Origin of the sequence: Sulfuricystis multivorans (assembly GCF_003966565.1) — a bacterium.
GTDB classification, from domain to species: domain Bacteria; phylum Pseudomonadota; class Gammaproteobacteria; order Burkholderiales; family Rhodocyclaceae; genus Sulfuricystis; species Sulfuricystis multivorans.
On record NZ_AP018718.1, the window covers coordinates 450,047 to 507,717 of the forward strand.

Genomic DNA, 57,671 nt, shown 5'->3' on the forward strand with positions numbered 1-57,671 from the left:
GCAGCGAAGGCCATTCGCCCTGGATCGCCCGCGACAAGCTGGGGAGCGCAGGGCATGCTTACTTTGGCCATGACGATGCCGATCTGCATTTATCGATCGCCCGGCAGCATTGGCGTTTGCTGGTCGATCACACGCGCCACGAGGATGTCGGTATCGGGCTGACCGGCGCGGCCGTGCTCGATCCGCTCACCCGCGCGAAAGATCGCCAGTCGAGCCTGGCCTTGCTCTACCAGAACGACGCCGTGAGCGCCGATTGGGGGCTTTCCGGCGAGGCACGCTTTCGCGATCTGGCCTACGATTCCGGCAACGGTTTCTGGGAGCGGCCGCCGGGGCCCGGCGAGCTGCGCAATGTGCTCGCGGTCGCCGAGCGCCGGGTCGATGTCGAGCTGATGGCGCACTATCGCGGCCGGCGCGATCATCTGGGGCAGTTCGGCGCTGGCCATGTCTGGCAGACGCCGTATGACGTCAGTCAGACGCTGAATGGCGTGCCGGCCGTTTTCGTGCCCGAGAAAACCCGGCGCAATGCCTATCTCTTCGTCCAGGACATCTGGCATATCGCCCCGGAATGGGAACTGACGGCCGGCGCGCGTTACGATCATTATTCCGATTTCGGCAGCACGCTCAATCCGCGCCTGGCGCTGGTCTGGCAGAGCAGTCCGCGGCTGACCACGAAGCTGATGTATGGCCAGGCGTTTCGCGCCCCATCGTATCTCGAGCTGTATTCGCAGACGGCAGCCAATGCGGCCAACCCCGATCTGCGGCCGGAACGCTCGCGCACCGTGGAGCTGTCGTTCAACTACCGTGCCAGCCGCGACCTGAACTTCGGCTTGAATGTCTATCGATTCGTGCGCAGTGACGTCATCGCGCCAGAAGCGCTGCCACCCTATCGCTTTGCGAACCTGGGCCGTTATGTAAGCCAAGGCATCGAGCTCGAGGCGCAGTGGCAGGCGGGTCGCTCCCTGCGGCTGAGCGGCAATGTGAGCCAAATGCAGCTCGGCGCCGTCGATGATCCATTGCGGGATCTGGCTGTTCCGCGGCGTCAGGCCTATCTGCGTGCCGACTGGATGATCGCACCGAAGTGGCACTGGAACCTACAGGCCCACTGGTTCGACCGGCGCCCGCTGCCCGCCAATGATCCGCGCATGCCGCTGGGCAGCGCTCTCTTGTTGTCGACCAGTCTGCGCTACTTCCACGGCAGCGACTGGGAATTCGCCGCCACCCTCCGCAACCTGGCGGACCGCGACCTGCACGAATACTCGAGTCGTGCGCTGGTGGACAATCTTCCCTTGCCCGGCCGCAGTTTCGCAGCCGAACTCCGCTACAAGTTCTGATCTGCGCCATGGGCCGCTTGCTACTCCGCTTCCTCCTGCTGTGCCTGGTCTCTATGACTTTGGTATCAGAGGCGCTGGCTGCGCCCCTCGTCTGGGTGGTGCTGGCCGAGAGCGGCGCTGTGCATCTGGAAACCGCGAACGACCTGAAGGCGGCTCTCACCGGCACCGCCGACGTACGCGTCGATCGCGGCGCGGAACTCTTTGCCGGCAGAGGCGCAAGACCGGATCTGATCGTCACCGTGGGTACGGCAGCCCTCGACGGCGCTCTCGAGCAATTGCCCAAGAAGGATGCGAGTTGGTCGAAAATCCCCCTCATCGCCACGCTCGTGCCGCAGTCCATCGTCGAGGCGCGACGGGCGATCGTAGGATCGCGGCCATTCGCGGCGGTAGTTCTGGACCAGCCGTTGGCAAGGCAGCTGGCGCTGATCCGCCGGGCGTTGCCGGAGAGCCGCCGAGTGGGCGTGCTGCCCGGCCCGCTGACACGCCCGCGCCTTGCAGAGATCGAAAAAGAGGCGCACTCACGTGGGTTACAGCTGGTCGTGGGGCCTGCGGTGCGCGCAGCCGAGGATATCTACCCTTCGCTGAAAGAAGTACTCATCTCCGCCGATGTCGTGCTGGCGCTACCGGACCCGCTGATCTATAACGCCGGGACGTTACAGAACATCCTGCTCACCACCTACCGCGCACGGGTGCCGTTGGTCGCATTCTCATCGGCCTACGTCAAGGCGGGTGCATTGCTGGCCGTCTATTCATCACCATCGCAGGTGGCGCGGCAGACGGCGAAAGTCGTGCGTGACTGGCTGAGGGAACGCAAGCTCTCGCCAATCGTTTTCATCCGCGAATTCACGGTCGTCGCCAACGACAGGGTGGCCGCTTCGCTCGGTCTGCCGCCTTTCGAAGTCGATGAGATCGCCGCTGATCTGCATCGGTTGGAGGCAGGGCAATGACGCGCTCGGGGCTCGGCTTTCGGGTGCGGCTGCTGCTCGGGTCGGTTTTGCCTGCCTTGACCATGGTGCTGCTGTTGGGCGCCGTCTTTTTCGATCGCTATCAGAACGATCTGGAATCGGTTTTTCAAGAACGCGGTCATGCCGTTGCCCATCAAATCGGCGCGGCTGCCGAATATGCACTGTTCAGCGGCAGTCTCGATACGCTCGGCAGACTGGCCGATGCCGCGCGCCAGAGCGATCCGACGATCGTCGCGGTGACCGTGTTCGACGCCACGGGAAAGCAGGTTGCACATTCCGGTGATCCGCCACATCATCGACTGCCGCTCACCGAAAAACCGCAAGTGTTCAAGGGCGAGCACGTGACGGCGGTGCTCACGCCGGTGTTCCAGGCAATCCTGCCCCTCAATGACGAACTTTCGGACGGTCATCCGCCCCTGCCGAAGATCGTCGGCTATGTGGCCGTGGAAATCGCCCACGATGCGCTCGAAGCGCGCAAGCGAGAGATGCTGCAAATCACACTGGCGATCATGTTGGGCGGGCTGCTCTTGGCGAGTTGGATGTCGCTGCGCATCGCCCACGGGGTGCTGACCACGCTGGACTCGGCACAGACGGCGCTGCGTCGGCAGATGGAAACCGCGGAGCTCTTGGCGCGCACCGATGCGCTGACAGGACTTGCCAACCGGCGGGCCTTCGACGAGGTGGCGCAGCAGGAAATTCAGCGCGCGCAGCGCTATGGCACGCCGCTGACCCTCGTGCTGGCCGATCTCGATCATTTCAAGGCGATCAACGACAGCCACGGTCACGATGTCGGCGATTGCGTGCTGCAGAACTTTGCGCGCATCCTGGCCGCATCGGTGCGCACCGTCGATCTCGTCGGCCGCTGGGGTGGCGAAGAGTTCGCGATTCTGATGCCGGGTACCGATCTGCCGGAAGCCACCCAGGCGGCAGAGCGGATGCGCAAGCAGGTCGAGCAGGCACAGCTGTGTATCGACGAGAGGGCGTGCCGCTACACCGCGAGTTTCGGTGTCGCCGCGTTCCGTGCCGACATGCCGACGCTGGCATCGTTACTCGGTCGTGCCGACATGGCGTTGTATCGGGCCAAACGGTTGGGTCGGAATAGGGTCGAAGTGGGTTAGCGTGAAATCCACTCAGCCCTGTCTGCGACGGCCTTCGTGACGCGATCGGCAGCCAAACCTCGCGGCGGCACGCCGCGCCCAAAAGCTCCTCTCCCGTAAGTGGGCGTGGCGATCATGCCCGTTGGTTGGCGTATCCCAGGCGGCGCAGTATCTCCAACGACAGCGCAGCCTGATTGAGCGTGTAAAAGTGCAGACCGGGCGCGCCGAGCGCGAGCAGGCGTTCGCACAGCTCGGTCACCACATCGAGGCCGAAGGCGCGGATCGATTCGCCATCGTCGCCGAAGCTCTCGAATTTCTTCCGCATCCAGCGCGGGATTTCGGCACCGCTGGCATCGGCGAAACGGGCGAGCTTGGCAAAGCTGCCGATCGGCATGATGCCTGGAGTGATCGGGATCGCAATGCCCAGCGCGCGCGCCTCGGCGACGAAATGGGCGTAGGCATCGGCGTTGTAGAAGAACTGCGTGATCGCCGAGTTCGCCCCGGCCTCGACCTTGCGCTTGAAGGCGAGGAGGTCATCGCGCGGGCTCTTCGCCTGCGGGTGCCACTCTGGATAGGCGGCCACTTCGATGTGAAACCACTCGCCGGTCTCGGCGCGGATGAATGCGACCAGCTCGTTTGCATAGCGGAATTCGCCCGCGTCGGCCATCCCGGAAGGCAAGTCGCCGCGCAATGCGACGATGCGGCGGATGCCGTGGTCGCGGTAGTCATGCAAAATCTTGCGGATGTTCTCGCGCGTCGAGCCGATGCAGGAAAGATGGGGACAGGCGGCATGTCCCTCGGCGGCGATCTCCAGCACGATGTCGAAGGTGCGGCTGCGCGTCGAGCCGCCGGCGCCATAGGTGACGGAAAAGAAACTTGGCGCCACCGCGGCGAGGCGCTCGCGTGTCGCGCGCAGTTTTTCGAGGCCTTCGGCGGTCTGCGGCGGGAAGAATTCGAAAGAGATTTCAGGTTTCATGACGAACGTGGAGGAAGAATTCGCGGTTGCCGTCGGCGCCGGTGATCGGGCTTTCGAATCGGTCGAGCACGGCCAGGCGATGGGCCGCGCAGCAGGCGGCGAGCGTATCGAGCACGCGGGGATAGAGCGAGGCATCGCTGACGATGCCGCCCTTGCCGACGTTTTCCGGCCCGACCTCGAACTGCGGCTTGACGAGGAGCAGCACATCGCCCGATCGCGCCAGAAAAGGCGGCAGCTGCGGGATGATCAGAGCAAGCGAGATGAAAGAGACGTCGGCGACGATCAAGTCGAACTGCCGTCCTGCCAGCGCCGACTTTGCGAGGGTGCGGGCGTTGATGCCTTCGTGGGCCTCGACGCGCGGGTCGGCGGCGAGCCGCGGGTGCAGCTGACCGTGGCCGACGTCGACGCCGACGACCTTGGCCGCGCCGTGCTGCAACAGGCAATCGGTGAAGCCGCCCGTCGATTGGCCGATGTCGAGACATCGTTTGCCAGCCGCTTCGATGCCACAATGGGCGAGCGCGCCAGCAAGCTTATGGCCGCCGCGCGAGACGTACTCCGGCTCTCCTGCCGGGACGACGTAAAGTCGTCGTTCGCTGGATAAACGATCCGAAGGAGCGCACACGGGCACGCGTTCTCCCGTGCCCCACGATTCGATGAATACCCGCCCCGCCTCGATGAGCCGCTGCGCCGCGGTGCGCGAGGGCGCGAGCCCGCGCTCTACGAGCAGCGCATCGACACGCACACCTTGCGCGTCGCAGCGCGGCTGGCGTGGCTTGGCGGCGCGCCTCGGTTTGCTCGTTCGCGCGTGAAACGAGTTCATGCTCATGATGCCGAGCCTTGCAGATAGTTCTGCGCCGCTTCGGCAAGCGTCTTGTCGAGCGTAAAAAGCGGGACGGAGAGCTCGCCGGCGAGCCACAGGTAGCTTGCATCGTAGGTCGAAAGCGCGTAACGGTGAGCCAACGCGAAAACAGCCGCCGGCTCGATGGCGCACAGACGCACGGAAGCGAAGTCGAACGCGGCAAGCCGTGCACCGGTCTCGGCGGCGTCGAGAATCCGCCGCCGACATTTGTTCAAGCCGGCATTGGCGACTTCGAAAGGCAATAGCGTGGGTGCGAAGAGTTCATACGGGCCGAGCAGCGCTTCGATTTGGGCAGCCTCCGGTTCGCCGAAGACGATCGCCACCAGCAGGCTTGCATCGACCACGGCGGGCGGCCGCGCGCCATAGGGCGGGGCAATGGTTTCGGCGACGCGATGGCTCATGCTGGGCGCTTGGGCTTCACGCAATAGACGGTATGCCCAAGCGGCTCGCTTTCGCCGGGCTGTGAGGGCCAGTGGCCGTCCTTGACGCGCGCCATGACCCAGGCTTCGCCATAGTGCGTGTCGCGCATCTCGCGGACGACTGCGGCCGAGCCGAGCGGGTCGGGGATCGTCCGCGAAAAGCGGCTGTGAAAGCGGCTCGCCGCTTCCGGAAAGCCCGGTGCGGCCGGAGGGGTAGGCGGTGGCTGCACCGCCGCCTCGATGATCGCCATGAGCTCCCCTTGCAGCGAGCGATGGTTGCGCGCAGCGCGCTCGCGCAAGGCTTGGGCGATGTCTTCTGGCACATCCTTGATCGACAGATTGGGCATGATCGACCCCACAATGATTCCAAAACGGAACCATTGTGGATCTTTTGGCGAGTCGCGTCAATAGCGATAGTGGTCGGCCTTGTAGGGGCCCTCGATCGGCACGCCGATATAGGCCGCCTGCTCGGGTGTGAGCGTGGTGAGCTGGGCGTTCAGTTTCTTGAGCTGGAGCCGCGCCACTTTCTCGTCTAGATGCTTCGGCAGCGTATAGACGCCGACCGGATACTGCCCGGCCTTCGTAAACAGCTCGATTTGCGCCAGCGTCTGGTTCGCGAAAGAGGAGCTCATGACATAGGACGGGTGACCGGTCGCGCAGCCCAGATTCACCAGTCGCCCCTTGGCGAGCAGGATGATGCGCTTGCCATCGGGGAAGATCACGTGATCGACCTGGGGCTTGATTTCCTCCCAGCGGTATTTCTCCAGACTGGCGACGTCGATCTCGTTGTCGAAGTGGCCGATGTTGCAGACGATCGCCTGATCCTTCATCTTGATCATGTGATCATGCGTGATCACATGCCAGTTGCCGGTGGCGGTGACGAAGATGTCGGCCTTGTCGCAGGCGTAGTCCATCGTCACGACGCGGTAGCCTTCCATCGCCGCCTGCAGCGCGCAGATCGGATCGATTTCGGTGACCCACACTTGGGCGGAAAGCGCCCGCAAGGCCTGCGCCGAGCCTTTGCCGACATCGCCATAGCCGCACACCACGGCGATCTTGCCGGCGATCATCACGTCGGTGGCGCGCTTGATGCCATCGACGAGCGATTCGCGGCAGCCGTAGAGGTTGTCGAACTTCGACTTGGTGACCGAGTCGTTGACGTTGATCGCCGGCACTTTCAGCTCGCCTTTGGCGTGCATCTGATACAGGCGATGCACGCCGGTGGTGGTCTCCTCGGTGATGCCCTTGATCTTTGCCAGGCGCGTCGAATACCAGGTCGGATCCTTGGCGAGCTTCGCCTCGATCGCGGAAAAGAGGATGCGCTCCTCTTCCGAAGTCGGCTTTGACAGCACGGCACGGTCTTTTTCCGCTTTGGCGCCCAGATGCAGCAAGAGCGTGGCATCGCCGCCGTCGTCGAGGATCATGTTGGAAAAGTCGCCATCCGGCCACTCGAAGATGCGGTGGGTGAATTCCCAGTATTCTTCGAGCGTTTCGCCTTTCTTGGCAAAGACGCTGACGCCGTCCTGGGCGATCGCGGCCGCGGCATGGTCCTGGGTCGAGAAGATGTTGCACGAGGCCCAGCGCACCTTAGCGCCCAGCGCGGTCAAAGTTTCGATCAGCACCGCGGTCTGGATCGTCATGTGAAGCGAGCCGGAAATGCGCGCGCCCTTCAAGGGCTGGCTGGCGGCGTATTCTTCGCGGATCGCCATCAGCCCCGGCATTTCGGTCTCGGCGATCTTGATTTCCTTGCGGCCCCAGTCGGCCAGTTTGATGTCGGCAACGACATAGTCGTTCATGGCAGGTCTCCAATCGATATGATGAAGGGGCGCCGTTACCATGGACGGGTTTTGACGGCGAGCCTGACGATCGAAAGCGATCGCTGCAGCGCCCCTCGCCGTGATATGCGAATTTTACAGCCCGGCGTCGGATTTCAGCGCCAGTGCCTTGTCGGTTGCCTCCCAGGTGAATTCCGGTTCCTCGCGGCCGAAGTGGCCATAGGCGGCGGTCTTCTCATAAATCGGTCGCAGCAGATCGAGCATCGTGACGATCGCCTTCGGACGCAGATCGAAGTGCTTTTTCACCAGCTCGGCGATCGTTGCGTCGGAAACCTTGCCGGTACCGAAGGTGGTGACCCACACCGAAGTCGGCCGCGCCACGCCGATCGCGTAAGAGACCTGCACCATGCAGCGGCTCGCCAATCCGGCGGCGACGATGTTCTTCGCGACATAACGGCAGGCATAGGCCGCCGAGCGGTCGACCTTGGACGGATCCTTGCCGGAGAAGGCGCCGCCGCCATGCGGGCAGGCGCCGCCGTAGGTATCGACGATGATCTTGCGGCCGGTCAGTCCGGAGTCGCCCTGTGGCCCGCCGATGACGAAGCGACCGGTCGGATTGACGAGATATTTGATCTCACCCTTGACGAGGGCCGATGGCAGCACCGGCTTGATGATCTCCTCGATCACCGCCTCGCGCACCGCTTCGAGCGACATCTCCGGCGCATGCTGGGTGGAGAGCACCACGGTGTCGATGGCATCCGGCTTGCCATCGACATAGCGCACCGTGACTTGCGATTTCGCATCGGGCCTCAGCCACGGCAGCCGCCCGTCTTTGCGCAGCATCGCCTGGCGCTCGACGAGCCGGTGCGAGAGATAGATCGGCAAGGGCATCAGCGCTGGCGTCTCGTCGCAGGCGTAGCCGAACATCAGACCCTGATCGCCCGCTCCCTGGTCGAGGTTGTCGTCATAGGCGGCATTCACACCGCGGGCGATGTCGGGCGACTGCTTGTCGTAGGCGACGAGCACCGCGCAGCCCTGGTAGTCGATGCCGTATGCGGAATCGTCGTAGCCGATGCGCTTGATGGTATTGCGCACGACGCTTTGGTAATCGACGATCGCGCTGGTGGTGATCTCGCCGGCGAGCAGCACCAGACCGGTGGTGCATAGCGTCTCGGCGGCGACGCGGGAATGCCGATCCTGGGCGAGGATCGCGTCGAGGATCGCGTCCGAGATCTGGTCGGCGACCTTGTCCGGGTGTCCTTCGGACACCGATTCCGAGGTGAAGAGATAAGCGTTGCTCATGAAAGCTCCTTGTCATCCCCTGACTCGTCCCGTCGGACCGGCTCTGGGGATGGGAGCAGGCGACGCTTTAGCAGTATTTGTAGGCCGCCCTGCAAGTTGTCCCGGTGGCGCAGCCACGCTTAACTCGGCGGAGGTCGCGGATAATAGCGTTTTTTGGCGCGGCGTCAAACCGCATCTCCCACGTGGTCTTCCTGTTCCGTCTCGTCTCCCGCCTGCCCTTGCCGCTGCTGCATGCCTTGGGTGCCTGGCTTGGCTGGCTGGTCTATGGCCTGTCGCCGACTTATCGGCGTCATCTGCGCGAGAACATCGCCCAGGCCGGCTGCCGTGACGCGCTCGGCACGGCGGTGGCCGAGGCAGGCAAGACGGTGCTCGAGCTGCCGAAGCTGTGGCTGCGGCCGCAAGCCGAGGTCATCGCCCGCGTCGTCAGAGTGAGTGGTTGGGAACTGGTCGAACAGGCATGGCGCGCGGGCCGCGGCATCCTGTTCTTGACGCCGCATCTGGGCTGTTTCGAAATCACCGCCCAGTATTACGCCCGCTTTGCGCCGATCACCGTGCTCTACCGTCCGCCCAAGCAGCCTTGGCTGGCCCCCTTGATCGAGCAAGGGCGCGGCGCGAGCCTCAAGCTCGCGCCAGCCGACGTAAGCGGGGTGCGCAAGCTCATCAAGGCGCTCAAAGCCGGGGAGGCGGTGGGCATGCTGCCCGACCAGGCGCCTGGGGTCGGCGAGGGCGAATGGGCGCCGTTTTTCGGCAGGCCGGCCTGGACGATGACGCTGGCGCCGCGGCTTGCGCGTGGCGGCGCGACGGTGATCCTCGCCTGGGCCGAGCGTCTGCCGCACGGCGCCGGCTACCACCTGCATTTGCTGGCGCCCGCTGGGCCGGTCGCTCAGCCTGCCGACGTCAATCGCGAGATCGAGCGCCTCGTGCGTTTGTGCCCCGGCCAGTATCTGTGGGGCTACAACCGTTACAAAGTGCCGCGCGGGGTGAAGTGTCCATGATCCGCCTGTTGGCGTTTCTGATGTGGCTCGTCACCTTGCTGCCGTTCCCGCTCCTGGCGGGCGCAGGCCGGGGCTTGGGCTTGCTGCTCTACCTTTTCGGGCGCGAGCGGCGCCAGGTGACGCTGATCAATCTGGGGCTGTGCTTTCCGACCTTGAGCGAGCAAGAAAAGTCGGCGCTGGCCAGACGGCACTTCATGCTCTTCGGCCGTAGTTTCCTCGAACGCGGCATGCTGTGGTGGTCGTCGCCCGAGCGTATCCGCCGTCGCGTAAAGTTGACCGGACGCGAGCATCTCGATGCGCTGAAGGGCCGGCCGGTGATCCTGCTGGTGCCGCATTTCCTCGGTTTGGATGCCGCCTGGACGCGGCTGTCGATGGAATACGACCTGTCGGGCATCTATGCCAACCAGAAAGATCCGGTTTTCAATGCGCTGCTCTATGCGGGGCGCGCGCGTTTCGGTAGATCCTTGATGCTCTCGCGGCAAGACGGCACGCTGCGCGGCGTGCGCGCCATCCGTTCCGGCTATCCGTTCTTCTACCTGCCCGATCTCGACTATGGCCCTCGCGATGCGATCTTCGTGCCGTTTTTCGGCGTGCCGGCGGCCACCATCACCGGGTTGTCGCGCCTGACGCGCCTGACCGGAGCGACGGTGCTGCCGGTCATCGCGCGCATGACCGATGATGGGTATCGGGTCAGCATCGGCGAGCCGTGGCGGGATTTTCCCGGCGCGAGCGTCGAGATGGATACGCGGCGTATGAACGCCTTCATCGAAGCCGAAGTCATGAAGATGCCAGAGCAGTATTACTGGCTGCACAAGCGCTTCAAGACCCGCCCGCCCGGGGAAAAGCGGCCGTATTGAGCCGCTATTGCCAAAAGCCTGAGGCGACGGTACGGCGTATGCTTGCCCGATGAAGATCCGCTTCACCAAAATGCAGGGGCTCGGCAACGACTTCGTCGTGCTCGATGCCGTGCGCCAGAACTTCGTGCCCACGCTTGCGCAGGCGCGCTGGCTCGCCGACCGCCATTTTGGTGTCGGCTGCGACCAGATCCTCGTCGTCGAGCGGCCGCAGACCGAGAATGCCGACTTCCGTTATCGCATCTTCAATGCCGACGGCAGCGAGGTCGAGCAATGCGGCAACGGCGCGCGCTGTTTCGTGCGCTTCGTCCATGAGCAGGGGCTGACCGACAAACGCGAGATCCGCGTCGAGACGCTTTCCGGCATCATCACGCCGCGGCTCGAAGACGACGGCGAAGTCACGGTGGATATGGGCGTGCCGCGCTTTGCTCCGGCCGACATTCCCTTCCTGACCGACAGCGACGCGCTGGTGCAGACGCTCGAATTCGACGGTCGCACTGCCGAGATCACCGCGGTGTCGATGGGCAACCCGCATGCCGTGCAGGTGGTCGACCATGTCGATTCCGCGCCGGTGGCGCGCGATGGTCCGCTGATCGAAGCGCATCCGCGCTTTCCCAGGCGTGTCAATGCCGGCTTCATGGAAGTCGTCGACCGCCACGCGATCCGTCTGCGCGTCTATGAGCGCGGCGCCGGAGAGACACTCGCCTGCGGCAGCGGGGCCTGTGCCGCCGTCGTGGTCGGCATCCGGCGCGGCTTGCTCGATTCGCCGGTGCGCGTGGCGACCCGAGGCGGCGAGCTGACCGTCGCCTGGGCCGGCCCTGGGCAGCCGGTCAGGATGACCGGCCCGGCCGTCACCGTATTCACCGGCGAACTCGAGTTACCCAAGGAGCTTGCATGAACCTCGTCGCGAAGGATGTCGCCCAGTACCTGAAAGACCATCCGGACTTCTTCAACCAGTATGCCGAGCTGCTCGCGCAGATCAGCATCCCCGATCCCCACGGCGGGCGCGCGGTGTCGATCACCGAACGGCAGATCGGCGCCTTGCGTGACCAGGTGCGGCGGCTCGAGGGCAAGCTCGCCGAACTGCTGCGTTTCGGTGAGGAAAACGACGTGCTGTCGGCGAAGACGCATCGGCTGGCCGTGGCCTTGGCCCGCTGCGGCGACAGCGCGAGCGTGTTCCTGGTGCTGTATGCGCACCTCGGCGGTGGTTTTGCGATTCCCCATGTCGCCGTGCGGCTGTGGGACGTGCCGGGCAATCCGGAAGCGCTGGAATTCCAGCCGGTCAGCGCAGCGGCGAAAGACTATGTGCGGGAACTGAAATACCCCTATTGCGGCGCCTCGAGCTGGGCGGATGTCGAAGACTGGTTCGGCGAGGATGGCAAAGGGGTGCGCTCGCTCGCCATCGTCCCCTTGCGCGACGAAGAGACGACCTTCGGGATGCTGGCCCTCGGCAGCGAAGAGCCGGAAAGGTTTTATCCCGGGATGGGCACGGTCTATCTCGAGCGCATCGGCGAGCTGGCCTCCGCGGCGCTGACGCGCACGCTCGCTTGATGGCCGAGTCGGTCGTCGAGCGTTTTCTCGCCGAATTGGCGCATCAGCGCCGGATGAGCCCTCATACGCTCGCCGCCTACCGGCACGATCTCGCGATGCTCGCTGCGGGCAGTGATGGGAAGCCCCTCGAAACCCTGCAGCCTCCCGATCTCAAACGCCAGGTGATGCGTCTGAATGGCCGGGGTTTGTCGCCACGTTCGATCGCGCGCACGCTCTCCGCCTGGCGTGCGTTCTACCGCTGGCTGGCGCGGCGCGGGATGCTCAGCGTAAATCCCTGCGCTGGCCTCAAGGCGCCCAGACGCCCGCGTGCCTTGCCGAAAGCCTTGCGCCCGGAGCAAGCCTGCGCATTGCTCGATGCGCCGGCGGCAGACGATTGTCTTGGCTTGCGCGACAAGGCGATGTTCGAGCTGTTCTACTCCTCGGGGCTGCGTCTTGCCGAACTCGTCTCGCTCGATGTCACCGCCAGCCTCGATCTGACGGCGGGCGAGGTGACGGTGACCGGCAAGCGCGGCAAGACGCGCACCGTGCCGGTAGGCAGCCAAGCCGTCGCCGCGATCGAGGACTGGCTCGAACGACGCCCGCTCCTCGCAGCCAGCGATGAGAAGGCGCTGTTCGTCGGTCGCGGCGGCAAGCGGCTTTCCGCCCGCGCGGTGGAGCTGCGCCTGGCGCAATGGGCGAAGAAAAGCGGTCTGGGCCAGCACGTCCATCCGCACATGCTGCGTCACTCTTGCGCCAGCCACCTCTTGCAATCCTCGCAAGATCTACGCGCGGTGCAGGAAATGCTGGGACACGCGAGCATCGCCACGACGCAGATCTACACGCATCTGGATTTCCAGCATCTGGCGAAAATTTACGATGCGGCGCACCCGCGCGCACACAAGAAATGAGCGCCACACTGATCCTTCACCCCGGCAAGGAGCGTTCGCTCATCAAGCGCCACCCGTGGATTTTCGACACCTCGCTGGCGCGGCTTGTCGGCCAGGCGCGGCTGGGCGATACCGTCACCGTCTGCGATACCCACGGCAAGCCGCTCGCGAAGGCGGCGTATTCGCCCCACTCGAAGATCCGCGCGCGGGTCTGGAGCTTCGATCCGGATGTGCCGATCGATCACGCGTTCTTCAAACGCCGTGTGGCCGAGGCCGTCCGCCGCCGCGCCGCGCTGCCAGAGCTCGCTACCCAGCAGGGCTTACGGCTGATCCATGCCGAATCCGATGGCTTGCCTGGCGTGATCGCCGACCGTTACGGCGATACGGTGGTCGTGCAGCTGACCAGCGCCGGCGCCGACAAGTGGCGCGATGCAATCATTGCTGGCCTCATCCAGGCCACCGGCTGCGCGCGACTTTTCGAGCGCTCGGATTCCGAGCTGCGCGCGCTCGAGGGGCTTGAGCCGGCGACCGGCTGGCGATTCGGTGCGGCGCCAGAAGGCGAGATCGTCATCGAAGAGCACGGCGTGAAAATGGCCGTGGACATCGTCGCCGGCCACAAGACCGGCTTCTATCTCGACCAGCGCGCGAACCGGCGGCTGTTGGCCGAACTCTCGCACGGCAAGCGGGTTCTCAACTGCTTTTGCTACACCGGTGGTTTTTCATTACAGGCGCTTGCCGGCGGCGCGACGCGCGTGCTGTCGATCGACAGCTCACAGCCCGCGCTCGAGCGCGCGGTGGCGAACCTCGCGTTGAATCCCGGGCTCGATGCTTCACGTGCCGTATGGCGTTGCGCCAACGTCTTCGAAGAGCTGCGCCAGCTGAAGGCGGCCGGCGAAACCTTCGATCTGATCGTGCTCGATCCGCCGAAGTTCGCGCCGTCCGCGGCGCATATCGGGCGAGCGAGCCGTGCCTACAAGGACGTCAACCTGCTCGGCTTCAAGCTCCTTGCACCCGGCGGGCTGATGATGACCTACTCCTGCTCGGGCGGCATCGGCGTGGAACTGTTCCAGAAGATCGTCGCCGGCGCAGCCTTGGATGCCGGCCGCACGGCGCGCATCGTCAAACGCCTGCAAGGCGCGGCCGATCATCCGATCGATCTCGCCTTTCCCGAGGGCGAATACCTCAAGGGGCTATTGCTGCAGGTTGATTGAACCCAGATTGTCCATTAGGGAAACGCTGAATAAGTTGCTGCGCGGGCGCATCGCCGCGTTGCGCGGTGTTGGCTTCGGCCGCTTCGCTCAACCTCGGCAAAGCCAAAGTGAGCCTTCGCCGCAACTTCGTTGTCGCTCCCGCGCCTAACTCCATGTCATGTGGTTCCGGCATGACTTGCGCTTCGCTCCTGTTAGCCTGCGCCGAAACTTCGCCTTCGGCTCGTTTTCTCGGTCGCTGCGCACCAAACGCCTTGCATCTGGCCATCCTCGTGACGTTTTTCAACGGCCTGTTAAGCGGAGTGGCCAAGAGGCAGGCCAGGAAAAATGCTTTGCGCATCATTTCAGTTCCTTGGCGTGAGTCCATCGGCGAGCGACATGCGCCACGCGCGCCAGCCCGGCGCGAGGCTGGCCGTAAGACCCGTAGCGAGGATCGCGGCGAATAACCACCATTCGCTGGCTGCCGGCAGGCGCAATGAGAGCGCGATGCCGAAATGCGCTTGGACGACGGGCGCGAAGACAGCGATGCCGGCGGCGAGCAGCGCGACGCCCACCAGTGCGCCCAGCAGCGTCACGACGCAACCCTCGATGAGGAGCATCAGGAAGATGTCGCCGGCTCCGGCACCGAGGCTGCGCAGGATCGCGAGTTCCCGCCGGCGCTCGTTCAAGCCCGCCAAAAGTGTCGCGGCCAGCCCGGAAAGCCCCACCACGACGACCAGGGCCGAGACGGCGAGGAGGCTTTTTTCGACCATGCCGATCGTTTGCCACAGCTCGTCGAGCGCCACCCCAGGCATCACGGCCAAGAGCGGCTCGCCGCGATAGCCGTTGATCCAGCGCTGCACGCGGAAGACCTCGGCGCGGTTTTTCAAGCCCACCAGCGCGGCGGTGATCTCCTTCGGCGCGAGATCGAATTTCTTCACGTATTCGGCCGGGATCGACAAACCCGGCAAGGGTGCACCACCCGCCCAGTCGAGATGGATCGCGCTGATCGCTTCAAGGCCGACATGGATGCTGCGATCGACCGGCGTGCCGGTCGGCGCGAGGATGCCGACGACTTTGAAGGGTTTGTCGCCATGCTCCGGCCCGAATTCGGCCATGCCGTGTGACAGCGTGATGCGATCGCCGAGCCGGTAGCCGAGCGCGCGGGCGATTTCGCTGCCGAGCACGGCTTCGAAGACGTCGGCAAACGGCTTGCCGGCGGCAAAGGCCAGCGGCTTACGGTCGGCATAGCGGAAATGTTCGAAGTAAGCGGCCGTCGTGCCGACGACCGGAAAGCCGCGATGGCCATCGCCGAGCGAGATCGGCACCGCCCAGGCGACGGCCGGGTGAGCGGCGATGGCCGTAAAGCTTTCCCAGCGGATGTCGTTGGTCGCCGCGCCCGAATGGAACACCGCATAGAGCATCAACTGCACGCCCCCGGTGCGCGCGCCGACCACCAGATCGACGCCGGAGATCGATTGCGAAAAGCTCGCGCGCGCATCGAGTCGCACGCGCTCGACGGCGAGCAGCACGGCCGAGGAAAGGGCAATCGCAAACAGCGCGATGGCGAGCGTGAGCCGGCGCGCCCAGGCGCTTTGCAAGGCAAGCCGCACGATGGCCTTCACGCCGTCACCTCCTGTGCTGCGCGGTTGATGTCGGAAAGCGTGACGATGCGGTCGAAATGGGCGGCCAGCCGCAGATCGTGGCTGACGAAAAGCAAGGCGGCGCCCGCTGCCGTGCTTTCCTGAAGCAGCAAATCGATGAAAGTCTGCTGGCGCGCCGCGTCGAGGGCCGAGGTTGGTTCATCGCAGATGACGATCTCCGGCCCGCCAATCAGCGCCCGCGCCGCGGCCACCCGCTGCTGCTGGCCGACCGACAGCTGCGCGGCGGGCCGATGCCACAGCTCGGGGGCGAGATCGAGCTCGTCTAGCAAACGTTCTGCGGCGGCGCGGGGCTGCCCGGCGCGTGCCTTGCGCCGCGCCGAAAACGTGCAAGGCAGCAGCACGTTGTCGAGGGCCGACAGCCACGGCAGCAGATTGAACTGCTGGAAGACGAAGCCGATGTGTTCCGCCCGGAAAGCGTCGCGCCGGGGACCGGAAAACCGGCTGATGTCCTGCCCCAGGAGCAGGATGCGGCCGCGCTCGGGCAGCATCACGCCGGCGATCAGATTGAGCAGCGTGCTCTTGCCACTGCCGGAAGGCCCATGCAGGAACACGCGCTCGCCGGCTTCGATGCTGAAATCGGCGATGTCGAGACAAGCTGTAAGCTGCTTGGGCCAGCGGAAAAAAAGATCGGTGATCGAAAGGGCGTTCACGCCTTCCAGCTTACCAGGCCAACACGGGAGCCTTCGGTGTCAGCCGCTGCGCGCCTTGGCCTGAGGGTCCCACGCGCTGCGCTTCGAGTCGATAAAGGCGCGGCATCGTCGTAAACAGCGTCGTTTCGATCTCCTTGAGCGCGGCGGGATTGCTGCAGCGAATGAGATAACGTGCTGCGAGATCGGCATGTTCCCCACCGTCGAACTTCGGCAGCTCGATCGCGACATCTTGGACGACGCAGCCCGCGGCGGCAGGAAAACGCCATAGCGCCGCTGCGTCTTTGAGCGTCTTCACGGCCTTGTCCAACGCGGCTTTTTCCTTTTCGTTCCTGGGCGCGCGCTCGAAACCGACGGCGGCATCGAGCGGCAGTTCGAGTTCGAGCATCACGTTGTCCTGGTCGAGCACGGCCTCGAGCCGGCCTTCGCCATGCACATGCCTGTGCTGGGCAAGGACGGGTAGGGCGAAAGTCAATGCGGCAAGCACGGGAAGAACTTTGGGCATCAGAAGCTCCATCAGTGGGAATGGGTACTGGAAAAGACGACGATCGCGATACCGCAGGCGAGCAAAGCGGCATGCCAGACGAGGCCCTGCTGCTCGCGTTTCAGGCGCGGCATCAGGTCGGCCACCGCGATGTAGAGGAAGCTCGCCGCGGCGAGCGTCAGGATCTGCGGCACCCAGCCGAGCGCGCGCTCCAGCGCGAAATAGCCGACGATGCCGCCGAAAAGCGAGGCGAGGCTGGAAACACCGTTCCAGAACAGCGCGCGGCCGCGCCGCCAGCCGGCGGAAAGCAGGATCGCGAAGTCGCCGGCTTCCTGCGGCACTTCGTGGGCGATGATGGCGAGCGTGGTGGCCCAGCCGAGTTTTGGGTCGGCGAGGAAGGCGGCGGCGATCAACAGGCCATCGGTGAAGTTGTGAAAGCCATCGCCGACGAGGATCGACAGCGTGCCATCATCGAGGCGCATGTGATGATGGCTGTGCGTATGGTCTTCGCAGTGACCGGCGTCGGGATGGGCATCGTTGCCATGCGCGTGGCGCCAGAGGGCAAACTTTTCCAGCGCGAAGAAACCGAGGATACCGGCCAGCAGCAGCGGGAAGACTTCGTGCGGCGTGAGCCCGGATTCGAGCACCTCCGGCATCAGATGCAATGTTGCCGTGGCGAGCAGGATTCCAGTCGAGAAGCTGACGGTATAGGTCAGCCAGCGCCTGGGCAGCCCGAACATCACCAGGGCGGCGGCGAATAGCGAAAGCAGACCGCCCAACAGACAGCCGGCAACGATCTGGGCGAGGAGAGGAAGGCTCATGGCGGCGCATTCAAGCACGATTCATAGGCAAACGCAACAATGTTGCATTTATGGGAGGACTGTGGTTTGATTCGCATATGGGCGAGAGAACCCTTCCCCCGACTTCCGCGGCGCTGTTGCGCGCTGCCGGCATCAAGGTGACCCAGCCGCGGCTGGCGGTGCTCGACGCCTTGCGTGCTGCTGCCCGGCCGATGAGCCATGCCGAGCTCGAGGCGCTGCTTGCCAAGATCGACCGCGTCACCCTCTACCGCATCCTCGATGCCTTCGTCCGGCATGGCCTGGCCACCAAGGCCGCCGATGCGCGCGGCGTGTTCCGCTTCGCCGCTGCGGGTGCGCCGCGCCCGCACGAGGACCATCTGCATTTCCGCTGTCAGGCTTGCGGCGGCGTGTTTTGTCTCAAAGCGCCGCGACCGCCGGCGCCCAAGCTTCCGCCCGGCTTTCAACTCGACGAAGCCGAATTCGATCTGCGCGGCACTTGCGCCGCCTGCGCGAAAGGGGTTCGATGAGCCGCTTGCTGCGCCTGTTGCTGCTTGCCGCCACCTTGCTCTGGGCGCAATTCGCGCTCGCCGAGCATGGCGTCACGCATGCGCTGGAAGGCGGGAACGCAGCTTGCATCGAGTGCCAGGCGCTACCTGGTTTCGCCGCGCTGCCTGCCGTGCCGGTGGTCTTGCCTCGATCCCGCGTCGCAGTTGCGGCGCCAGCGAGTGCCGCCCCGCCTGCGCCGACTTTTTCGAGGAGTAAAATCGCCGCTTCATTTTCATGAAAGCGGCTTATGGAGCAGTATCACGGCACCACCATCCTCTCGGTGCGGCGCGGGCCGGTCGTCGCCTTGGGCGGCGACGGCCAGGTAACCCTTGGCAACGTCGTCGTCAAGGCTAGCGCCAAGAAAGTGCGCCGGCTTTACAACGAGCGCATCCTCGCCGGTTTCGCCGGCGGCACGGCGGATGCTTTCACGCTGTTCGAGCGCTTCGAAGCGAAGCTCGAAAAGCATCAGGGCAATCTGCTGCGCTCTGCGGTGGAGCTGGCGAAGGACTGGCGCACCGACCGGATGCTCAGGCGCCTCGAAGCGATGCTGGCGGTCGCCGACCGCGACAATTCCTTGATCATCACCGGCAACGGCGATGTGCTGGAGCCGGAGCTGGGCATCGTCGCGATCGGCAGCGGCGGGCCTTACGCGCAGGCCGCCGCGCGGGCGCTCTTCGAAAACACCGATCTCGCGCCGGCCGAGATCGTCAAGAAGGCGCTGACGATCGCCGCCGATTTGTGCATCTATACCAACCAGAATCATCTGATCGAAACCTTGGAGTGACGGGGTACGAGTTCCGATGGCGATGACCACGATCACGGCCAGCGAGCTATTGACCGATCGACCGGTCGAATGGGACGTCTTCGACCCGGATGGCACGTTATTGCTGGCCAAGGGATCGATTCTCGATGCCGAGGCCAAGAAAACCCTGCTCAAGCGCGGTGCGGTACGGGCAGTGGATGCCGAAATCGGCAAGTTATTGGAGACGATCGAAAAACCATCGCCGGCAAGCTCGGCAGCGCCGCAGAAGAGTGTGCGCATGTTGCTCAGCGAAACGGCGATCCAGCCAGGGGATACGATCTACCTCGACCGCAATCTCGACGGCTCACGCATCACGGCCAGCCTGATCGGCTATCTCAAAGGCCGGTCGGTCATCATCACCGTGCCTGCCGACGAGCGCGGTGCCATTTTTCTGAAGGAAGGTGAATCGGTCTTTGCCAAGGTGTTTTCCGGCAAGCATGTGGTAGCTTTTCCCTCCTCGGTTCTCGCCGTCGTCCTCAAACCTTTTCCGCATCTGCATCTCAACTACCCCGCCGAGGTGACCGGTATCGTGGTGCGGCGTTCGGAGCGGGTCGGCGTGCGCCTGATCGCCGCGATCGAAACCGCGAATGAAAAGGCAGCAGGCATCGTCATGGATCTGAGTACCGGCGGTCTTTCGTTCGCATCGCGCTTTGCGAGCCTCAAGCCTGGTATCGGAGTCCTGTGCAACTTCAAGCTGACGTTGTCGGACAGCGTTTATTTGATGAGCCTCAGGGCAGTGGTGCGCACGGTCTATCCCGGACAGCCGGATGTGCTGGATGGCGCGCCGCGCTATGGAGCCCAGTTCATGGAAATGTCGGCCGAGGATACATTGATCATCGGCTTGTTCGTCCGACAGCAGTTGGTGGCGGCCAGAGCCGCCGCGGCATGACCCGAAGGAAAACGAGATGACCCAGATGACCCCCGCCGAGATCGTCTCCGAACTCGACAAGCACATCGTCGGCCAGGATCGCGCCAAACGCGCGGTGGCGATCGCGCTCCGAAACCGCTGGCGTCGTTCCCAGGTGGCGGAACCCTTGCGCTCCGAGATCACGCCGAAGAACATCCTGATGATTGGGCCCACCGGCGTGGGCAAGACCGAGATCGCCCGGCGGCTGGCGCGGCTTGCCAATGCGCCGTTCATCAAGGTCGAGGCGACCAAGTTCACCGAAGTCGGCTATGTCGGCCGCGACGTCGATACCATCATCCGCGATCTTGCCGAAACGGCGGTCAAGGATGAGCGCGAACGGGCGATGAAGGCAGTGCGCGAGCGGGCGCTGGATGCCGCCGAAGACCGCATCCTCGACGTTTTGCTGCCTGCTGCGAGAGTCGGCGCTGAAATGACGGCACCGGTCGAGGCAAGCAGCACCCGCCAAAAGTTTCGCAAGAAACTGCGCGAGGGCGAGCTCGACGAGAAAGAAATCGAGATCGAGGTGGCCATGCCGATCGCCAGCATGGAAATCCTCGCCCCGCCTGGCATGGAGGACTTGACCCAGCAGCTGCAAGGGATGTTTCAAAGTCTTTCCGGTGGCAAGCGACGCACGCGCAAGATGAAGATCCGTGACGCGTTGAAGGCGCTGGCCGACGAGGAGGCCGCGCGGCTCATCAACGACGAGGAGGTGAAGTCGCGCGCGATCCGCAATGTCGAGCACAACGGCATCGTCTTTCTCGACGAGATGGACAAGATCGCCTCGCGTAGCGAAACCCACGGCGCGGATGTCTCGCGCCAGGGCGTGCAGCGGGATCTGCTGCCGCTCGTCGAAGGCACGACGGTGTCGACCAAGTACGGGATGATCAAGACCGACCACATCCTGTTCATCGCCAGCGGCGCCTTCCATTTCGCGAAGCCCTCCGACCTGATCCCCGAACTGCAGGGGCGCTTTCCGATCCGCGTCGAGCTGGATTCCCTTTCGGTGGAAGATTTCGAGCGGATTCTCACCCAGACCGATGCCTGTCTGACGCGCCAGTACGAGGCGCTCCTCGCCACCGAAGGTGTTGCGCTCGAATTCACCGCGGATGGCATCCGGCGCCTTGCCGAAATCGCCTTCGAAGTCAATGAACGCACCGAGAACATCGGCGCGCGCCGGCTCTACACGGTGATGGAAAAACTGCTCGAAGAAGTCTCGTTTGCCGCCACGACCGGCACGGTGACCATCGATGGCGGCTATGTCGAACAACGTCTTGCCGAGCTGGCCCGCCGCGAGGATTTGTCGCGATACGTGCTTTGAATTCTTCAATGATTGCCTGCCATGTGAGCTGAAATGGTCCGAATGGCTGATCTGATCCAGAAGTACCCGAAAATCGGCAGCGTTTTCGCCAAGGCCGAGCAAGGGTTTCCGGTCCATCTGCTCGAGCAGCACGAGCATCTGCTGCGCGAATTGGATGCCTCGTGGGGTACGGCTGACTGTGTCAGGCTACTCGAAGATCTGGTCTTCTCCGATCGTCCCGACCGGCATGGTTTCACCAGCGAAGTGATGATGGAACTCTTTGCACTGAAGAGCCATCATGACCGTTTGTATCCGCAATTCGTCGCCAATCAATTCGATCCGTTTGCGGCCATCAAGACGGACGAGGCTGATGAACTGTTTCTTAAACATGGTGGCTCTAGCATCGAGAAAACAACCCCGGCCCCAGCCAGGGTGCCTGCCGCACCCGCCGGTGTTGCGGCCTCTTCAGCAGCCGGCCCGTCGCCCCAGGCGAAAAGCCGACCGGTGCAGACCCCGGCACCGGTTGCTCAGGAGGCTGCGAAAATGCGACCGATTGGCAGCTGGCCGGAAATCGCTAGTCTCGAGGAGCTGCGTGAGTTGCAGAAACGACGCGCCGCCGGTGAGCGTCTGCCAGCGCGCGATCGGCGCAGGATCGTCGAAATCCTCAAGCAGTATGCCGACATCACCGACGCCGACCTAGCCAAAGCGATCCAGGCACAAAACGATGGCCGCAGCGGCAAGAAACGCGAGCCGATCGGCAAAGTGTTGCTGAACTTGGGCATGGTCGACGAAGAAGCAGTGATCCGAGCGCTCTGTCTGCAATATGGCGTAATCATGGTCAATCTACAACGTTTTCACGTCGAGGCGGAGACCATGCGCACGATCGCTCCCGAGGTGGCCAAGAGCTTGCGCGCCATTCCCATCGCGATGCTCGATGGCACGCTGTTTCTTGCCGTCGAAAATCCGTTCAGCTTCGAGCAGCGCGAGTATTTCGTTTTCCTCACCAAGCGCAAGGTCGAACTGGTGATGGCGAGTGGCGCACAGATCGACCAGAAGTTGCTCGATTATGGCCAGGTGCGTTCGGTACAGCAGGGTAAGGAGGAGTTTCGCACCCTCGCCCAAAAAGCCCTCGGCACGCCAGATATCGAATTCGCCAATGCCGAAGCCGATAGCGACACCGACAGCACGCTGACGCAGGATGATGCCTCGATCGTCGGGTTGGTGAACAAAATCATTTCCGATGCCGCCGAAGTGAATGCCTCCGACATCCATATCGAGAGCTTCCATGGCGATGCGCTGGCCTATATTCGTTTCCGGCGCGATGGTCGGCTGGAAGAATATTCACAATACCCAGCGAGCTACCATCGGGCGGTGGTATCGCGCATCAAGATCATGTCGAATCTCGACATCTCCGAGCGGCGCATCGCCCAGGACGGCAAGATCTCATTCTTGCGCCCTGGCCGCGAACGCATGGACCTACGTGTGGCCACCATTCCGACCACCCGCGGCATCGAGAACGTCTCCATCCGCCTGCTGCATGCGGGCGACCCGTATCCGATGGAAGCACTGAAGATGTCCGAACGCGACCTCACTCTGTTCCGGCGACTGATCCATCGTCCCTATGGCCTGATCTTGGTGTGCGGACCGACTGGCAGCGGCAAGACGACGACGCTGCATTCCGCACTGCGCGAGCTCAATACACCAGACAAGAAGATCTGGACGGCGGAAGATCCGATCGAGATCGTGCAGAAAAAAATCTGTCAGGTGCAGGTCAATCCGAAAATCGGCTGGACTTTCGCCGCCGCGCTACGTTCATTCCTGCGTGCCGATCCCGACATCATCATGATCGGCGAGATGCGCGATCAGGAGACTGCCAAGATCGCCCTGGAAGCTTCGATGACCGGCCACCTCGTGCTATCGACTTTGCATACCAACTCGGCGTCCGAGACGGCGGCGCGTCTGATCGATCTCGAAGTCGATCCGTTCAATCTCGGCGATGCGCTGATCATGATCCTTGCCCAACGCCTCACCCGCCGCCTGTGCACCCACTGTGCCGAAAAAGTGCTGCTCGGCTCCGGCGAGATCGATGATCTGACCAGCGAGTATTACTACTCGGCGCACAAGCGCATGCCTTCGCTGGCGGAACGCGAGCTGATCGTCCATGGCTGGAAGAAACAGCTGACGCATGGCACTGAGCTGGCTCTGTGGAAAGCGAAGGGCTGCGAGCAATGCGGGATGACCGGATACCAGGGCCGCATGGCCTTGTTCGAGCTGCTGGAAGGCACGCCGGAGATCCGAGAACTGGTGGTGCACCGTGCGCCGGCCGCTGAATACCAGCGCATAGCCGTGGCCCAGGGCATGCGCACGCTGAAGCAGGATGGCATCGAAAAGGCCTTGCGCGGCCTGACCGATATGGCCGAGGTGCGTGGCGCCTGCAACTGAAGAGCCGTTACAGCAAAGGCAGCTCGTTGGCGAGCAGTTCGGCAATGGTCTCGCGCCTGCGGATCAGGCGCATTTCGGTCCCCGCTACCATCACTTCGGCGGCCCGCGGCCGGGTGTTGTAGTTCGAGCTCATCGCCATGCCATAGGCGCCGGCCGAAAGGATCGCCAGAAGGTCGCCTTCGGCAAGCGCCAGCTCGCGGTCGTGGCCGAGGAAATCGCCGGATTCGCAGACCGGGCCGACGATTTCGTAACGCTGACGGTGTGCCGTCTCGCTACCGCCGACTTTGACGATCTCGTGATAGGCATCGTAAAGCGCGGGGCGAGCCAGATCGTTCATCGCGGCATCGACCACGGCGAAGTTCTTTTCCGCGCCGTGCTTGAGGATTTCGACGCGCGTGAGCAGCAGTCCCGCATTGCCGACCAGCGAGCGACCCGGTTCGAGCAGCAACAGCTCTTTGCGATCGGCCAGCCGACCGAGCATCGGCGAGAGATAGTCGGCGACCGACAGCACCGGTTCATCGCGGTAGCGGATGCCCATGCCGCCGCCCAGGTCGATGTGGCTAAAGACGATGCCTTCCGCAGTGAGCAGGTCGACGAGCTCGACAACCTTGCCGGCGGCATCGGCAGCCGGCTGCGGGTCGATCAGCTGCGAGCCGATGTGACAGGCGATGCCGCGAATCTCCAGATGCGGCAGCGCCCGCGCGCGGCGGTACAAATCGATCGCGGTGTCGAAGGCCACGCCGAATTTCGCGCTCTTGAGTCCGGTGGAGATGTAGGGATGGGTTTTCGGATCGACATCCGGATTGACGCGCAAGGCGATCGGTGCGCGCTCGCCTGCCGCACCTGCCACGGCGTTCAGATGTTCCAGCTCGCTGGCCGATTCGACGTTGAAGCAGTAAATGCCCGCGGCCAAGGCTTCCTGCATCTCCGCACGTGTCTTGCCGACACCGGAAAACACCACCTTGCCCGGATCGCCACCTGCCGCGATGACGCGGGCGAGTTCGCCGCCGGAGACGATGTCGAAGCCGGCGCTCAAGGACGCGAACAGCTTCAGGATCGACAGATTCGAGTTGGCCTTGACGGCATAGCAGATGCGCGCCGGCCGATCCGCAAGGGCCTCGCGGTAGGCATTGAAAGCATTTTCCAGCGCTGCGCGGGAATAGACATAGCAGGGCGTGCCGTGACGGGCGGCGATTTCGGCCAGCGGCACACCCTCGACGTGTGCGCTGCCGTTTGCAATTTCGATCATGAGGACTTAACTTGCGAAGATGTGCCGTCGGGCGCAGCGTTTTTCTCGGGCAGCACGAGCGGGCCCTTATTGCCGCAGGCGGTAAGGGATAGTGCCGCGGCAGCCGTCAGGATGGCCAGGAGAAAGCGCAGGTTCATGTCTGCATGTTAACACGGAGGTGAAATTGAACGAACGGGAATTCCTCGCGATGGCGGATGCCGAGCTGGCACGCATCGAAGCCGCGCTGGAGGCGCTGCAGGAACGCGCAGACACTGACTGGGACTATGAGATCAAGCCCGGCGGCATCATCGAGCTGGATTTCGCCGATGGCAGCAAGATCATCGTCAATCGCCACGCAGCGGCGCAGGAGATCTGGGTGGCCGCGAAGGCCGGCGGCTTTCATTTCAAGCCACCGGCTGAGCCGGGAGGACATTGGCTGGATACGAAAAGCGGCGAAAGTTTGCCTGCCCTGCTGTCACGCTGCATCGCTGCGCAGGCCGGAGCGACGGTGAAACTCGCTTGGTAGGCCGCGGACTACGGTGCGACGGGTTTCGCCTGTCCTTCTTGCACCGGGGCGGCAGGGCTCTTTCCGGTGAAGAAGCGCAGCACGTCAGATAGGAAAGAGGAGCCCTCGGCAGCCGGCTCAGGAATCGCTTCCCGATACACGTAATCGCTGATCGGCGCACCGGTGGCTGGATCCTGTCCAGTCACCCGCACAATACCGTCGGGCATCGCGGGCTGCATTTCAGGCACATTCTTGAGCGCGGCCTGCATGAAATTGATCCAGATCGGCAGCGCGGCGCGCCCACCGGTTTCGCCATTGCCGAGCCGCCGCGGCTGGTCGAAACCCATCCAGGCGATGCCGACCAGCGTCGGTTGGTAACCGCAGAACCAGGCGTCGACGTAATCGTTGGTGGTGCCGGTCTTGCCCGCCAGATCCCCGCGCTTGAGCACCTGGCCGGCGCGTGCCGCGGTGCCGCGGTGCACGACATCCTGCAACATGCTGTTCATGATCCAGGCATTGCGCGCATCGATCACGCGCAGGGTTTCGTCGCCCGCCTGTCCATGCGGCGTTTCGGCCAGTATCTTGCCATTGGCATCGAGGATCTGCTTGACGATGTAAGGGGTGATCCGGTAGCCACCATTGGCGAACACGGCATAGGCCGCCAAATGCTGCCAGGGGGTGACGCTGCCGGCGCCGAGGGCCAGTGTCAGATAGGGCGGATTCTTGTCGGCATCGAAGCCGAAGCGAGTGATGTAATCCTGCGCATAGTGCGGGTCGATGGCGCGGATCAGCCGGATCGAAACCATGTTCTTGGATTTGGTCAGCGCCGTGCGCAGCGTCATCGGCCCTTCGTATTTGCCATCATAGTTTTTCGGCGCCCACGCCTGGCTGCCAGTTTCTTCGGCGGAAATCGACAAGGGTTCGTCCGGAAAGACCGACAGCGGCGTGTAGCCCTTTTCCAGCGCCGCGGAATAGACGAAGGGCTTCATGCTCGAACCGGGTTGGCGCCAGGCTTGGGTGACGTGGTTGAACTTGTTGGCGGCGAAATCGAACCCGCCGACCAATGCGCGCACTGCGCCATCGCGTGGGTCGGCGGCGACGAAGGCGGCTTCGACTTCCGGCCATTGGGCGATCTGCCAGTGTCCTTTGCTGTCCTGGCTGACGCGAATGATCGCCCCCCGACGCAGGCGCTTGTTGGGTGGCGCACGGTTGTCGAGCATCGGCTGGGCGAACTTCAGACCCGCGCCTTCGACGGTGACGATCTCGCCACCAGGCAGATAGGCGCGGAGCTTTTCCGGGCTTGCCTCCAAGACCAGCGCGGGCCGCAGATCCGGCGCATCCGCTACTTCCGATAACAAATCCTCGAGGGCTTCGTCGTCATCGCGGGTGATCGCCTTCATGTCGGCATAGCCTTCCGCGCCGCGATAGCCATGGCGACGGTCATAGTCGATCACGCCTTGGCGCAGGCTGTGCCACGCAGCTTCCTGCTCTGGGCGGGTGAGCGTCGTGATGACCGTCAGACCTGCGGTATAAGCGTCGGGAAAAGCTTCGACTGCGATCTGCCGGGCCATTTCGGCGACATGATCGGCTTTCAAGGCGAAGCCGTCGATCTGGCGCCGAACCTGGAGCGGTTCCTGCAGCGCCTTTTCGTACTGTTCCGCGTCGATGAAGTTCAATTCGCGCATCCGCCGCAACACGTATTGCTGGCGCAGTTTCGCCCGCTTGGGATTGGCGACCGGATTGAAAGTCGAGGGTGCTTTGGGCAGTCCGGCGAGCATCGCCATCTCGGCAACGCTCAGCTCATGGATGTCCTTACCGAAATAGATGTGTGCCGCGGCGGCGAAACCGTAAGCGCGCTGACCGAGGTAGATCTGGTTGAAATAGATCTGCAGGATGTCGTCTTTCGACAAACTGTTTTCGATCTTGAAGGCCAACAGGGCTTCATAGAGCTTGCGCGTCAGGGTCTTTTCCGAGCTGAGGAAGAAATTGCGCGCCACCTGCATCGTGATCGTCGACGCCCCCTGCCTTTTTCCTCCGCTGATCAGATTGGCCCACCCGGCGCGCAGGATGCCCACCACGTCGACGCCGGGGTGCTGGTAGAAGCGCTCGTCCTCGGCGGCGAGGATCGCCTGTTTCATCATCTCGGGCACATCCTGGATGCGCACGAACTGGCGCCGCTCTTCGCCAAACTCGCCGATCAGATGGCCATCGGCGGTATAAACGCGCAAGGGCATCTTCGGACGATAGTCGGTCAACGCCTCGAGCGAAGGTAGGCGCGGCCAGGCAAGGATCAGCGCAATGCCCAAGAGGGCAAGCGCTGCAAGCATTGCACCCAGGATTGCGCCGACCGGCAGTAATATCCAACGAAGCATGGTCAGCGTGAAAAAATTTGTGTCGCGGCGGTAGGCGTTGCATTATAGAGGGTGTTGGGAGTCTCTTCCTTCGTAACGCTCGTCCGAGTGTTGTATGAATGCAGAATCGAAAAGAATGGCTGGCGAGTATTCAAAAAAAATCTTTACAGCCGATAATGTTGCTGCTAGCATTTGATCCGAAGTATCGATAAACGATGCAACTAACTGAATATCAAGGATTATCTTGAACTTCGATTTTTCGATCCTCAATCCCAAAGCGCGATCTCTGGTCGGATTGAACATCGGTTCGGCGGCCATCAAGATGGTCGAACTCTCCGCTGGGCGTGGGGAAGGGTATCAGTTGGAGTGCTATGCCATCGAGCCTCTGCCGGAAGGTGCGGTAAGCGATGGCAACATCGCCAATCACGATGCAGTGACCGGTGCGATCGCTCGCTGCTGGAAACGGCTCGATACTGCGACACGCTATGTCGCGATGGCGCTGCCCACCGCGGCAGTGATCACGAAGAAAATCATCCTGCCCGCCAACCTGCGCGAATCGGCAATGGAGGTGCAGGTGGAGTCAGAGGCGAACCAATACATTCCCTTTACGCTCGACGAGGTCAATCTCGATTTTCAGGTCATCGGTCCGACGGCCAACGACCCCGACGAGGTCGAGGTACTGATCGCGGCTTCGCGCAAGGAAGGGGTCGAGGATCGCGTTGCCGTTGCCGAGGCTGCCGGCCTCAAGCCGGTGGTGATGGATGTGGAATCCTACGCGATGCTGCGCGCCTTCGAGTTGGTGCGCGAGCAGTTCGCGGGCAGCACTCCTGAGACTTTGTTTGCACTGGTCGACATCGGCGCCTCGGCGATGAAAGTCACGATGATGCGCGGCGATCAGCAGGTCTATACCCGCGAACAGGCCTTCGGCGGCAATCAGTTGACCCAGGACATCGTGCGGGCTTACGGGATGAGCTTCGATGAGGCCGAGGCGCTCAAGCGCACCGGGCCGATGCCGGAAAATTTCGCAAGCGAGATTCTGCAGCCATTCCTGGATGCCTTGGCGCTGGAAGTGTCGCGCGCCATCCAATTCTTTTTCACTTCCACCCAGTACAGCGAGGTGCATCACATCGTGTTGATGGGGGGCGGGGCTTTGTTGCCTGGTGTCGCCCCGGTGGTGGCCGAGCGTACCCAGATCGATACCGTGCTCGCCAATCCCTTCGCTGAGATGATGCTCTCATCGAAAGTGAGGCCGAAGCAGCTCGTACAGGATGCGCCGGCCTTGATGGTAGCCTGCGGCCTGGCGCTCAGGAGGTTCGATCCATGATCCGCATCAATCTCCTGCCGCATCGGGAGACGCGTCGCAAGGCATTGCGACAGCAGTTCTATGCGCTGGCCGGGCTGGTGGCGGTGCTTGCCGGTGTCATCTGGTTCTTCGGCTATACTTTGATCAATGCGATGATCGAGCATCAGGCAGAGAAAAACCGCTTCCTGAAGAACGAGATCGCCGCCCTCGACAAGCAGATCGGGGAAATCAAGAAGCTCAAGGAACAGACCGAGGCACTCCTGCAGCGCAAGCAGGTGATCGAGTCCTTGCAGGTGAATCGTTCCGAGACCGTGCACCTGTTCAATGAGTTGGCGCGTCAATTGCCCAGTGGGGTCTATCTGAAGACGATCAGGCAGGAAGGGCAGAAGATCACGCTGACCGGGTATGCGCAATCAAACGCCCGAGTCTCGACGCTGATGCACAACCTCGACGAGTCACCGCTGCTGGAGCGGCCGGTGCTGATCGAGATCAAGGCCGCGCAAGTCGGCAAGCGGCGCCTGAGCGAGTTTGCGATGAACGTCTTCTTCACCCGTCAGTCCACCGCGCAAGATGCGGCAGGCAGCGCGAAAAAAACGGGGGTGAACAAAAAATGAAGAAGCCAGCGCTGCCTTCCGGTATGGCGAAACCGGCAATGCCGAAGATCGATTTCCAATCGATCGCAGAGGATTTTCGCACGCTCGATCCGAAAGATCCTGGCGCATGGCCACTGATTCCTCGCATCGTCGTCCTCGTTGGCCTGTTTGTGTCATTGGTCGCGGCGGCCGCCTGGTTTGGCTGGCAGGTTCAGTATGAAGATCTCGAGGCAAAGCGGCAGGAAGAGGCCAAGCTCAAAGAGGATTGGCTGGCGAAGAAAAAGCAGGCGGTCAATCTCGACGCCTATCGCAACCAGTTGGTCGAGATCGAGCGCTCCTTCGGGGCACTGCTCAAGCAGTTGCCCAATGCGGCTGAAATGGAATCGCTGCTGGTCGATATCAACCAGGCGGGCTTGGGGCGCGGTTTGCAGTTCGAGCTCTTCAAGCCAGGGAGCGAGGTCGTGAAAGACTTTTACGCGGAGCTGCCGATCACGATCAACCTGACGGGCAGTTATCATGATTTCGGCAATTTTGCCGGCGACATCGCCAAGCTACCACGCATCGTCACCTTGAACGATATCAATGTCGCGCCCGGAAAATCGGGGGATGTGCTGACCATGAGCACCATCGCCAAGACTTTCCGCTATCTCGATGAAGAAGAGATGGCAGCGCGAAAACGAGCGGAAAAAGCCAAGGGGGCCAAGAAATGAGAGCGCTTGGCATCTATTTCTTTGCGCTGCTCACTCTGGCTGGTTGTGCCGAGCGCGGGCACGACGAGATCAGACAGTGGATGGAAGAGTCTTCCCGCGACTTGAAGGGCGGCATTCCTCCGCTACCCGAGCTCAAGCCCTTTCCCGTCGTTTCCTATGAAGCGAACGACATGGTGGATCCGTTCAATCCCTCCCGGATCGAGCCGGAGCGGAAAGGGGCGGGCGGGGCGAACAAGCCGGATTTCGACCGCCCGCGCGAGCAGCTCGAAAACTATCCGCTCGAGTCGATCAGTTTCATCGGCGTGGTCGACAAAACCAAAAGCAAGACGAAACGGGCCATCGTCCAGGCCGACGGTGTCGTCTATCAGGTGGGTGTCGGCAATTATCTCGGCCAGAATTTCGGCCGCATCGTGGCGATCACGCCCAACGAGATCGTCTTGAAGGAAATCGTGCAGGACCCGAGCGGGCAGACGTCCGACTGGGTGGAGCGGGAAATGACCCTGCAGTTCAGAGACGGGGCGCAGGGCAAGGAGTCGAAAAAATGAAATTCATGCGTTTACTTATGACCGGCTTGACCCTGTTGCTGGCGGCGGTCACGCCATCCCTGGCGCAAAACGCTGAGCAGACCGGCAAGACGAATGTCATCGAGAGCCTCGAGGTCGGCAAGGTCGCCGGGAGTACCGTCGTCAAGCTAACGCTGCGCAAAGAGCTTGCGGCGACGCCCTCGAATTTCATGATCACCAACCCGGCCAGGATCGTGTTCGATTTCCCCGCTACGGAAAACGGCCTGGGTCATACCAGCAAACCGGTCAATGAAGGGGTTTTGCGCAGCTACAACGTCGTTCAGGCCGGTGATCGTTCCCGACTGGTTCTCAATCTGGCGCAGAATGCCCGTTTCGAGGCACGCGTCGATGGCAAACGGCTCACCATCACACTGTTGGACGACGTGCGTTCCGACGTTGCCGCAACACCTGCCGGCGTGCAGCATTTCGCCCAGACCGGTCGCAGCGAGGAGAACGAAATCCGCAGCATCCAGTTCCGTCGCAACAAGGAGGGCGCTGGCGTCGTGCTCGTCGACATGAGCTCGTCTGACGCTGCCATCGACGTGACTCAAAAAGGTTCGAAACTGTATGTGGCTTTCAAAAAGACACGGCTGCCCGAATCGCAGCGCAAACGTCTCGATGTCGTCGATTTCGGCACGCCGGTTACCGCGGTGACGACACGTCCGGAAGGCGATGGCGTGACCATGGAAATCGTTCCAACCGGCCTGTGGGAGCACACCGCTTATCAGAGCGACAACCAGTTCATCGTCGAGGTTCGGCCGGTCAAGGAGGACCCGAGCAAGCTCTTCCAAGGCAGCAAGAAGGGCTATCAGGGCGAGCTCGTTTCGCTCAACTTTCAGAACATTCCCTTACGCGAGCTGCTACACGTCTTCGCCGACATCACCAATTTCAACATCGTCATCAGCGACTCGGTCGGCGGTAATGTTTCCTTGCGCCTCAACGACGTGCCGTGGGATCAGGCGCTCGAAATCGTCCTGCAACAGAAGAACCTGGCGATGCGCAAGAACGGCAACGTGATCTGGATCGCGCCGCAAGACGAACTTGCCGCACGCGACGAGCAGGCGATCAAGTCACGCGAAACCGCGATCGCCGCCGAACAGCCCCGTCTTGAGTTGTTCCAACTCAACTACGTCAAGGCGGAAGATTTGCTGACGATGATCGAGAAAGAGAAGGACGATTTGAAAGGTAAGGACAAGGCGTCCGCATTCTTGTCGTCGGTTGGCAAGATCACCATCGACAAACGCACCAACCAAGTGTTCATCTACGACGTGCCAAGCAAGCTCGAGATGATCTCCAGTCTGCTGAAGCAGATCGACCGTCCGGTGCGTCAGGTGTTGATCGAGGCGCGCATCGTCGAGGCGGACACCAATTTCACCAAGTCGCTCGGTGTCCGATTGGGCACTCATGACCATCAAGGCATGAATGTCGGGCACAGCATTGGCAGCGACACCAACGTGCGCTTCGGGCTTGCCGCATCGAGTGAGGATGCCTACGCACACTTGCCGGAATTAGGGAACTACCCGGCCACCGCGATCATCACCGACATCGACCGCACCACAGGCGAGATCACCTATACCCGCGAGGTGCCGACACCGAAGCTCGTGAACAGTCAGATGGTGAATCTCGCGGTGCCGAATCCGGCCGGCCAATTCGCACTGACTTTGATGAACCGAGCCAAGACCATGCTGCTGACCCTGGAGCTGTCCGCCCTCGAGGCTGATGGCAAGGGCAAGACCATCTCCAGCCCACGCATCATGACGATGGATCAGATGGAGGCAACCATCCAACAAGGCGTGCGGGTCCCGTATCTGGTGTCGAGTGCTTCGGGTGCGACCTCGATCGCCTGGCAAGATGCAAATCTGTCCTTGAAGGTCAAGCCGCACATCACACCCGACGGCCGCGTCATGCTGAAGCTGAAGATCACCAAGAATGCCCTGGGGCCACAGGTTAGCTCTTTCCTTGGTTACTCGATCAAGACCAAGGAAGTGGAATCCGACGTCCTGGTCGACAATGGCGGTACGGTTGTCATCGGCGGCATCTATGAGCAAGAGGAACGCGATAGCACGACGAGAGTGCCCTTCCTCGGCGATCTGCCTTATGTCGGTTTCTTGTTCAAGACCCGTTCGCGTACTGACAACCGCGTCGAGCTGCTGGTCATGATCACGCCGAAGATCATCGACAATGCGCTAAGCATGCGCTGAGTGTGGGCGAGACCAGATTCGTTTGAGTAGTTTATTCACGGGGCCGCCGACCTTCCTCATCGGCATGATGGGTGCCGGCAAGTCGACGCTCGGCCGTCGCCTTGCCGCGGCGACAGGGCGCGAGTTCGTCGACCTCGACCGCGAAATCGAGCGGCGCACGGGCGTGTCCGTCGCGACCATCTTCGAGATCGAAGGCGAGGCCGGTTTCCGGCTCCGGGAAATGCAGCTTTTGGCAGAAATCGTGACTCGCCCGGGACTCGTCGTCGCCACCGGCGGCGGGGTGGTGCTCGATCCGCTCAACCGCGCGAGACTGTTGGCGAGTCGTTGCGTTGTATATTTACACGCCGAACCGGGCCTGATCTTTGCGCGCATCCGCCATGACCGCAGCCGACCGCTGTTGCAGGTGGCCGACCCGCTGGCCAGGATTCGGCAACTGGTCATCCAGCGTGACCCGCTCTATCGTGAAGTCGCCGATCTGGTCGTCGAAGCCGGCCGCGATGCGACGACGATCGTCAAAGAACTCAAGCAGCTATTGCCCAGCCCATGCACACATTGACCATCGAGCTCAAGGAACGTAGTTATCCGATCCTGATCGGCGCCGGCTTGCTGGCGGAATCCGCCGGTACGTTCTCGAGCCTTGCTGGCCAGCGCGCGGCGATCGTCACCAATGAAACGATCGCGCCGCTCTACTTAGGCCGTTTGCAGGCAGCGCTCGCCAAAGTCGGCGCTAGCACGACGGCACTGGTTTTGCCGGATGGCGAGGCCTACAAGAACTGGGAGACGCTCAACCGCATTTACGATCACCTGCTCGATGAGCGCTGCGATCGGGGCACGACCATCGTCGCGCTCGGCGGCGGTGTGATCGGCGATCTGGCGGGCTTTGCCGCTGCCACCTATCAGCGCGGCGTGCCGTTCATCCAGGTGCCGACCACGCTGCTCGCCCAGGTCGATTCCTCGGTGGGCGGCAAGACCGGCATCAACCACCCACGGGGCAAGAACATGATCGGTGCTTTCTGGCAGCCGCGCCTGGTCGTCGCCGACACCGATACCCTACGAACGCTGCCCGACCGTGAGCTGTCCGCAGGGATGGCCGAGGTGATCAAGTATGGCCTGATCCGCGACCTGCCTTTTCTCGACTGGCTCGATGCCCAGATGGAACGTCTGATGGCGCGCGACGGCCAGGCGCTTGCCTTCGCGATCGAACGTTCCTGCGCCAACAAGGCGCAGGTCGTCGCCGGTGACGAACTGGAAACCGCCAAGGAGGGGGGGCGCGCCCTATTGAACCTCGGCCACACCTTTGGTCATGCGATCGAGGCAGGGGCTGGCTATGGTGTCTGGCTGCATGGCGAAGCGGTGGCGGCGGGCACCGTGATGGCGCTGGAGCTGTCGAGGCGACTGGGTTGGCTCGGCGAGGCCGATGTCCAGCGCGTGATCAAACTGTTCGAACGGGCCCATCTGCCGGTGCGCGGCCCCAGACTCGGCGTCGACCGCTATCTCGACCTGATGGCGCACGACAAGAAGGTGCTCGATGGCAAGTTACGCCTCGTGCTACTGAAAAAGCTGGGTGAGGCGATGACCTTTGCCGATGCGCCGCTGCCCGAGATTCGCGCGGCGATCGAAACCTGCTGTGAGTGAGCTGGCCAGTTACGCCGTCGGCGAGCACAATTCACGCGGCCGGCAGCATCCCGAGCCGCGGCCGAAGACGCGCGGCGAGTTCGCTCGCGACCGCGACCGCATCATTCATTCGACGGCTTTTCGGCGTCTCGAATACAAGACCCAGGTCTTCGTCAATCACGAAGGCGACCTGTTCCGCACGCGGCTGACGCATTCGATCGAGGTCGCGCAGATCGCGCGCACCATCGCGCGCGCGCTCAAGCTCAACGACGATCTGACCGAGGCGATCGCACTGGCGCACGATCTCGGCCACACACCGTTCGGTCATGCCGGGCAGGATGCGCTGAACGAATGCATGGCCGATTACGGCGGCTTCGAGCACAATCTGCAGTCCTTGCGCATCGTAGACAAGCTCGAGGAGCGCTATGGCGCCTTCGACGGGTTGAATCTGATGTTCGAGACGCGGGCTGGCATCCTCAAACATTGCTCGCCAGCGAAAGCGCGCGAATTGGGCGAAGTCGCGGAACGCTTCCTCAAAGACCATCGCCCGTCGCTGGAGGCGCAGGTCTGCAATTTCGCCGATCAGATCGCCTACAACAACCATGACGTCGACGACGGCTTGCGCTCGGGGTTGATCACTCTCGATGCGCTCGAATCGCTGACGCTGTTCGCCGAACATCGGACGGCGGCGCTGCAGGAATTCCCTCATCTGACCGGCCGCCGGCTGATCCACGAAACGGTGCGCCGGATGATCGATGCGCAGGTGACCGACTTGCTCGCGGAAACACAGGCGCGCATCGCCCGGTTGGGGATTGCGACCCTCGAAGATGTGGCCGAGGCCCCGCCGCTGGTCGCCTTTTCACCAGCAATGCACGAAATGAACCGTGAGTTGAAACACTTCCTGCACACATCGCTTTATCGCCACTACCAAGTGGTGCGCATGACGACCAAGGCGCGACGCATCGTCAAGGACCTGTTCTCCGCCTTTCTATCGAACATCCGGCTATTGCCCGATCAATACCGCATCAGGGCAGAATGCGAGGGCGAGCCGCGCGCCATCGCCGACTACATCGCCGGCATGACCGACCGTTATGCGATCAAAGAACATCGGCGTCTGTTCGCCGTCGGTGAGTTTTGACAGACATGCGGCGGCCAGGTCGTGCCATGGCCCTTGAAGGCTCCGCCGAATCTGCGTAACATCGCGAGTTCGCTCGTATTTGCCGATAGCGGGAAGGCGCTTATCGCGCGCACAGTGTGTGCTGCCGCCATGTGGCGGGCTCCCCGGGACGTCGCGCAACGGGCGCCCCGTTATTTTTGTTTTTTTGCGCATGGGGTTTTCATTCTCTGCGGATGTCAATCCCTGTCGTGCGCGTCAGAGGAAGCCAGCAATGACCATGCCCGAGCAGCAAGGTTTGTACGACCCGGCCCAGGAGCGTGACGCCTGTGGCGTGGGATTCGTCGCCCACATCAAGAACCAGAAGAGCCACGCGATCGTCACCCAGGGGTTGCAGATCCTCAAAAACCTGGAACATCGCGGCGCCACTGGCTATGACCCCCTGCTCGGCGATGGCGCCGGCATTCTGATCCAGATTCCCGACGCTTTCTTCCGTGCCGAAATGGCGCGCCAGGGCGTTACCCTGCCGCCGCCAGGCAAGTATGGTGTCGGCATGATATTTCTGCCACGTGCAGCCGAAAGCCGTCGCGCCTGCGAAGCGGCGATCGAGCGCACGATCCGTTACGAAGGCCAGACGCTGCTCGGCTGGCGCGACGTGCCGGTCGACAACAGCGGGCTTGCCCAGGCTGCGCGTGATGTCGAGCCGGTGATGCGCCAGGTATTCATCGCCGCCGGTGAGGATATCGCCGACCAGGATGCGCTGGAACGCAAGCTCTACGTGATCCGCAAGGAGGCCGGCCATCGTGTGCAGGCGCTGAAGCTCCCGGATGGCAAGATGTTCTATGTGCCCTCGATGTCGACGCGCACCATCGTCTACAAGGGCATGCTGCTCGCCGAGCAGGTCGGGCAGTATTTCCTCGATCTGGGCGATGAGCGGGTGGTTTCTGCGCTGGCGTTGGTGCATCAGCGTTTTTCGACCAACACCTTCCCGGCATGGGATCTGGCGCATCCTTTCCGACTGATCGCCCACAATGGCGAGATCAACACGCTGCGCGGCAATGTGAACCGGATCCGCGCGCGCGAGCATGGCATTTCCTCGAAACTGTTCGGCGATGATCTGCACAAGCTCTGGCCGCTGATCTATGACGGCCAGTCGGATTCCGCCAGTTTCGACAACGCCCTCGAATTGCTCGTGATGGGCGGCTACAGCCTCGCCCACGCGATGATGATGCTGATTCCCGAAGCCTGGTCGGGTAATCAATTGATGGACGAGAATCGGCGTGCCTTCTACGAATATCACATGGCGTTGATGGAGCCCTGGGATGGCCCGGCCGCGGTGGCCTTCACCGATGGTCGTCAGATCGGCGCCACACTCGATCGCAATGGCCTGCGGCCGGCCCGCTACCTGGTGACCGATGACGACTTGGTGGTGATGTCTTCGGAAATCGGCGTGCTGCCGATTCCTGAGGAGCGCATCGTCAAGAAGTGGCGCTTGCAGCCTGGCAAGATGTTGTTGCTCGATCTCGAGCAAGGCCGTATCGTCGGCGACGATGAGATCAAGGACCAGCTCGCCACGGCCAAGCCCTACCGCGAGTGGCTTTACATGTCGCGTCGTTACGTCGAGGATCTGCCCGAAGTCGAGGAAGAGACTGCGCTGTCTGCCCCGCTGCTCGATTTGCAGCAGGCTTTCGGCTACACGCAGGAAGACTTCAAATTCATCCTCGAGCCAATGGCAACGAAGGGTGAGGAAGCCACCGGTTCGATGGGCAACGATAGTCCCTTGCCGGTACTGTCGAACCGCAACAAGCCGCTGTTCAATTACTTCAAGCAACTCTTTGCCCAGGTCACCAACCCGCCGATCGATCCGATCCGCGAGGAAATCGTCATGTCGCTGATCTCGATGATCAGCCCCAGCCCAAATCTGCTCGAGATCGACGAAGCCGAACCGGCGCCGCGTTTGCAGGTGCGCCAGCCGATTCTCACGCCGACCGAGATGGCCAAGCTCAAAGCGATCGACCGCTTGACGAATGGCACGTTCCGCGCCTGCGTGATCGACATCACCACGCCCGCCGCCGCCGGCCCTGCCGGGGTGAGCGAGGCGCTCTTCAAGGTCTGCTTCGAGGCCGAGCGCGCCATCGGCGAAGGCGCGAGCGTGATCATCCTTTCCGACCGTAACGTCGATGCCGCGCGCGCACCGATCCCCGCGCTGCTGGCCTGTTCCGCCGTTCATCAGCATCTCGTCAGGACCGGCTTGCGTACCTCTTGTGGTTTGGTGATCGAAACCGGTGCGGCCCGCGAGGTGCATCATTTCGCGACGCTGGCCGGCTTTGGCGCCGAAGCGATCCATCCCTGGCTCGCTTTCGAAAGCCTGGCGGCGCTCGCGCCGACGCTCCCCGGCAAGCCGTCACCCTATGAATGCCAGAAGAACTTCGTCAAGGCGATCGGCAAGGGGCTGCTCAAAGTGATGTCGAAGATGGGCATTTCCACCTACCAGTCCTATTGCGGCGCGCAGATTTTCGAGGCGGTAGGCCTGGCTTCCGACTTCGTCGATCGCTATTTCACCGGCACGCCGAGCAAGATCGAAGGCATTGGCCTCAAGGAAGTCGCCCGCGAGGCGCTCGCCCTGCACGCTGCGGCGTTCGGCAACGATCCGTTGCTCGCCAATGCGCTCGACATCGGGGGGGAATATGCTTACCGCGTGCGTGGCGAGGAACACATGTGGACACCGGATGCGATCGCCAAGCTGCAGCATGCGACGCGTGCGGGCAGGTTCGAGACCTACCAGGAGTATGCGAAGATCATCAATGACCAGAGCCGGCGCTTGATGACTTTGCGCGGCCTGTTCGAAATCAAGCCGGCCGGTCCGCCGGTGCCGCTCGAAGAGGTCGAGCCGGCCAGCGAGATCGTCAAGCGTTTCGCCACCGGCGCGATGTCGCTCGGCTCGATCTCCACCGAGGCGCACAGCACGCTGGCGATTGCGATGAACCGCATCGGCGGCAAGTCCAACACCGGCGAAGGCGGCGAGGATCCGAAGCGCTTCGCCAAGATCACCACCCCGACGACGCTCGCCGCCGTGATCGGTGCCAGCCGCGTCGAGCGCGACATTCCGCTCAAAGAGGGTGACAGCCTGCGTTCGGCGATCAAGCAGGTGGCCTCTGGCCGCTTTGGCGTGACGATCGAATATCTCGCCAATTCCGACCAGATCCAGATCAAGATGGCGCAGGGCGCGAAGCCCGGTGAAGGCGGCCAGTTGCCGGGTCACAAGGTGTCGGACTACATCGGCTTTTTGCGCCATTCGGTGCCGGGCGTGCAGCTCATTTCACCGCCGCCGCACCATGACATCTATTCGATCGAGGATCTGGCGCAGCTGATCCACGATCTGAAGAATGCCAACCCGCAGGCGGACATCTCCGTCAAGCTGGTCTCGGAAATCGGCGTCGGCACGGTGGCTGCCGGTGTGGCCAAGGCCAAGGCCGACCATGTGGTGATTTCCGGTCATGACGGCGGCACCGGCGCTTCACCCTGGTCATCGATCAAGCATGCCGGAACACCCTGGGAGCTGGGACTCGCTGAGACGCAGCAGACGCTGGTGATAAACCGCCTGCGCGGCCGCATCCGCGTCCAGGTCGATGGCCAGATGAAGACCGGCCGCGACGTCGTGATCGGTGCGCTGCTCGGCGCCGACGAATTTGGCTTTGCGACCGCGCCGCTGGTGGTCGAAGGCTGCATCATGATGCGCAAATGCCACCTCAACACCTGCCCGGTCGGTGTCGCCACCCAAGACCCGGTGCTGCGGCGCCGTTTCTCCGGTCAGCCCGAGCATGTCGTCAATTATTTCTTCTTCGTCGCCGAGGAAGTGCGGCAAATGATGGCGCAGATGGGCATCCGCAAATTCGACGATTTGATCGGCCGCGCCGATCTCCTCGATATGAAGAAAGGCATCAGTCACTGGAAGGCACGCGGCCTGGATTTTTCGCGCATCTTCTACATGCCGGCGATGCCTGCGGAAGTGGCGCGTCATCATTGCGAAACACAGGATCATGGCATCACGCGTGCACTCGACCATCAGTTGATCGCCAAGGCGCGGCCGGCGCTCGAAGAGGGTAAAAAAGTCGCCTTCGAATGCACGGTGAAGAACGTCAACCGCACCGTCGGCACGATGCTGTCCCATGAGGTGGCAAAGCGTTACGGGCATCGTGGTCTGCCGGATGGCACCATCCACATCCGCATGAAGGGCACGGCCGGGCAGAGCTTCGGCGCCTTCCTGGCGCACGGCATCACCCTGGAACTCACCGGTGAGGCCAACGACTACGTCGGCAAGGGTCTGTGTGGCGGCCGGATCATCGTCAAGCCAGCGAAGGAATTCCGCGGCAAGCCATGCGAAAACATCATCGTCGGTAACACCGTGCTGTATGGCGCGATCGACGGTGAAGTGTTCTTCCGCGGTGTCGCCGGCGAGCGTTTCGCGGTGCGTAACTCGGGGGCGACTGCCGTGGTCGAGGGTAGCGGCGATCATTGCTGCGAATACATGACGGGTGGCACCGTGGTCGTGCTCGGCCGCACCGGGCGCAACTTCGCCGCCGGCATGTCGGGCGGTATCGCCTATGTGCTCGACGAGGATGGCGATTTCGCCGCACGCTGCAATCTGTCGATGGTGAAGCTGGAAAAGGTCCTGCCGGCAGAAAAGCAGCCAGACGATGGCATGCGTCATCGCGGCAGCGCCGACGAGCTGCTGCTCAAGTCATTGATCGAGAAACATCAGGCAGCCACCGGCAGCGAGATGGCGCGTCGGGTATTGGCCGACTGGCCGGCTTTCCGGGAAAAGTTCGTCAAGGTGTTCCCCCATGAATACCGCCGGGCACTGACCGAAATCGCGGCCAAGCAGCTGAAGGAGGCAGCATGAAGTCCCCCATCCCCCCAGCCCCCTTCCCGAGGAAGGGGGAGACTGCGAGCTCGCTTCGCTCGAATTTCGTTGAATGGCTGCCTCCTTGGGGCGGCCCTGCGGAGGCAGCATGAAGTCCCCCATCCCCCCAGCCCCCTTCCCGAGGAAGGGGGAGATTGCGAGCTCGCTTCGCTCGAATTTCGTTGAATGGCTGCCTCCTTGGGGCGGCCCTGCGGAGGTAGCATAATGGGCAAGCCCACCGGTTTTCTTGAGTTCGAGCGCGTGTCCGAAGGCTATGAGCCGGTCGATCAGCGCCTGAAGCATTATCACGAATTCGTTGCTCGTCTGACCGACGAGCAGGCCAAGGTGCAGGGCGCACGCTGCATGGATTGCGGCATTCCGTTTTGCAACAACGGTTGCCCGGTGAACAACAACATCCCGGACTTCAACGATGCCGTGTATCGCGGCGACTGGCGCGCGGCCCTGGACATCTTGCATTCCACCAACAACTTCCCGGAAGTCACGGGCCGTGTTTGTCCGGCCCCCTGCGAAACCGCGTGCACGCTGAACATCAATGTCGAGCCGGTCGGCATCAAGTCGCTCGAACACGCGATCATCGACCGGGCCGGTGAGAACGGTTGGGTCGTGCCACTCATCAATACCGTCAAGACGGGCAAGAAGGTCGCCATCGTCGGCTCCGGTCCGGCGGGACTGGCCGCCGCACAACAGCTGGTCCGCGCCGGCCATGACGTAACGGTATTCGAGAAAAACGATGCGATCGGCGGCTTGATGCGTTATGGCATTCCGGACTTCAAGCTCGACAAGCGCCTGATCGAATGGCGTGTCGCGCAGCTCAAGGTCGAGGGAGTGAAGTTCCGTCTGAAAACGCTGGTGGCGGCCGACACGCGCCTGCCGAAAGGTGTGGCCTGCGATGCGACGAAGGTCGTCGCGCCCGCCGAGCTGCTCGAAGCGTTCGATGCGGTGATCCTCGCCGGCGGCTCCGAAACGCCGCGCGATCTACCCATCCCTGGCCGCGATCTCGACGGCGTGCACTTCGCGCTCGAATTCCTCATCCCTCAGAACAAGGCGGTTGCCGGGGGCCGGAAGAACCCCATCGATGCCAAAGACAAGCGGGTCGTCGTGATCGGCGGCGGTGATACCGGTTCCGACTGCGTGGGTACTGCGAACCGCCACGGCGCCGCGAGTGTCACGCAGATCGAGCTCATGCCCAAGCCGCCGGAACAGGAAAACAAGCTGCTGACCTGGCCTTATTGGCCGAACAAGCTGCGCACTTCCTCGTCGCATGAAGAAGGCTGCACGCGCGACTGGGCGATCGCCACCAAGGAGTTCATCGGCGCGAAAGGGAAACTCAAGGCGCTCAAATGCGTGCGCCTCGACTGGAGCGGGGGCAAGATGAAAGAAATCCCCGGCTCGGAGTTCGAGATCGAAGCGGATCTTGCCTTCCTCGCCATGGGTTTCACACAGCCGGTGCAGGCGCTGCTCGACGCCTTCGGTGTCGCCAAGGATGCGCGTGGGAATGCGGCAGCCAGCACCGATGGCCCCGGCTGTTATGCGACCAGCGTGCCCAAGGTGTTTGCCGCCGGGGATATGCGGCGCGGCCAGTCGCTGGTGGTCTGGGCGATCCGCGAAGGGCGTCAGTGCGCCCGCGCCGTCGATGAATTCTTGATGGGAAGCTCGCTGCTACCGCGCTGACTCAGGGTGTGCGCGATGCTCGACGTCGTCATCCTCGCAGCCGGCCAGGGCAAGCGTATGCACTCGGCGCTGCCGAAGGTGCTGCACCCCATCGCCGGCAAGCCGATGCTGGCGCATGTCATCGATACGGCGCGGCAACTCGATCCGGCGCAGATTTGCGTGGTCTATGGCCACGGTGGCGAGGCCGTGCGCGCAGCGCTCGATGCCCCCGATCTCATCTGGGCGAAACAGGAACCGCAGCTCGGCACCGGCCATGCGGTGATGCAAGCCTTGCCGGTGCTGAAAGTCGGCGCGGGTAGCACGGCACTGGTGCTCTATGGCGACGTGCCGCTGATCCGCGCCGAAACCCTGCGGCGACTGATCGCCGCCGCCGGCGACGACAAGCTCGCGCTACTGACCGCCCATTTGCTCGACCCTCACGGCTACGGCCGCATCGTGCGTGTCGATGGCAAGGTGGTGCGCATCGTCGAAGAAAAGGATGCCGACGATGCCGAGCGAATGATCGGCGAGATCAATACCGGCATCCTCGTCGCGCCCGCCGCGCATCTGGCACGCTGGCTGCCGCAGCTATCCAACCGCAATGCGCAGGGTGAGTATTATCTGACCGATATCGTCGCTCTCGCCGTCGCCGAGGGCGTCGAGGTCGTGACCGCGCAGCCGGCTGACTGCTGGGAGACCGACGGGGTCAACAGCAAAGCCCAGCTGGCACGATTGGAGCGCATCCACCAGCGCAACATCGCCGCAGCCCTGATGGCGCAGGGCGTCACGCTGGCCGACCCAGACCGCATCGACGTGCGCGGCGAACTCGTTTGCGGGCGCGACGTGTTCATCGACGTCAATTGCGTCTTTGAAGGTCACGTCGAATTGCAAGACGGCGTGCGCATCCTGCCCAATTGTGTGATCCAGGATGCGATCGTCGGCCCAGGGTCGATCGTCGGCCCCTTCGCCCGGCTGAGGCCGGGCACCGTGCTCGCCGAGGATGTGCATATCGGCAATTTCGTCGAGGTCAAGAATTCGACCATCGCCGCCCACTCGAAAGCGAACCATCTCGCCTACATCGGCGATACGACGATGGGCAGCCGCGTCAATGTCGGCGCCGGCACGATTACCTGCAACTACGACGGTGCCAACAAACACCGCACTGTGATCGAGGACGATGTCTTCATCGGCTCGGATACGCAGCTCGTCGCTCCGGTGACCGTCGGCCGCGGCGCTACCCTCGGCGCCGGCACCACGCTGACGCGCGACGCGCCGGCAGATCAGCTCACGCTCTCGCGCGCGAAACAAGTGACGGTTCCTGGCTGGAAGCGGCCGATCAAGAAGAAGAAATAGGCTGATGCCCACGGTCCTGTTGTCTGGCCCCTCTCGGTTCTTCTTCTTTTCGGGCGACAGGGACGAACCCTTGCACATCCACGTAGAACGCGAAAGAATGCTGGCCAAGTTTTGGCTTGTTCCCGTGCGGTTGCATTACAGCACCGGATTCGGGCGAGCGGGCGGAGCTTTTGAGACTTGAGAGCTTGGTTCGCGAACGGCGTGATTTTTTTGTGGAGAGATGGAATGATCATTTCGCCCGCTGAATTTGCGGTGTCGAATGCGCAGCGCGTCACGGTGACCGACGATACGCTGATAGTCGAGCCGGAAGATGGCCGCACGGTGAGCGCACCGCTCGGCTGGTTCCCGCGACTTTGTCATGCAACCGAGGAAGAGCGCGCCAATTGGCGGCTGATCGGTCCTGGCCTTGGTATTCATTGGGAAGATATCGACGAGGACATCAGCATCGAGAGTCTGCTGCTCGGCAAGGGCTCGGGCGAGAGCCAAGCCTCCTTCCAGCGCTGGCTAAAAGCCAGAACCGCGAACAAAGAGCAAACGGGGAACTGAAACCATGTGCGGTATCGTCGCGGCTGTCGCGCAGAACAACATCGTTCCGGTGCTCATCGAAGGGCTGAAGAAGCTCGAATACCGTGGCTACGACTCCGCCGGCCTCGCGCTGCTCGATCCCGGTCTCACTCGGCTGCGGAGCGTCGGGCGCGTCAGTGAGCTTGCCGCGCAAGCCGAAGGGCTGACGGCACGAATCGGCATCGCCCACACCCGCTGGGCGACGCATGGCGTGCCCTGCGAAAAGAATGCCCATCCCCATGTGTCGGGGGGGCTCGCCGTCGTCCATAACGGCATCATCGAGAACTACGCCGAGCTCAAACAGGAACTCGTGGGCAAGGGCTACACCTTCACTTCGGATACCGATACCGAGGTGATCGCTCACCTGATCAGGGCAGCGCTCGATTCATGTTCAGACCTCTTCGAGGCGGTGCAGCGCGCCACGCAGCGCCTTACCGGTGCTTATGCGATCGCGGTGCTGTGTGAGGGGGGCAGCCGCATCGTCGTGGCGCGTCATGGCGCACCGCTGCTGCTTGGGCTTGGCAGGGATGGTCACTATGCGGCCTCGGATGCCGCGGCGCTGTTGCAGGTCACGCGCCGCATGATCTATCTGGAAGACGGCGACGTCGCCGAGCTGCGCCGAGAGGGATATCGGATCGTCGGCGCTGACGGCGCGGCAACCGAACGCGCCGTGCATGAGAGCACGCTGTCCACCGAGGCGGTCGAGCTAGGTGGTTACCGCCACTACATGCAAAAGGAAATCTTCGAGCAACCGCAGGCGTTGGCGGCGACGCTCGAGTTGATCGGTGGCGCGCAGACCTTCTCGGCCAACCTGTTCGGCGCCATTGCAGCGGAAGTCTTCACCGGTGTGAAATCGGTGTTGATCGTCGCCTGTGGCACGAGCTACCACGCTGGCCTCGTGGCGCGCTACTGGATCGAGCAGCTTGCCGGCATTCCCTGCACGGTCGAGGTGGCGAGCGAGTACCGCTATCGTGTCTCGGTGCCGAATCCAGACCAGCTCGTCGTCGCCATTTCGCAGTCGGGCGAGACGGCGGATACGCTCGCTTCGATCAGGTATGCCAAGTCGCTCGGCATGACGAAAACCTTGGCGATCTGCAATGTGCCAGAGTCTGCCATCGTGCGCGAATGCGCATTGCGTTTCCTGACGCGCGCCGGCCCGGAAATCGGCGTGGCCTCGACCAAGGCGTTTACCACGCAGCTCGTCAGCCTGTTCCTGCTCGCCGCGACATTGGCCAAGCTAAACGGCCGGCTGACGGCGGATCAGGAGGCCGCTTACCTCGCTTCGCTGCGCCATCTGCCGGTTGCGGTACAAAAGGTTCTGGCCCTGGAACCCGAGATCGCCGCCTGGGCACAGCGCTTCGCCGGCAAGCGCCATGCGCTGTTCCTCGGTCGGGGGCATCATTATCCGATCGCGCTGGAAGGCGCCTTGAAACTGAAGGAAATCTCCTACATCCATGCCGAGGCCTATCCAGCCGGCGAGCTCAAGCACGGCCCGTTGGCGCTGGTGGATAAGGAAATGCCAGTAGTTAGCGTCGCCCCGAACGATGCGCTGCTGGAAAAACTGAAATCCAACCTCAAGGAAGTCGCGGCGCGCGGCGGCGAGCTGTTTGTCTTCGCCGATGCCGATTCCCAGGTCGAGGAGGAAGCGGGTTTGCACATCCTGCGCCTGCCGGAACATTACGGCCTGCTCTCGCCGGTGTTGCACGTCGTGCCTTTGCAGCTCTTGGCTTATCATGCAGCTCTGGTCAAGGGCACGGATGTCGACAAGCCACGCAATTTGGCAAAGTCGGTGACCGTCGAATAAAAATCAGGGAGAGTCAGTCATGCCAAAGTTTCATACCGAACGTATTCGTGCCGTCGCCCTCGTCGGGCATGGCGGCGCTGGCAAGACCACGCTGGCGGAGGCCTTGCTCGCCCGTGCCGGTGCGATTCCGGCCGCCGGCAGCGTCGAGAAGGGCAACACGGTCTGCGACTACGATGCGCAGGAAAAGGCCGCCGGTCATTCGCTGCAATCCGCCTTGGTCAATTTCGCCTGGGAAGACGTGCATGTACATCTGATCGATACCCCGGGTTATCCCGATTTCGCCGGCCAGGCGTTGGCTGCCTTGGCGGGCGTCGATACGGCGCTCATCGTGATCAACGCGCAGACCGGCATCGAGCTGATGACCGAACGCATGATGAAGGCCGCCCAACAGCGGGGGCTGGCCTGCATGATCGTCGTCAATAAGATCGACGCCGAGAATCTCGATCTTAAGGGTCTGATGACCGACATCCGCGCGCGCTTCGGCACGGCCTGCAAGTTCCTCGATTTGCCCACGCCCGATCATCGCCAGGTCGTCGAGGTGATGGAGCACGACTCAGGGGAAGCCGACATCGATACGGTGGCCCATGCCCACCGGGAACTGATCGACCAGCTCGTCGAAGAGGATGAAAGCCTGATGGAGCGCTACCTCGAGGACGGCCAGGACCCGAGCGCCGGTGAGCTACACGCGCCCTTCGAGAAGGGGCTGCGCGAAGGGCACCTGATTCCCGTGCTGTTTACCTCTGCCAAGACCGGCGCAGGCATCGACGAACTGTTGCACGTGCTGGCGACGCTCGCGCCCAATCCCGCCGAGGCCAACTTGCCGCCGTTCTATAAAGATGGCGAGCCGTTCCAGCGCGAGCCGGATGCCTCGAAACATGTCCTGGCGCACGTCTTCAAGGTGATCGTCGACCCCTACATGGGTAAGGTCGGTGTGTTCCGCGTCCATCAGGGCACGATCAGGAAGGATTCGCAGCTCTTCATCGGCGATGGCAAAAAACCGTTCAAGGTCGGCCATCTGTACCAGTTGCAGGGCAAGGATTACGTCGAGGTCGATGAGCTGCTGCCTGGGGATCTGGGCGCGATCGCCAAAGTCGAGGAGATCCAATTCGACAGCGTGCTGCACGATTCGCACGACGAGGATCATATTCATCTCAAGCCGCTCGAATTCCCGAAACCGATGCAGGGCCTGGCCGTCGAGACGACCAAGAAGGGCGATGAACAGCGGCTGTTCGAAATCCTCCATAAACTCGAGCTCGAAGACCCCTGCTTCAAGGTCGAACGTCATCCAACCACGCATGAGACCGTGATCTTCGGTCTCGGCGAGATGCATCTGAAAACCAAGCTCGAACGCATGGCGACGCAATACAAGCTGGAGCTCGCCACCCGTCCGCCACAGATTCCTTATCGCGAGACGATCACCCGCCCCGCCGAAGGCCACTGCCGCCACAAGAAGCAGTCCGGCGGCGCCGGCCAGTTCGGCGAGGTGTATCTGAAAATCGAGCCGCTTGCGCGTGGTGCCGGCTTCGAATTCGTCGATCAGGTCAAGGGCGGCGTGATCCCCGGCGTGTTCATGCCGGCGGTCGAGAAGGGGGTGCGTCAGGCGCTGGAAGGCGGCGTGGTCGCGGGCTTCCCAGTCGAGGATGTGCGCGTCATCGTCTATGACGGCAAGACCCACCCGGTCGATGGCAAGGAGGTCGCCTTCGTCCAGGCCGGCAAGAAGGCGACCATCGCCGCCGTGCAGGCGGCTGCCCCGGTGATCCTCGAACCGATCGTGAAGATCGAGGTGCATGTCGATGAGGATCAGATGGGCGACATCGCCGGGGATTTGTCGAGCCGCCGTGGCCACGTGACGGGCACCGCGGCACGCGGGGCGGGCCGCATCGCCGTGATGGGCGAGGTGCCGCTCGCCGAGATCGGCGACTATGCCTCGCGCTTGAAGTCGCTGACCGGCGGCCGCGGCAGCTACACGATCGAGTTCTCGCACTACGCGCAGGTGCCGCCTCCGGTGCAGCAGAAATTGGCGGCTTCGTTCCAATTGAAGGAAGACGAGGAGTGAACTAGCATCTCGCTGACAGGCGTCAAATCCGGAGCCAGCTGATGATTCTGATTCCGCTGTGGTTGCCCCGGTCCAGGCAGCCGCGGCGGTGACGATACCGTTATGTCGGCATACGCCGGAGCAGGCGGTCACGGCCGCGGCGCATGGCCATGAGCAGGTTGCGAAGCAGGTCGCACCGGCCAGGGTAGGCGATCTCGATTGTGATGACTGTTTGCTGTGCCATCTCACCTGCACCGGCTTTCTGCTGGCGGCCCAGTAAGGCATGACCTGCTGTCCTGCCAACGCCGGTTTTCGTTCAACGACTTTGTCTCGAGGTTGCCATGAAATCCCTTGTATCCCTGTTGGCTGCCGCCAGCCTGCTTGTTTCCGTCCATGTTTCCGCTGCCGAGGAATTGTCCGAAGGCACCGTCAAGAAGATCGATGTGCCAACCCAGCGCATCATGCTCGCCCACGGCCCGATCGAGAATCTCGGCATGATGCCGATGACCATGATGTTCAAGGTCAAGGAACCGGCGATGCTCAAGACAGTTTCGGTGGGCGACAAGGTGCGGTTCCGGGTCGAGTACATCGACGGCAACTACACGATCACCCGCCTCGAACCGGCGAAGTAGCCATGCGCGTCCTTGCCCTGTAGCTGACGGTATGCCTGGGCGTCGGCGGGACAGCGCTGGCGCAGGAAGAGGCAGCGCTCGGCGACATGGGGGCCGGCAGTCGACGGTCGCCGGCCTACGCGGCGGTGATGGCAGGGGCGGCATGATCTCGGCGACCGTTCTGACGCTGATCGTAATCCCGGCGCTTTACGCACTGGTCGAGAAATGGCGGATGCGAAGGTGACGTTGACGTCAACGTCAACGTAAGCCAGAATCGCCGCGATGCGTTAATCTGAAATTCCTGCCCGGAGGCTTTTGCCATGTCCGATCTTGCCCTCGCCGCGAAGCTTGCCCCCTACCGGCCTGCGCACAAGGTGCGCTTCGTCACCGCCGCCGCGCTGTTCGACGGCCACGATGCCGCGATCAACATCATGCGGCGCATCCTGCAGGCTACCGGCGTCGAGGTGATCCATCTCGGCCACAACCGCTCGGTGCAGGAGGTGGTGAATGCGGCGCTGCAGGAGGACGTGCAGGGCATCGCCGTCACCTCCTACCAAGGCGGGCACCTCGAGTATTTCAAATACATGATCGATCTGCTCAGGGTCGGTGGTGGCGAAGAGATCAAGGTGTTCGGCGGTGGCGGCGGCGTGATCGTGCCGGCCGAGATCGAGGAACTGCATGCCTACGGCGTCACACGCATCTACTCGCCCGAAGACGGCGCGCTGCTGGGCCTGCAGGGGATGATCAACGACGTGGTGGCGAAGAGCGACTTCGCGTTGCCGGCGAACGTCACGCTCGACGAACTGAGAAGCGGCGACCGGCGCAAGCTCGCGCGCGCGATCACGCAACTGGAAAACGATCCGCAGGGCGCGTTTGCCCAAGCCGTGCGGACGGCCAAGGCGCCCGCCGTGCCAGTGCTCGGCATCACCGGCACGGGGGGGGCCGGCAAGTCTTCCTTGACCGATGAATTGATCCGCCGCTTCCGTCTCGATCAGGACGATCGCCTGAAGATCGCGATCATCTCCATCGATCCATCGCGCAAACGCACTGGCGGCGCACTGCTCGGCGACCGCATCCGCATGAATGCGATCGAACACCCGAACATCTTCATGCGCTCGCTGGCGACACGCGATACCGGCAGTGAACTCTCTGCCGCGCTGCCGGAGACGATCGCCGCCTGCAAGCTCTCGGGCTTCGACCTCGTCATCGTCGAAACCTCCGGCATCGGCCAGGGCGATGCGGCGATCGTGCCACATGTCGATTGCTCGCTCTACGTGATGACGCCCGAGTTCGGCGCGGCGAGCCAGCTCGAGAAGATCGACATGCTCGACTTCGCCGACTTCGTGGCAATCAACAAGTTCGACCGCAAAGGGGCGATGGATGCGTTGCGCGACGTGAGGAAGCAATACCAGCGCAACCGCGCTCTGTTCTCCGCCCGCGTCGAGGACATGCCGGTGTTCGGCACTCAGGCCGCGCGCTTCAATGACGATGGCGTCACCGCGCTCTACCAGCATTTGGCCGAGTACCTCTTCGGCAAGGGGCTCAAGCTCCAGCCGGGCAAGCTGCCGAGGGTAGCAACGAAACATTCCTCGCCGGGCCGCGCCATCGTCCCCGCAGCGCGGAGCCGCTATCTTGCCGAGATCGCCGATACCGTGCGCGCCTATCACAAGCATGTGGACGCGCAGGTCGCCATCGCCCGCGAGCGGCAGAGCCTGCGCACGGCGAAAGCCGTCTTCGAGGGCTGCGCCAAGCCCGCGCAGGACTTCGACGAACTGATTGCGTGGAAGGACGGCCAGCTCGACGCGCGCGCAAAGAAGCTGCTCGAGATGTGGCCCGATACCGTCAAGGCCTATGGCGGCGATGAATATGTCGTCAAGATTCGCGACAAGGAAATCCGCACCAAACTCACCCACGAGACGCTCTCCGGCACGAAGATCCGCAAGGTGGTATTGCCGAAATTCGAGGATGAGGGCGAACGGCTGCGCTGGCTGATGAAGGAAAACGTTCCCGGCAGCTTCCCTTACACCGCAGGGGTGTTCGCCTTCAAACGCGAGAACGAAGATCCGACCCGGATGTTCGCCGGCGAAGGTGATGCCTTCCGCACCAACCGGCGTTTCAAGAAACTCTCCGAGGGCATGCCGGCCAAGCGTCTGTCTACCGCCTTCGACTCGGTGACGCTCTACGGTTGCGATCCGGACGAGCGACCCGATATCTACGGCAAGATCGGCAACTCGGGCGTGTCGATCGCCACGCTCGACGACATGAAGGCGCTCTACGACGGCTTCGATCTGGCTGACCCGACGACCTCGGTATCGATGACCATCAACGGGCCGGCGCCGGTGATCCTGGCGATGTTCTTCAACACCGCGATCGACCAGCAGCTCGACAAATTCCGGCTGGAGAACGGCCGCGAGCCGACCGAGGACGAGGCGGAGAAGATCCGCGAGTGGGTGCTCTCCACCGTGCGCGGCACGGTGCAGGCCGACATCCTCAAAGAAGACCAAGGCCAGAACACCTGCATCTTCTCGACCGAGTTCGCACTGAAGATGATGGGCGACATCCAGGAATACTTCGTCCATCACCAGGTGAAGAATTTCTACTCGGTGTCGATCTCCGGCTATCACATCGCCGAGGCCGGCGCAAACCCGATCACCCAGCTCGCGTTCACGCTCGCCAACGGCTTCACCTATGTCGAGTCATATCTCGCCCGTGGCATGCACATCGACGACTTCGCGCCGAACCTCTCCTTCTTCTTCTCGAACGGCATGGATGCCGAATACACGGTGATCGGCCGCGTCGCCCGGCGTATCTGGGCGGTGGCGATGAAGTACAAGTACGGCGCCAACGAACGCAGTCAGAAACTCAAATACCACGTGCAGACCTCGGGGCGCAGCCTGCACGCCCAGGAGATGGCGTTCAATGACATTCGCACCACCTTGCAGGCGCTGATCGCCATCTACGACAACTGCAACAGCCTGCACACCAATGCCTATGACGAGGCAATCACCACGCCGACCGAGGAGAGCGTGCGGCGCGCGATGGCGATCCAGCTGATCATCAATCGCGAGTGGGGCCTGGCGAAAAACGAGAATCCCAATCAGGGCAGCTTCGTGATCGAGGAACTGACCGATCTCGTCGAAGATGCCGTGCTCAAGGAATTCGAGGCGCTCGCCGAGCGCGGCGGCGTGCTCGGCGCGATGGAAACGGGTTACCAACGCAGCAAGATCCAGGAAGAATCGCTCTACTACGAGCAGAAGAAGCACGACGGCTCGCATCCGATCATCGGCGTCAATACCTTCCGCAATCCGCATGGCGATCCGATTCCCGAGAAGCTCGAGCTCGCCCGCTCGACCGAAGAAGAAAAGCGCTCGCAGATCGAGCGCCTGCGCGCCTTCCAGTCACGTCACGCTGCGGAATCGGGACCCATGCTGGCGCGCCTCAAGCAGACCGTGATCGACAACGGCAATGTGTTCGAGGTGTTGATGGACGCCGTGCGCGTCTGCTCGCTGGGGCAGATTTCCAGCGCGCTCTATGAGGTCGGCGGCCAGTATCGGCGCAACATGTAGCGGCGGGCTCCCGCCAGGAAGGCAGGCACCCGTCGGCGCGGTTCTTTTATCTGCTTGCCTTGATGCGCTCGACCACCGCGCTGGCGAACTCGAGCGTCGTGGCACTGCCGCCGAGGTCGCCAGTGCGCACCTTGTCCTCGTTGAGCGTTGCATCGATCGCGCGGCGCAGCCGGTTGCCGAGATCGAAGCGGCCGACATGGTCGAGCATCATCGCCGCGGCAAGCATCAGCGCGATCGGGTTGGCGATGCCCTGGCCGGCGATGTCGGGTGCCGAGCCGTGGACGGCCTCGAAGATCGCTGCATGGTCTCCGATGTTGGCGCCTGGCGCCATGCCCAAGCCGCCGACCAGTCCGGCGATCTCGTCGGAGAGAATGTCGCCAAACAGGTTGGTCGTGACGATCACGTCGAACTGCCACGGATTCATCACCAGCTTCATCGCGCAGGCATCGACGATGCATTCCTCGAATTCGATCTGGCCCTTGTAATCGCTCTCAAAGATTTGGCGCGCGGTTTCGAGGAAGATGCCGGTGAGCGCCTTCATGATGTTGGCCTTGTGCACCACGGTCACCTTCTTGCGCCCTTTGCGGATCGCGTAATCGAAGGCGAATTTCAGGATGTGCCGGCAGCCCTGGCGCGTATTGATGCCGGTGGCCATGCCGACCGCATGGGGATCGCCGTCGATCGGGATGAAGTGCTCGTAGCCCATGTAGAGGCCTTCGTTGTTCTCGCGCACCAGCACCAGGTCGATGTTCTCGTAGCGTCCGCCCGGGATCAACGTCAGGGCGGGGCGGACGTTGGCGTAGAGCTTGAATTCCTCGCGCAGGCGCACGTTCGATGAGCGATAGCCACCGCCGATCGGCGTTTCCAGCGGGCCCTTGAGCGCCAGCTTGGTCTTGCGAATGCTGTTGACGCATTCCGGCGGCAGCGGGTCGCCGACGGCGCTGACACTGGCGGCACCGGCGACCTGGCGGTCCCAGACGAAGGGCGCGCCGAGCGCATCGAGGGCCATCAGGGTGGCGGTGGTGATTTCCGGTCCGATGCCATCGCCGGGGATCAGGGTTGCGGGAATGGGTTTGCTGGTGGTCATGATGTCCTCTTTCTCCATCTCCGATTGTGATTATTTTTTCATTCTAGTCTCAGATGCGCGCAAGGAGTAACGCTCAAGAAAGCCGCCAGCGCTGGTAGACTCTGAAAAACTGGTTTTCGAGAACTAGCAAGGAAACCGACGACATGGCTGGCAAGACGCTTTACGACAAACTCTGGGAGACGCACGTCGTCCGCGAAGAGGACGACGGCACCTGTCTGCTCTACATCGACCGTCACTTGGTGCATGAGGTGACCAGCCCGCAGGCCTTCGAGGGCTTGCGCCTGGCCTCGCGCCGCCCCTGGCGGGCGCAAAGCGTGGTCGCCACCGCCGACCACAACACGCCGACCGAGCACTGGGAGCGCGGCATCGAGGACCCGATCTCGCGGCTACAAGTGGAGACGCTCGATCAGAACATCCATGATTTCGGTGCCTTGGTGTATTACCCGTTCAAGCATCCGAATCAGGGCATCATCCATGTGATCGGCCCGGAAAACGGCATCACGCTGCCGGGCATGACGATCGTCTGTGGCGACAGTCATACCTCGACGCACGGCGCGTTTGGTGCGTTGGCGCACGGTATCGGTACTTCCGAGGTCGAGCACGTGCTCGCCACGCAGACGCTGGTGGCGAAGAAATCCAGACGCATGCTGATCGAGGTGCGCGGCAAAGCCGGCGCTGGCGTCACGGCAAAGGACATCGCGTTGGCGATCATCGGCAAAATCGGCACCGCGGGTGGTACCGGCTTTGCCGTGGAATTCGCCGGCGAGGCGATTCGTGAGCTGTCGATGGAAGGGCGCATGACCGTCTGCAACATGGCGATCGAAGCCGGCGCGCGCGCTGGGCTGGTGGCGCCCGACGAGAAGACCTTCGCCTATCTCGCCGGCCGGCCATTCGCACCGCAAGGCGCGCTATGGGACCAGGCGCTCGCCTACTGGCGCACCCTGAAGAGCGACCCCGACGCGCATTTCGATGCCGTCGTCACGATCGATGCCACGACCATCGAGCCGCAGGTGACCTGGGGCACCTCGCCCGAACAGGTGGTGCCAGTCGGCGGCCGGGTGCCTGACCCCACCGACGAGCCGGATCCCGTCAAGCGCGCCGCGATCGAACGAGCGCTCAACTACATGGGGCTTGCCGCCGGCACGCCGATCCAGTCGATCAAGGTGGACAAGGTGTTCATCGGTAGCTGCACCAATTCGCGCCTCGAGGATCTGCGGGCGGCCGCGCGTGTGGTGCGCGGCAAGAAGAAGGCCGCCAGCGTGAAGCAGGTGCTGGTGGTGCCCGGTTCCGGCAAGGTCAGGCGCCAAGCCGAGGCCGAGGGGCTGGATAAAATCTTCATCGAAGCGGGTTTTGAATGGCGCGAGCCTGGCTGTTCGATGTGCCTGGCGATGAATGCCGACCGGCTCATGCCGGGCGAGCGTTGCGCCTCGACTTCGAACCGCAATTTCGAAGGCCGCCAAGGCGCCGGTGGGCGCACCCATCTGGTCAGCCCGGCAATGGCCGCCGCCGCGGCGATTGCCGGCCACTTCGTCGATATTCGGAGTTTTTCATGAAGCCCTTTACCTCCCTCGATGGCCTCGTCTGCCCACTCGACCGCGCGAACGTCGACACCGACGCGATCATCCCGAAGCAGTTTTTGAAGTCGATCAAGCGTTCCGGCTTCGGGCCGTATCTATTCGACGAATGGCGCTATGAGGACATCGGTCAGCCTGGCATGGATTGCAGCAAGCGCCCGCTCAAAAAAGATTTCGTCCTCAACCAGCCGCGCTACCAGGGCGCGCAGATCCTGCTCACGCGCGACAACTTCGGTTGCGGCTCGAGCCGCGAACACGCCCCATGGGCGATCGCCGATTACGGTTTCCGGGTCATCATCGCGCCTTCGTTCGCCGATATCTTCTTCTCCAACTGCTACAAGAACGGCATCCTGCCGATCGTCGCCGCGCACGAGATCGTCGATCGGCTATTCCGTGAATGTGAGGCGACCCCCGGCTATCGCCTGCACGTCGATTTGGAGACGCAGACCGTGCGCCTGCCCAGCGGCGATACGTTTTCCTTCGAGATCACGCCGCACCGCAAGCACTGCCTGATGAACGGCCTCGACGAAATCGGCCTGACGCTACAGCACGCCGACGAGATCCGCGCCTTCGAGGAAAGACACAAGGCCGCCCAGCCCTGGCTTTTTGCGTCACAGTAAGCCGATTCCCTCGAGGATTGCCCGCGGCGGCGAACTGGGGCATAGTTGACATGCTTGCCCACTTCTTCGTGGTGATGGGGAGGTATGCATGGAAACCTGTTCCGGGCACGATTGGCGCGCGGAAAGCAACCACTCCGCCCCGCCGGCCGTTCTGGCCGAGCTGGCGTCATCCTGCGGCGTGTGCTTCAATGGCGATGCGCCGTGGGACATCCGTGTCCATGATGAGGATGTTTATCGCTTGATCCTGACGCGCGGTCCGCTGGGCTTTGGCGAAGCCTACATGGACGGCCTGTGGGACTGCGCACGGCTCGACGAGCTGTTCCACCGGCTACTCAAACATCGCATCGACGAGCGGCTCGGCGGCTGGAACCGGTTGCGTCTGCTCGGTGAGATGTTGCGGCATCGGCTGTTCAACCTGCAGTCGCCGCGTCGCGCCTTCCAGGTCGGCATCGAGCACTACGATATCGGCAACGACGTCTTCGCCGCGATGCTCGATCCGACGATGAGCTACTCGTGCGCCTATTGGCAGGATGCCGCGGATCTGGCCACTGCCCAGCGTGCCAAGCTCGATCTGGTCTGCCGCAAGCTCGAGCTCAAAGCCGGCGAGCGAGTGCTCGAGATCGGATGCGGCTGGGGCGGTTTCGCGCATTATGCAGCGACCCATTACGGCGTCGAGGTGTTCGGCATCACGGTCTCGAAAGAGCAGCAGCGGCTTGCGGCCGAGCGCTGCGCCGGCTTGCCGGTCAACATCGCATTGCTGGATTACCGGCAGGTGACCGGACAGTTTGACAAGATCGTCTCGATCGGCATGTTCGAGCACGTCGGACCGAAGAATTACCCGGCCTATTTCGAGGTTGCGCGGCGTGCGCTGGCACCCGAAGGGTTGTTTCTCCTCCATACCATCGGCATCGACCACACGACGCCGCATACCGATCCGTGGATCGACAAATACATCTTCCCGAACGGCAAGCTGCCCTCGGCCGCCGAGATCGCGCGCGCGATCGATGGCCGTTTCGTCCTCGAGGATTGGCACAACTTTGGCCCCGATTACGACCGCACCCTGATGGCCTGGTGGGAGAACTTCGACCGCGCCTGGCCAATGCTGGCGCCAAAATACGGCGAACGTTTCCGGCGCATGTGGCGGTATTACCTGATGAGCTGCGCTGGCTTCTTCCGCTCGCGCCAGGGCCAGTTGTGGCAGCTGGTGTTGAGCCGGCCCGAGCGGAGCGGCGATTACCGCTCGATACGCTGAAACTCGGCGGCTTCGGGACGGCACCTCTCACTTGCGGATCAGCACCACCGCCAGTTCCTCGCGTTCGATACGCCGATTCTCGATGCGTGGATAGGGGGGCTTAGGCCATTCCCAGAGCGTCGCCGGAAACAGCGCGCGCATCGCATTGATGTCGCAATGGTAGGGCGGGCCTTCGATGAAGCCCTCGGCCGACGAGGCGCGCGGTGCCTGCAGAAAGAGCGCCAGTAGCTTGCCGCCGGGCTTGAGCCAGGCATGAAGCTGCGCGGCATAGCGCGTCCAGTAGTCCGGATAGAGCGCGCACAGACAGGTCTGCTCGAACACTGCATCCACTGGCGCAGTCGGCTGCCAGTGCAACACGTCGGCATCGACGAGATTGGCGTGAGTGCCATCGCGCTCCAGCAGCCTGCGGCATAGCGCCAGCGCCTGCGGCGCGAAGTCGATGCCAGTGACTTGCAGGCCGACGGCGGCAAGCGCGGCGACTTCCCAGCCTTGCCCGCAACCGGGCACGATGATGGTCTGTCCGGCTGCGAGCATGTCATCGGCGAGCCATTGCAGCAGCTGTGGATTCGCTTCGCCGCGATCCCAAGGGATGTTGCCGGTGACGAAGCGTTCGTTCCAGAATTCGCGTGTCGGTCCATTCATGTTTTTGCTCCGTTGAGGACGTGGGCCTTGATGCGCCCGAC

53 protein-coding genes and 1 riboswitch (1 of these 54 cut by a window edge) are annotated in these 57,671 nt (G+C 62.7%); of the genes, 37 read left to right on the top strand and 16 right to left on the bottom strand.

The window, feature by feature from the left end; all coding sequences use genetic code 11:
* The 3 genes in view from EL335_RS02150 to EL335_RS02160 are tightly spaced (at most 53 nt apart) and all read left to right on the top strand, a layout consistent with a single transcriptional unit that may run on beyond the window.
* A protein-coding gene (locus EL335_RS02150) for a TonB-dependent receptor plug domain-containing protein (protein WP_126444030.1) crosses the window boundary here: on the top strand, positions 1–1,331 show its 3' portion. The gene continues 631 nt to the left of window position 1, outside the view; the window shows 1,331 of its 1,962 coding nt (coding positions 632–1,962); its start codon lies off the left edge, out of view; the stop codon is at positions 1,329–1,331.
* 53 nt (positions 1,332–1,384) lie between these two features.
* Complete coding sequence (locus tag EL335_RS02155; RefSeq protein WP_172599999.1) at positions 1,385–2,278, top strand: ABC transporter substrate-binding protein; 894 nt, start codon at positions 1,385–1,387, stop codon at positions 2,276–2,278.
* A complete protein-coding gene (locus EL335_RS02160; RefSeq protein WP_126444032.1) occupies positions 2,275–3,414 on the top strand; it encodes a sensor domain-containing diguanylate cyclase in 1,140 nt (379 codons plus the stop codon). The genes EL335_RS02155 and EL335_RS02160 overlap by 4 nt, the downstream gene beginning before the upstream one ends.
* A gap of 112 nt (positions 3,415–3,526) precedes the next feature.
* Here EL335_RS02160 and metF read toward each other — a convergent pair whose 3' ends face one another.
* The 6 genes from metF to metK form a co-directional block, all read right to left on the bottom strand.
* Positions 3,527–4,369 (bottom strand): methylenetetrahydrofolate reductase [NAD(P)H], encoded by an 843-nt coding sequence (metF, locus tag EL335_RS02165; RefSeq protein WP_126444033.1) that lies wholly within the window; start codon positions 4,367–4,369, stop codon positions 3,527–3,529.
* Positions 4,359–5,195: a TlyA family RNA methyltransferase gene (locus EL335_RS02170; RefSeq protein ID WP_126444034.1), complete on the bottom strand. Its 837-nt coding sequence runs from the start codon at positions 5,193–5,195 to the stop codon at positions 4,359–4,361. The genes metF and EL335_RS02170 overlap by 11 nt, the downstream gene beginning before the upstream one ends.
* A complete protein-coding gene (locus EL335_RS02175) occupies positions 5,192–5,629 on the bottom strand; it encodes a type II toxin-antitoxin system VapC family toxin (RefSeq protein WP_126444035.1) in 438 nt (145 codons plus the stop codon). Before EL335_RS02175 ends, EL335_RS02170 begins: the two co-directional genes overlap by 4 nt.
* Positions 5,626–5,994 (bottom strand): FitA-like ribbon-helix-helix domain-containing protein, encoded by a 369-nt coding sequence (locus tag EL335_RS02180; RefSeq protein ID WP_126444036.1) that lies wholly within the window; start codon positions 5,992–5,994, stop codon positions 5,626–5,628. The genes EL335_RS02175 and EL335_RS02180 overlap by 4 nt, the downstream gene beginning before the upstream one ends.
* 57 nt (positions 5,995–6,051) lie before the next feature.
* Complete coding sequence (gene ahcY / locus EL335_RS02185; protein ID WP_126444037.1) at positions 6,052–7,443, bottom strand: adenosylhomocysteinase; 1,392 nt, start codon at positions 7,441–7,443, stop codon at positions 6,052–6,054.
* Positions 7,444–7,463: 20 nt separating this feature from the next.
* Positions 7,464–7,546, bottom strand: a riboswitch (S-adenosyl-L-homocysteine riboswitch).
* Between the two features lie 11 nt (positions 7,547–7,557).
* Positions 7,558–8,724, bottom strand: a complete 1,167-nt coding sequence (gene metK, locus EL335_RS02190) for a methionine adenosyltransferase (protein ID WP_126444038.1) — start codon at positions 8,722–8,724, stop codon at positions 7,558–7,560.
* Between the two features lie 182 nt (positions 8,725–8,906).
* On the opposite strand from metK, the gene EL335_RS02195 reads away from it, so the two are divergent.
* The 6 genes from EL335_RS02195 to EL335_RS02220 are packed head-to-tail and all read left to right on the top strand — an operon-like array spanning position 8,907 to position 14,201.
* Entirely contained in the window at positions 8,907–9,719 is an 813-nt protein-coding gene (locus tag EL335_RS02195; RefSeq protein ID WP_126444039.1) for a lysophospholipid acyltransferase family protein, read from the top strand.
* Positions 9,716–10,576, top strand: a complete 861-nt coding sequence (locus EL335_RS02200) for a lysophospholipid acyltransferase family protein (RefSeq protein ID WP_126444040.1) — start codon at positions 9,716–9,718, stop codon at positions 10,574–10,576. Before EL335_RS02195 ends, EL335_RS02200 begins: the two co-directional genes overlap by 4 nt.
* A gap of 49 nt (positions 10,577–10,625) precedes the next feature.
* Positions 10,626–11,471, top strand: a complete 846-nt coding sequence (gene dapF, locus EL335_RS02205; protein ID WP_126444041.1) for a diaminopimelate epimerase — start codon at positions 10,626–10,628, stop codon at positions 11,469–11,471.
* Entirely contained in the window at positions 11,468–12,124 is a 657-nt protein-coding gene (locus EL335_RS02210) for a DUF484 family protein (protein ID WP_126444042.1), read from the top strand. The genes dapF and EL335_RS02210 overlap by 4 nt, the downstream gene beginning before the upstream one ends.
* Entirely contained in the window at positions 12,124–13,011 is an 888-nt protein-coding gene (xerC, locus tag EL335_RS02215) for a tyrosine recombinase XerC (RefSeq protein ID WP_126444043.1), read from the top strand. Before EL335_RS02210 ends, xerC begins: the two co-directional genes overlap by 1 nt.
* Complete coding sequence (locus tag EL335_RS02220; protein WP_126444044.1) at positions 13,008–14,201, top strand: class I SAM-dependent rRNA methyltransferase; 1,194 nt, start codon at positions 13,008–13,010, stop codon at positions 14,199–14,201. Before xerC ends, EL335_RS02220 begins: the two co-directional genes overlap by 4 nt.
* Here the strand turns inward: EL335_RS02220 and EL335_RS02225 are convergent.
* From EL335_RS02225 to EL335_RS02245, 5 genes are read right to left on the bottom strand one after another with little or no spacing between them, the layout of a single operon-like run.
* The gene (locus EL335_RS02225; protein WP_126444045.1) at positions 14,173–14,541 is read right to left on the bottom strand and encodes a hypothetical protein; all 369 of its coding nucleotides are present in this window, start codon (positions 14,539–14,541) and stop codon (positions 14,173–14,175) included. The two genes, EL335_RS02220 and EL335_RS02225, sit on opposite strands and share 29 nt — an antisense overlap.
* Before the next feature lies 1 nt (position 14,542).
* Positions 14,543–15,802 carry an ABC transporter permease gene (locus EL335_RS02230; RefSeq protein WP_126444046.1) on the bottom strand — a complete coding sequence of 420 codons (1,260 nt, stop codon included), beginning with the start codon at positions 15,800–15,802 and terminating at the stop codon, positions 14,543–14,545.
* On the bottom strand, positions 15,799–16,491 hold the full coding sequence (locus tag EL335_RS02235) for an ABC transporter ATP-binding protein (RefSeq protein ID WP_126444047.1): 693 nt from the start codon (positions 16,489–16,491) through the stop codon (positions 15,799–15,801). The genes EL335_RS02230 and EL335_RS02235 overlap by 4 nt, the downstream gene beginning before the upstream one ends.
* A gap of 10 nt (positions 16,492–16,501) precedes the next feature.
* Positions 16,502–16,993, bottom strand: a complete 492-nt coding sequence (locus EL335_RS02240) for a DUF2796 domain-containing protein (RefSeq protein WP_172600000.1) — start codon at positions 16,991–16,993, stop codon at positions 16,502–16,504.
* Between the two features lie 11 nt (positions 16,994–17,004).
* The gene (locus tag EL335_RS02245) at positions 17,005–17,793 is read right to left on the bottom strand and encodes a ZIP family metal transporter (RefSeq protein WP_126444049.1); all 789 of its coding nucleotides are present in this window, start codon (positions 17,791–17,793) and stop codon (positions 17,005–17,007) included.
* 77 nt (positions 17,794–17,870) lie between these two features.
* On the opposite strand from EL335_RS02245, the gene EL335_RS02250 reads away from it, so the two are divergent.
* The 6 genes from EL335_RS02250 to EL335_RS02275 are packed head-to-tail and all read left to right on the top strand — an operon-like array spanning position 17,871 to position 23,766.
* Entirely contained in the window at positions 17,871–18,299 is a 429-nt protein-coding gene (locus EL335_RS02250) for a Fur family transcriptional regulator (RefSeq protein WP_172600001.1), read from the top strand.
* The gene (locus EL335_RS02255) at positions 18,296–18,556 is read left to right on the top strand and encodes a hypothetical protein (protein ID WP_126444051.1); all 261 of its coding nucleotides are present in this window, start codon (positions 18,296–18,298) and stop codon (positions 18,554–18,556) included. The genes EL335_RS02250 and EL335_RS02255 overlap by 4 nt, the downstream gene beginning before the upstream one ends.
* 9 nt (positions 18,557–18,565) lie before the next feature.
* Positions 18,566–19,102, top strand: coding sequence for an ATP-dependent protease subunit HslV (hslV, locus tag EL335_RS02260; RefSeq protein ID WP_126444052.1), 537 nt, complete (start codon positions 18,566–18,568; stop codon positions 19,100–19,102).
* A 16-nt stretch (positions 19,103–19,118) separates the two neighbouring features.
* A complete protein-coding gene (locus tag EL335_RS02265; protein ID WP_126444053.1) occupies positions 19,119–20,009 on the top strand; it encodes a flagellar brake protein in 891 nt (296 codons plus the stop codon).
* A gap of 16 nt (positions 20,010–20,025) precedes the next feature.
* Entirely contained in the window at positions 20,026–21,345 is a 1,320-nt protein-coding gene (gene hslU / locus EL335_RS02270) for an ATP-dependent protease ATPase subunit HslU (RefSeq protein ID WP_126444054.1), read from the top strand.
* Between the two features lie 42 nt (positions 21,346–21,387).
* Entirely contained in the window at positions 21,388–23,766 is a 2,379-nt protein-coding gene (locus EL335_RS02275) for a GspE/PulE family protein (RefSeq protein ID WP_172600002.1), read from the top strand.
* Positions 23,767–23,773: 7 nt separating this feature from the next.
* On the opposite strand, the gene lysA is transcribed toward EL335_RS02275, so the two are convergent.
* Together lysA and lptM are read right to left on the bottom strand one after the other, a co-directional pair.
* Positions 23,774–25,015: a diaminopimelate decarboxylase gene (gene lysA, locus EL335_RS02280; protein WP_126444056.1), complete on the bottom strand. Its 1,242-nt coding sequence runs from the start codon at positions 25,013–25,015 to the stop codon at positions 23,774–23,776.
* Positions 25,012–25,152, bottom strand: a complete 141-nt coding sequence (lptM, locus tag EL335_RS14560) for an LPS translocon maturation chaperone LptM (RefSeq protein WP_126444057.1) — start codon at positions 25,150–25,152, stop codon at positions 25,012–25,014. Before lptM ends, lysA begins: the two co-directional genes overlap by 4 nt.
* 20 nt (positions 25,153–25,172) lie before the next feature.
* On the opposite strand from lptM, the gene cyaY reads away from it, so the two are divergent.
* Positions 25,173–25,520, top strand: coding sequence for an iron donor protein CyaY (gene cyaY / locus EL335_RS02290; RefSeq protein WP_284155411.1), 348 nt, complete (start codon positions 25,173–25,175; stop codon positions 25,518–25,520).
* Between the two features lie 8 nt (positions 25,521–25,528).
* On the opposite strand, the gene EL335_RS02295 is transcribed toward cyaY, so the two are convergent.
* Positions 25,529–27,871 (bottom strand): penicillin-binding protein 1A, encoded by a 2,343-nt coding sequence (locus EL335_RS02295; protein WP_126444059.1) that lies wholly within the window; start codon positions 27,869–27,871, stop codon positions 25,529–25,531.
* Positions 27,872–28,094: 223 nt separating this feature from the next.
* On the opposite strand from EL335_RS02295, the gene EL335_RS02300 reads away from it, so the two are divergent.
* The 18 genes from EL335_RS02300 (at position 28,095) to icmF (ending at position 52,455) form a co-directional block, all read left to right on the top strand.
* Positions 28,095–29,174 (top strand): pilus assembly protein PilM, encoded by a 1,080-nt coding sequence (locus tag EL335_RS02300; protein WP_126444060.1) that lies wholly within the window; start codon positions 28,095–28,097, stop codon positions 29,172–29,174.
* Positions 29,171–29,767: a PilN domain-containing protein gene (locus EL335_RS02305; RefSeq protein WP_126444061.1), complete on the top strand. Its 597-nt coding sequence runs from the start codon at positions 29,171–29,173 to the stop codon at positions 29,765–29,767. Before EL335_RS02300 ends, EL335_RS02305 begins: the two co-directional genes overlap by 4 nt.
* A gap of 23 nt (positions 29,768–29,790) precedes the next feature.
* Complete coding sequence (locus EL335_RS02310; protein WP_126447619.1) at positions 29,791–30,456, top strand: type IV pilus inner membrane component PilO; 666 nt, start codon at positions 29,791–29,793, stop codon at positions 30,454–30,456.
* A complete protein-coding gene (locus tag EL335_RS02315) occupies positions 30,453–31,001 on the top strand; it encodes a pilus assembly protein PilP (RefSeq protein ID WP_126444062.1) in 549 nt (182 codons plus the stop codon). The genes EL335_RS02310 and EL335_RS02315 overlap by 4 nt, the downstream gene beginning before the upstream one ends.
* Complete coding sequence (locus EL335_RS02320) at positions 30,998–33,220, top strand: type IV pilus secretin PilQ (RefSeq protein WP_172600003.1); 2,223 nt, start codon at positions 30,998–31,000, stop codon at positions 33,218–33,220. The genes EL335_RS02315 and EL335_RS02320 overlap by 4 nt, the downstream gene beginning before the upstream one ends.
* Positions 33,221–33,242: 22 nt before the next feature.
* Positions 33,243–33,776: a shikimate kinase gene (locus tag EL335_RS02325; protein ID WP_284155412.1), complete on the top strand. Its 534-nt coding sequence runs from the start codon at positions 33,243–33,245 to the stop codon at positions 33,774–33,776.
* A complete protein-coding gene (gene aroB, locus EL335_RS02330) occupies positions 33,764–34,855 on the top strand; it encodes a 3-dehydroquinate synthase (RefSeq protein ID WP_126444063.1) in 1,092 nt (363 codons plus the stop codon). Before EL335_RS02325 ends, aroB begins: the two co-directional genes overlap by 13 nt.
* Positions 34,848–35,972, top strand: a complete 1,125-nt coding sequence (locus tag EL335_RS02335) for a deoxyguanosinetriphosphate triphosphohydrolase (protein WP_126444064.1) — start codon at positions 34,848–34,850, stop codon at positions 35,970–35,972. The genes aroB and EL335_RS02335 overlap by 8 nt, the downstream gene beginning before the upstream one ends.
* A gap of 250 nt (positions 35,973–36,222) precedes the next feature.
* Positions 36,223–40,851: a glutamate synthase large subunit gene (gene gltB / locus EL335_RS02340; RefSeq protein WP_126444065.1), complete on the top strand. Its 4,629-nt coding sequence runs from the start codon at positions 36,223–36,225 to the stop codon at positions 40,849–40,851.
* A gap of 225 nt (positions 40,852–41,076) precedes the next feature.
* Entirely contained in the window at positions 41,077–42,543 is a 1,467-nt protein-coding gene (locus EL335_RS02345; RefSeq protein ID WP_126444066.1) for a glutamate synthase subunit beta, read from the top strand.
* Positions 42,544–42,558: 15 nt separating this feature from the next.
* Positions 42,559–43,875 carry a bifunctional UDP-N-acetylglucosamine diphosphorylase/glucosamine-1-phosphate N-acetyltransferase GlmU gene (glmU, locus tag EL335_RS02350; RefSeq protein WP_126444067.1) on the top strand — a complete coding sequence of 439 codons (1,317 nt, stop codon included), beginning with the start codon at positions 42,559–42,561 and terminating at the stop codon, positions 43,873–43,875.
* A gap of 4 nt (positions 43,876–43,879) precedes the next feature.
* A complete protein-coding gene (locus tag EL335_RS14565; protein ID WP_431306254.1) occupies positions 43,880–44,056 on the top strand; it encodes a DUF4160 domain-containing protein in 177 nt (58 codons plus the stop codon).
* A 44-nt stretch (positions 44,057–44,100) separates the two neighbouring features.
* On the top strand, positions 44,101–44,421 hold the full coding sequence (locus EL335_RS02360) for a DUF2442 domain-containing protein (RefSeq protein ID WP_126444068.1): 321 nt from the start codon (positions 44,101–44,103) through the stop codon (positions 44,419–44,421).
* A gap of 4 nt (positions 44,422–44,425) precedes the next feature.
* On the top strand, positions 44,426–46,243 hold the full coding sequence (gene glmS, locus EL335_RS02365) for a glutamine--fructose-6-phosphate transaminase (isomerizing) (RefSeq protein ID WP_126444069.1): 1,818 nt from the start codon (positions 44,426–44,428) through the stop codon (positions 46,241–46,243).
* Positions 46,244–46,262: 19 nt separating this feature from the next.
* Positions 46,263–48,299: an elongation factor G gene (gene fusA, locus EL335_RS02370; RefSeq protein WP_126444070.1), complete on the top strand. Its 2,037-nt coding sequence runs from the start codon at positions 46,263–46,265 to the stop codon at positions 48,297–48,299.
* A gap of 58 nt (positions 48,300–48,357) precedes the next feature.
* Positions 48,358–48,558 (top strand): hypothetical protein, encoded by a 201-nt coding sequence (locus EL335_RS02375; protein WP_126444071.1) that lies wholly within the window; start codon positions 48,358–48,360, stop codon positions 48,556–48,558.
* A 61-nt stretch (positions 48,559–48,619) separates the two neighbouring features.
* Complete coding sequence (locus EL335_RS02380; protein ID WP_126444072.1) at positions 48,620–48,910, top strand: copper-binding protein; 291 nt, start codon at positions 48,620–48,622, stop codon at positions 48,908–48,910.
* A gap of 299 nt (positions 48,911–49,209) precedes the next feature.
* Positions 49,210–52,455 (top strand): fused isobutyryl-CoA mutase/GTPase IcmF, encoded by a 3,246-nt coding sequence (icmF, locus tag EL335_RS02385; protein ID WP_126444073.1) that lies wholly within the window; start codon positions 49,210–49,212, stop codon positions 52,453–52,455.
* Positions 52,456–52,501: 46 nt separating this feature from the next.
* Here the strand turns inward: icmF and EL335_RS02390 are convergent, their stop codons facing one another.
* The gene (locus EL335_RS02390) at positions 52,502–53,542 is read right to left on the bottom strand and encodes an isocitrate/isopropylmalate dehydrogenase family protein (RefSeq protein ID WP_126444074.1); all 1,041 of its coding nucleotides are present in this window, start codon (positions 53,540–53,542) and stop codon (positions 52,502–52,504) included.
* 143 nt (positions 53,543–53,685) lie between these two features.
* Here EL335_RS02390 and leuC point away from each other — a divergent pair, with 143 nt between their 5' ends.
* The 3 genes from leuC (at position 53,686) to cfa (ending at position 56,988) form a co-directional block, all read left to right on the top strand.
* Positions 53,686–55,095: a 3-isopropylmalate dehydratase large subunit gene (leuC, locus tag EL335_RS02395; RefSeq protein WP_126444075.1), complete on the top strand. Its 1,410-nt coding sequence runs from the start codon at positions 53,686–53,688 to the stop codon at positions 55,093–55,095.
* Positions 55,092–55,736: a 3-isopropylmalate dehydratase small subunit gene (gene leuD, locus EL335_RS02400; protein WP_126444076.1), complete on the top strand. Its 645-nt coding sequence runs from the start codon at positions 55,092–55,094 to the stop codon at positions 55,734–55,736. Before leuC ends, leuD begins: the two co-directional genes overlap by 4 nt.
* Positions 55,737–55,824: 88 nt before the next feature.
* Positions 55,825–56,988 (top strand): cyclopropane fatty acyl phospholipid synthase, encoded by a 1,164-nt coding sequence (gene cfa / locus EL335_RS02405; protein WP_126444077.1) that lies wholly within the window; start codon positions 55,825–55,827, stop codon positions 56,986–56,988.
* A 27-nt stretch (positions 56,989–57,015) separates the two neighbouring features.
* Here the strand turns inward: cfa and EL335_RS02410 are convergent, their stop codons facing one another.
* On the bottom strand, positions 57,016–57,630 hold the full coding sequence (locus EL335_RS02410; protein ID WP_126444078.1) for a methyltransferase domain-containing protein: 615 nt from the start codon (positions 57,628–57,630) through the stop codon (positions 57,016–57,018).
* Between the last annotated feature and the right edge of the window lie 41 nt (positions 57,631–57,671).

Coding starts and splice junctions, on each gene's coding strand:
- EL335_RS02410 (WP_126444078.1), bottom strand. CDS start 57,630: ATGAATGGACCGACACGCGAATTCTGGAACGAACGCTTCGTCACCGGC.
- EL335_RS02210 (WP_126444042.1), top strand. CDS start 11,468: ATGAACCTCGTCGCGAAGGATGTCGCCCAGTACCTGAAAGACCATCCG.
- gltB (WP_126444065.1), top strand. CDS start 36,223: ATGACCATGCCCGAGCAGCAAGGTTTGTACGACCCGGCCCAGGAGCGT.
- hslU (WP_126444054.1), top strand. CDS start 20,026: ATGACCCAGATGACCCCCGCCGAGATCGTCTCCGAACTCGACAAGCAC.
- dapF (WP_126444041.1), top strand. CDS start 10,626: ATGAAGATCCGCTTCACCAAAATGCAGGGGCTCGGCAACGACTTCGTC.
- EL335_RS02305 (WP_126444061.1), top strand. CDS start 29,171: ATGATCCGCATCAATCTCCTGCCGCATCGGGAGACGCGTCGCAAGGCA.
- EL335_RS02175 (WP_126444035.1), bottom strand. CDS start 5,629: ATGAGCCATCGCGTCGCCGAAACCATTGCCCCGCCCTATGGCGCGCGG.
- EL335_RS02295 (WP_126444059.1), bottom strand. CDS start 27,871: ATGCTTCGTTGGATATTACTGCCGGTCGGCGCAATCCTGGGTGCAATG.
- metF (WP_126444033.1), bottom strand. CDS start 4,369: ATGAAACCTGAAATCTCTTTCGAATTCTTCCCGCCGCAGACCGCCGAA.
- leuC (WP_126444075.1), top strand. CDS start 53,686: ATGGCTGGCAAGACGCTTTACGACAAACTCTGGGAGACGCACGTCGTC.
- cfa (WP_126444077.1), top strand. CDS start 55,825: ATGGAAACCTGTTCCGGGCACGATTGGCGCGCGGAAAGCAACCACTCC.
- EL335_RS02345 (WP_126444066.1), top strand. CDS start 41,077: ATGGGCAAGCCCACCGGTTTTCTTGAGTTCGAGCGCGTGTCCGAAGGC.
- EL335_RS02320 (WP_172600003.1), top strand. CDS start 30,998: ATGAAATTCATGCGTTTACTTATGACCGGCTTGACCCTGTTGCTGGCG.
- EL335_RS02160 (WP_126444032.1), top strand. CDS start 2,275: ATGACGCGCTCGGGGCTCGGCTTTCGGGTGCGGCTGCTGCTCGGGTCG.
- EL335_RS02310 (WP_126447619.1), top strand. CDS start 29,791: ATGGCGAAACCGGCAATGCCGAAGATCGATTTCCAATCGATCGCAGAG.
- lptM (WP_126444057.1), bottom strand. CDS start 25,152: ATGAACCTGCGCTTTCTCCTGGCCATCCTGACGGCTGCCGCGGCACTA.
- EL335_RS02265 (WP_126444053.1), top strand. CDS start 19,119: ATGGCGATGACCACGATCACGGCCAGCGAGCTATTGACCGATCGACCG.
- EL335_RS14565 (WP_431306254.1), top strand. CDS start 43,880: ATGCCCACGGTCCTGTTGTCTGGCCCCTCTCGGTTCTTCTTCTTTTCG.
- EL335_RS02275 (WP_172600002.1), top strand. CDS start 21,388: ATGGCTGATCTGATCCAGAAGTACCCGAAAATCGGCAGCGTTTTCGCC.
- EL335_RS02225 (WP_126444045.1), bottom strand. CDS start 14,541: ATGATGCGCAAAGCATTTTTCCTGGCCTGCCTCTTGGCCACTCCGCTT.
- glmS (WP_126444069.1), top strand. CDS start 44,426: ATGTGCGGTATCGTCGCGGCTGTCGCGCAGAACAACATCGTTCCGGTG.
- hslV (WP_126444052.1), top strand. CDS start 18,566: ATGGAGCAGTATCACGGCACCACCATCCTCTCGGTGCGGCGCGGGCCG.
- leuD (WP_126444076.1), top strand. CDS start 55,092: ATGAAGCCCTTTACCTCCCTCGATGGCCTCGTCTGCCCACTCGACCGC.
- EL335_RS02390 (WP_126444074.1), bottom strand. CDS start 53,542: ATGACCACCAGCAAACCCATTCCCGCAACCCTGATCCCCGGCGATGGC.
- lysA (WP_126444056.1), bottom strand. CDS start 25,015: ATGATCGAAATTGCAAACGGCAGCGCACACGTCGAGGGTGTGCCGCTG.
- aroB (WP_126444063.1), top strand. CDS start 33,764: ATGCACACATTGACCATCGAGCTCAAGGAACGTAGTTATCCGATCCTG.
- EL335_RS02315 (WP_126444062.1), top strand. CDS start 30,453: ATGAGAGCGCTTGGCATCTATTTCTTTGCGCTGCTCACTCTGGCTGGT.
- EL335_RS02255 (WP_126444051.1), top strand. CDS start 18,296: ATGAGCCGCTTGCTGCGCCTGTTGCTGCTTGCCGCCACCTTGCTCTGG.
- fusA (WP_126444070.1), top strand. CDS start 46,263: ATGCCAAAGTTTCATACCGAACGTATTCGTGCCGTCGCCCTCGTCGGG.
- EL335_RS02245 (WP_126444049.1), bottom strand. CDS start 17,793: ATGAGCCTTCCTCTCCTCGCCCAGATCGTTGCCGGCTGTCTGTTGGGC.
- EL335_RS02220 (WP_126444044.1), top strand. CDS start 13,008: ATGAGCGCCACACTGATCCTTCACCCCGGCAAGGAGCGTTCGCTCATC.
- EL335_RS02380 (WP_126444072.1), top strand. CDS start 48,620: ATGAAATCCCTTGTATCCCTGTTGGCTGCCGCCAGCCTGCTTGTTTCC.
- EL335_RS02360 (WP_126444068.1), top strand. CDS start 44,101: ATGATCATTTCGCCCGCTGAATTTGCGGTGTCGAATGCGCAGCGCGTC.
- xerC (WP_126444043.1), top strand. CDS start 12,124: ATGGCCGAGTCGGTCGTCGAGCGTTTTCTCGCCGAATTGGCGCATCAG.
- EL335_RS02155 (WP_172599999.1), top strand. CDS start 1,385: ATGACTTTGGTATCAGAGGCGCTGGCTGCGCCCCTCGTCTGGGTGGTG.
- glmU (WP_126444067.1), top strand. CDS start 42,559: ATGCTCGACGTCGTCATCCTCGCAGCCGGCCAGGGCAAGCGTATGCAC.
- EL335_RS02250 (WP_172600001.1), top strand. CDS start 17,871: ATGGGCGAGAGAACCCTTCCCCCGACTTCCGCGGCGCTGTTGCGCGCT.
- metK (WP_126444038.1), bottom strand. CDS start 8,724: ATGAGCAACGCTTATCTCTTCACCTCGGAATCGGTGTCCGAAGGACAC.
- EL335_RS02170 (WP_126444034.1), bottom strand. CDS start 5,195: ATGAGCATGAACTCGTTTCACGCGCGAACGAGCAAACCGAGGCGCGCC.
- icmF (WP_126444073.1), top strand. CDS start 49,210: ATGTCCGATCTTGCCCTCGCCGCGAAGCTTGCCCCCTACCGGCCTGCG.
- EL335_RS02240 (WP_172600000.1), bottom strand. CDS start 16,993: ATGCCCAAAGTTCTTCCCGTGCTTGCCGCATTGACTTTCGCCCTACCC.
- ahcY (WP_126444037.1), bottom strand. CDS start 7,443: ATGAACGACTATGTCGTTGCCGACATCAAACTGGCCGACTGGGGCCGC.
- EL335_RS02180 (WP_126444036.1), bottom strand. CDS start 5,994: ATGCCCAATCTGTCGATCAAGGATGTGCCAGAAGACATCGCCCAAGCC.
- EL335_RS02200 (WP_126444040.1), top strand. CDS start 9,716: ATGATCCGCCTGTTGGCGTTTCTGATGTGGCTCGTCACCTTGCTGCCG.